The sequence below is a fragment of the Pseudarthrobacter albicanus genome (assembly GCF_018224015.1).
GTDB classification, from domain to species: domain Bacteria; phylum Actinomycetota; class Actinomycetes; order Actinomycetales; family Micrococcaceae; genus Arthrobacter; species Arthrobacter albicanus.
The window spans coordinates 1-54252 of the sequence record NZ_JAGPOT010000019.1; the positions used below are offsets into that span (position 1 = coordinate 1).

The window sequence follows — 54252 nt, forward strand, 5'->3', positions numbered from 1 at the left end:
CACACAGTGGAACACCACCGGCAGCAAGGCCGGCGATCCGCCATGCCCGAAACCAAAAACCGCGGCCGGCCCCGAAATCAATCAGGACCAACCGCGGATCGGTGGATCAAGGCTTAGCCTGTTTCTCCAGCAACATCTCGGGCTGACACCGCTGATGGCAGGTCTCGCATTCCTGCCCTCGGCGGCCTTCAGCTTCGTCGGCAACATCATCAGCGGAACACTCGCAAACCGCGTCGGGCCGCGGACGCCAATCGTTCTCGGATTGATGTCCATGGTGGACGGACCCTTTTCATCCGGTGCACCCGGTCCCGCGCTGAGGCGCCGCCGTCAAACGGCAGCGGAGTCAGTCTTGGAACATTCGTTCCTTGGAATCGGCGGCTTCGGACGCTGCCCGGCGCCTCTTGCTGAACTCATAGCCCACAGCGATGGCTCCGAGCAGCAGCACGGTCCCCGTCAGGCTCATCCACCATGTACTGCTGGTTCCCGGCAGCACCATGGACAGGAAGACGACGGCGAGGACGGCCAAGGCCAGCCAGGACGTGTACGGCGCACCGGGCATCCGGAATTCGACGGCGGGCAGCAGGCCCGCCTTAACCCGCTGGCGGAAGCGGAGCTGGCAGGCGAAGAGCGAGGCCCACAGCAGCAGGATGCACACGGCGCAGGCACCGAGGGCCGTCTCGAAGACGGCTGCCCCGCCGAACACATAAGTCATGAGGACGCCGAGCAGGTAGAACCCGCCGATGGCGGCCAGGCTTCCGACCGGAACCCCGCTTCTGGTCATCTTGGCCGTGAAGCGCGGCGCCTCACCGTTCGACGCCAGTGTGCGCAGGGCCCGGACGGAGGCGTACAAGGTCGCGTTGATGCCGGAAATGGAGGCGGTCAGGACCACGAAGTTCATCACCGAGGGGAGCCAGCCGATGTGGAGTCCGGCCAGCGCCGTGACGAAGGGCGATTCGGCCCCGCTGTACTCGCTGGTGGGCAGCAGCATGCTGAGGACCAGCACGGAGCCGAGGTAGAACACGACGATCCGGAACACGATGCTGCGGATGGCCTTGGGCATGACCGTGCGGGCGTTTTTGGCCTCGCCGGCTGCCACAGCGGCGATCTCGACACCGGAGTAGGAGAACACGACGCCCTGGCTCACGAGCACCACCGGAAGCAGCCCCTGGGTGAAGAAGCCGCCGGAGAACAGGTTGCTGACGCTGGCCTGGGTGTCGAGGCCCATCGGACCGCCGAAGAACACGATGATGAGGCCCGCGGCCAGGAACAGGACGATCGCGATGACCTTGATGAGGCTTGCCCCGACCTCGATGAAGCCGAACATCCGTGCGGAGAAGAGGTTGGATCCGACGATCACGAGCCAGGCCACGAGGGCCGGGATCCAGCCGTCCAGGTGCGGCCACCAGTACTGTACGTAGATGGCCACCGCGGTGACCTCGACGACGCCGAGCAGACCGCCCAGGGTCACCATGACCCAGCCGGTCGTGTGGGCGAGCCTGTGGCCGAAGAACTCGCGGGCGTAGGACACGAAGGATCCGGTGGTGGGCCGGTGCATGACGAGCTCGCCGATGGCGCGCATCAGCAGATAGGCGACGACGCCGGTGACGGCGTACGCGATCAGCAGGGCCGGCCCGGCGGCCTGCAGTCGGGATCCGAGGCCCAGGAACAGTCCGGTGCCGATGGCGCCGCCCAGGGAGATCATCTGGATCTGGAAGTTGGACATGGTCTTGCGGTAGCCGTCGTCGCCGGCCTCAACATAGGCAGCCGAAGGCTGCCCCGGGGTCGTGACGTCTTCGGCACGATCTTGGGTAATTGTCATGATGGTTTCCTAGCCGGCGATCGGCGTTGCTTGTGCGCCGACGGACGATGCCGCTGCGGCTGCTTCGGTGAAGACTTCGCCAAGAATGGTGGCGCCCTTGCGGATGTCCTCGAGGGGTGGCAGGCAGAAGGACATCCGCAGTTCGCTGCGTCCGTTTCCGTCCGTGTAAAAGGCCGTCCCGGGAACGTAGACGACGCCGCGCTCGATGCACTCGTAGACCAGCGCTTCAGTGTCGACGCCCTCGGGGAGTTTGACCCAGAGGTAGAACCCTCCCGTGGGCCGGTTCCAGGTGGTGCCGGCCGGCATGACCTGTTCCAGCGTCTCGACGAGGGCCTCGAACTTTTCCTTGTAGATGCCGCGGTATTCGCTCAGCTTGGACTCCCAGGCCGCATCGTCTAGATAGGCGCTGATGAGCTGCTGCGAGAAGACCGACGGGTTCAGCTGGGATGTCTCGCTGGCGTTGACGAGGTGGCCGTAGAGCGAGGCGGGCGGCAGGACCCAGCCCACACGCAGCCCCGGGGCGATCATCTTGGAGAAGGAGCCGAAGTAGAGGGTGATGTCCTCGAATCCGGGCTGGATGGCGCGCATGGTCCCGCCGTCGAAGCCGAGCAGCCCGTAGGGGTTGTCCTCGAAGATCAGCAGATCGTTGCTGCGGCACAATTCCCCCACCTGCAGGCGGCGCTCCGCGGAGAGGTTGACGCCGCCCGGGTTCTGGAAGTTGGGGATCGTGTAGAGGCCCTTGGCGGTCTTGCCGGCGGCCCGGACTTCGCCGATCAGGCGCTCAAGTTCCGCCGGGATGAGACCGTCGGCGTCCATGGGCACGTGCACGATTTCGGCCTCGTAGCTCGTGAAGACGGCCATGCCGCCGGCGTAGGATGGCGCCTCGGCAAAGATGACGTCGCCGGGGTTGACCAGAACCCTGGCGGCGACATCGAGTGCCTGCTGGCTGCCGGACGTGACGAGGACCTGGTTGGGGTCGGCGGTGATGCCTTCGAGGGCCATGAGCCCGGTGATGTGCTCGCGCAGTTCCGGAATGCCGTCGCTGGCCCCGTACTGGAAAGACCGCTGCCCGCTCTCGACAAGGATGCACCGGGCTGCCTCCGCGATCCGGTCGAACGGCAGGGCGCCGAGGTAGGGGGCGCCGTTGGCGAAGGAAATTATGCCGGGTCGCTGGGCGGCCCGGAACACCTTGCGGACTTCGGAGGGGCGGGCGGCCAAGGTGCGGCGCGCGAGGTGTTGCTGTGCGGAGAAGGGCTCGGCGGCGCAGGCAGCTGCGGGGGCGGGCGCCGCGCCTGCGGAAGATTCCACGGAAATAGACATGGGGTTCCTTTCAGCCATGAGTATCCTTCTATCATCCGGCGACTGTCCCATTCTGACTAAGACCAATTTCAGAGGATTTTCATGCCTTAGAGGTATGGCACTCCACCAGAGGAATCCCGCACTCACCGGTGCCGACTCCGCGGGACAATCCGCAGAAGGTCGTCCGCGACCTCAGGCGCAAACCCGTCGGCGGCGCTGTCACACAAATTGCGTACTTCTTGTATCCAGGGCATGTCGGATGGGTTTGTCGTAGCGGTCGGCACGGCGGGCCGGATGCCGGAACTCGACTCAAGGTCGAGGAGAGGGCTTCCCGGCAGAAATACCAACGGATACAAGCAAGGCTCAACTTGAGGTTGTCCCTGCCCCAGACTCAAAGCCACCGGTTCCCCAAGTTGCACTCCGGACCCTCGTGCCCAGCGGCTGGTCCCCTATCGGAACGACACCCAAAGTCCAACAGCAGCGGACTGCACCAACAAAGGGTGAAGAAGCACGGAAACGCCTATCGGGAGAGAACCAGGAAACTGGCCGGCGCCGCACGCTCCCCCATCCCGATACGAGTCATGTAGCTCGAACCCTACGCCGCCATGAAGGCGTAACAAGCCAACAACAGCCGCGCAACCCAAGGAAAGAGGGATCCAGCCAGAACATACGGCCACCCACAAAAAAGGGCCCCGAAGGGGCCCATAAAGGGAGATTTGTCCACAGTCAGCGGCCCAAAAGCCTCTGACCTGCGGAAACACTGTGCCCGAGGTGGGACTCGAACTGCATTCCCGCCCTTGCAAGCACTGGGAAGTCCCGAAAACATCCCCAATCCGAGCCAGTCCGACCGATGTACGACCCGTTCGGAAGCCTAGGGTGTGCACATTGTGCACACCCTTCTTCCCGCCCCTTGAACCTCGGTATCCGGGCAAGACGACTGCCGATACGGACCGCTCCGAGTCGCTTCGTCAGGCGATCTGGATTCGTTCGTCACCGAGTTCAACCTCAACACGCAGCCGGCCACCGACCTCCTCGCCGTACATTCGCAAGGTGTCGACCCGGGCACGATAAATGTCACCTTGTTCGATGCGGGACACCCTGTTCTGGCTGACATTCAAACGCCCGGCCAGCTCGACCTGCGTCAGCTCCGAGGACCCCCGGAGCTCCCGAAGCCGGTAGTTGTGTGTGATCGACTATCTGTAGGCCGTTTCAGCCAAGAATTTGAGCCAAGTTGGTGGCTCGTTTCAGGCCAAAAGAGCGGTAAGAATCAGGCCAGTCTTTTCTCCTGAAAATCGCTGTTTCGGGGCTGGTTTGGAGATAGAGATCACCCGGTGGTTCGGGCCCTGCCTAGAGTGTCAGGGACATGGGCCCGCCACCCCCAGATAGGTTCCTTACGGCGCTGCCATTGCGAAGCGTGTGCGCCGGAAGGGCTGGAAAGCAGATGACGGTACCCATGTCCGTTCAAGAAAATATCAGAAGACTGGATTCCCGGGGAGTCCCAGTGCGTGAGATCGCCCGCACGTTGGGCGTCAGCCGGGCATCGGTGGCCAAGTACGCCGAGCAGGAAGACTTCTCCCCGGCACCGCCGGCACCCTTGGCCAGACCCGGGGCCTCGGTGCTGACCGGGTTCGAGCACATCATTGAGCGGTGGCTGGGCGAGGACCAACGGCGGCCGCGGAAGCAGCGGCATACGGCCAAGCGGATCTTTGACCGGCTCGTGGATGAGCATGGTTTCACCGGCACGTATTCTCCGGTGCAACGCCACGTGAAGAAGTGGACGGCCCGGAACCGGCAGGCCGGGGAGGGCTTCACCGAACTGGTTTGGCCGGCGGGCACGGTACAGGTCGACTTCGGGCAGGCCGAGGCGATCATTGCCGGGATCCGGCAGGTCCTGCACATCTTCGTGGTGAGCTTCCCGTTCTCGAACATGCGCTTCGTGCAGGGGTACCGGGGTGAGACCGCCGAATGTGTCTGCCACGGGCTGCGCAGGGTGTTTGAACATATCGGGGCCGTGCCACGGCATATGGTCTTTGACAATGCCACGGGCATTGGACGCCGGGTCGGGACCAAGGTCGTGGAGACGAAGCTGTTTGGCGCGTTCAAGCTGCACTACCGGGCAGAATCCCGCTACTGCAACCCGTACTCGGGCCATGAGAAGGGGAACGTGGAGAACGCGGTCGGATTCCTGCGCCGCAATTTCATGGTCCCCGAGCCCGAGGCAGCCACGTTGGCAGGCCTCAACGAGGTTCTGCTGGCGCGGTGCGACGCCCTGGCCAGCACCACGCACTATCGCAAGGGCCTGCCGTTGGGTGAACTGTTCACCCAAGACGTGGCGGCGTCCCTGGAGTTGCCGGGGGTCGGATTCGACCCGGTCCGCTACGAATCCCGGAAGGCTGATAAGACCGGGAACCTGCTCATTGACGGGAACACCTACGCCGCCGGGCCTGCCTTCCACAGTCGGAGCCTCACCGTCGGATTGCGCCACGACGTCATCGAGATCCTTGACGAGCATTCCGAACCGATACGGTCCTTCCCGCGGGCTTTCGGCCGGCAAACCGAGACGATCTTCGAACCGGCTTCCTTGGTCCCGTTGTTGGTGACCAAACCCGGTGCGTGGTCCCATTCCCCGCTTCGCGCCCTGGTCACCGATCCGGTGCGCGACTGGCTGGATCAAGCCACTGCCACTGACCGGCGGCGCCTGCTCAACGCGGTGGATGCTGCGTCCGGATCCGCCGGCTTCGATGCCGCAATGCAGGCTGCCGACACCCTGATCCGACGCGGGGACCAACCTGACATGGCAGCCCTGGGCATGCTCGCCCGCCGAATGGCCCACGGCACCGAACCGGCCGCCGCCAACGTCGATCTGAGCGTCTATGACACCTTCACCACCCTGAACACCACCACCGGAGAAGTCGCATGAACCCGATCACCGTCCAAGACATCCTCGACGCGGGCAAGCATGCCTCCCTGACCGGCAGCGTCTTAACCGAATGGGCAGAGAAGGGCACCCCGAAACAACGCGAATACCTCCACGGGGTCCTGCTGGCCGAACACGAATCCCGGCAGGAATCACGACGCCAGCGGCTGCTGAAATCCGCGAGGCTACCGGCCATGAAAACACTCACGGGGTTCGACTACACCAGTGTCAGGTTCCCCGAGGACTACGGACGCGAGGCCCTCGAATCCCTGGAGTTCATCAACCGGGCCCAGGACCTGGTCCTCTACGGGGACGTCGGCACCGGAAAGACCCACATGGCCACCGCCCTCGTGGCAGCCGCCTGTCGGCAGGGCATCCAAGCCAGGTTCTTCACCACCTCCGCCCTGGTCATGATGTTGCGGCGGGCCAAGGACGAAGACCGGCTGGACAAGGAGCTCGCGTCCCTAGCCAAAAACCAGCTCCTGGCCATCGACGAGCTAGGCTATTTGCCGATCGACACCGAGGGTGCACGGCTGCTGTTCCAGGTCATCGCCGACGGGTATGAAAAACGCAGCCTGATCATCACCACAAATTTGGAGTTCTCCCGCTGGGGAACGGTGTTCGGGGATGACAACATGGCCGCGGCCGTCATCGACCGGCTGGTCCACCACGGACGGCTGTTGCAGTTCCGTGGCGAGTCCTACCGGGTCAAGAACGCCCTCATGAAATAGGCAAGCCGCCGGAATGGCCTGAAAGCGTGCCCAGGTGGCCTAATTCTTAGCGCTGAAATGGCCTACTTAAAGTTGACGAAACACACCGGTAGTCCCGGCCCCCCACACAATGCGCTTCTTATGGGCGTCCACAGCAACGCGGTCAACAGGCCGCTTGGCCAAGAGTCCGTCTAATGATTTCGCCGTCACGACGCCTCCTTCAACAACCCAGCGTCGTGGCGCAGCACGAAGTCCAAGCCAGCACTGACATCACGACCGCGGCCGTGACGATGACGGTCCAACTCGGGCCCTTGACGGACCACGTCCGGTTTGAAGGTGTGCGCGCCTCGTCAGCCAACTGACCCGCTCGGGCGGACGCTGTCTTCTGGACAGGGCCGGTTCATATCCATGCCCGATAGTACCAACGCATCACCAAACGTAGTTCGTTGACGGATAAGTTCGACAGGCCACCGCTGTCACCATTCGGTGACATAATGGAATATGTGAAGGAGGTCGTTTGACGAACATGACCAGCATCGACACGCCTGCGGCCGCCGGCGCGATCATCCGCGCGCGCCGCCAGGAGCGTGGCCTTTCGCAACAGTCGCTCGCGGAGGCGAGTGGTGTTTCACGGAAGTTCATCGTTGGTCTCGAAGCCGGCCACGAGCGGGCCGAACTCGGCAAGACCATGGCCGTCTTCCGCACCCTTGGGCTGTCGCTGACTGCCGCCGACCCCATGCCCCGCGGAAGCGACTACGACCCGGCACGGCGGGATTACGCCGAAACCTTCACCCAGCTGATCGGCTCACGGGACTTCGAGTTCGCCATAAAGATGCTCGCCGACTACGCCACTGCATCCCTCAAAGCCGGAAGACCGCTACTCCAGCGCAGCCCCCGGATCAAGGAACCGCATTGGTCCGCAGCCCTGGCCGGCATCACCAACTACACCGCACACCGGCTAGGGCAACCCGCCCCGCCTTGGACCAGACGCGTCAAAGCCCTCAATGAGGCATGGATGCCGGGAGAGTCCTACCGGAGCATCCGGGAACCCATGAAGAAACTCACCGTCTCCGAAACACCAGCCGAACTCGCCGCCATGAACGTGTTCATCCGCGAACGCAGCCTGGCCACCGCATGAGCGGCGGAGAACTCACCGCTGATCAAATCCGCGCGCTCCTCCACGAACTCGGCCGACGCCTGAAGGTCCGCGGCATCCACGGTGACATCAAACTCGTCGGAGGCGCCGCGCTCATCCTGCAAGGAATCGGCAACCGCCCCACAGCCGACATCGACGCCAGCTACGCCGACCCAACCACCGTCAACACGATCGTCACCGAGATGGCAGCGCACTATGACCTCGCGCCCGATTGGCTGAACTCCAACGCAGCAGCGTTTGTCCCGGACAACGCCACCTGGGTGAACCTGGAACAACTGGACGGGTTAACCATCGAGGCCGCGGATACCGAAACGCTTCTGGCAATGAAAATCGCCGCCGAACGCGACAAAGACACCCTCGACATCGCCCGCCTCCTCCGCAAGCTCAACATCACCAACGCCAACGACGCCGTCGACCTCGCCTACGACAAATACGGCGACCACTCCATCCCCCTGGCCGCAGGCCGGGACAACTACCTCATCGTCGTCGACGACGCACTCGACGCAGCCACCGCGCTCAAGCCCGAGGCCGAGGAATGAATCATCAGCTACGCACAAGATCGACGCTCAAAAAATACCGAATGCCATTCTGGGCCAAAGCCGATGCGAGCATTCCGACGTCGGGGAAGTGAGGGCAGCACCTATGAAACCCTGAAGCGCGTCTTCAATGTTCAGTTTGACGATCACGCGTCCTCAAGACCGGGCCGACAGCTCGGCGTCACGACTCATGACGAAAAGCGGTCCCTCGCTGATATAGCGACGACGGGCATGGCGCTGGCAGAACCAACTCGGCTCCCTGAAGCAGAGGCGCTGACTTCGAAGTGACCTCCTCGGCGGCGAGTTCCTCGGGCATGTGATCAAGGTCTTCGTGAACACGAGGATTCAATTGCCATCCCGAATTGCACCGAATCATGGCCAATCTGGGAAACCGCCGCCCCGACCTTCGAAGGGATGCTGTCGTAGCGACTCCGTCCGACTCGCTTAATAAGGCCTTGACGGACGAAGCCTTCGAGGAGATCCAAGAGTTCGGCGCGATTGAGGTTCGCCGAGACTCGTTCGGCATGCGCTCGTCGGAGTTTGTTCAATGCTGGCATATCCTCAAGTGTGGACGCGGCTTCGACAGCGAGGGTGCCGTGCAGGGTGAGCAAATGTCCAACGTCGTGTCGGTTGAGTCCGGGTGTAAGCCCGGCGTGGTTGCGGTGGTTCAGTTTAACGAGTACCTCTTCGAGCGTTGGCTCAGAGCGATTTTCCGGGTAGCGACAGCCGCGGCAGACCCAGGGGATTCACATTAGAACGGCGCGATTCAGGCAACTTGAAGATCCTGTCACCTGGAACGCACGTCCCTCCGCAAATTCCGCATACACCAGGAAACTTGGCAACGATGCCGAACCTCTCCTCGTAGTTTCCTCGCGCCAGCTTCTTAACCGCCGCGGGCCGACAGTTGGCCAAGTCCTCTGTGTTTGTCATGAGGCTAACCTATTGCGTTAGAAGCAAGAAACCAGTCTGACCTGCGGAGACAATGTGCCCGAGGTTGGACTCGAACGGGCTACTGAAAAGACTGGACTCCGAAGGAAACACAAGAATCCGGGCCCGTCCGGCAGCACCACGGGCGAGTCGGAAGCCCCGGTGTGCGCATTTGACACCCATCCTCCCGCATTTGAACCTCGCCGTCCGGGCCGACGGCTGCCGTCGCGGATCGGTCCGAGTCGCTTCGTCAGGCGATTTGGATTCGTTCGTCGCCTAGCTCAACCTCGACACGAAGCCGGCCGCCGAGCGCCTCGACGTATTTCCGTAAAGTATCGACCTGGGCACGATCAATGTCACCGTGTTCAATGCGGGACACCCTGTTCTGGCTGACATGCAGGCGCCCAGCCAGCTCGACCTGCGTCAGCTCAGAGGCCTCGCGGAGCTCCCGAAGCCGGTAGGCCCGGACCTCATCGACCATGCGCTTCTTGTGGGCATTCACAGCTGCCTGGTCAACCGGACGCTTGGCCAGTAGTTCCTCCATGGACTTCGCCACTATGCCCCTCCTTTCAGAATCCTCAGATGATCATCGAACAGGTCATCAGCAACCGGAATGTTCGTCTTGTACCACTTGCTCCAGTTGCCCGCTTTGTGCCCCGCGACAAGCAAGATTGCCCGCCGCTCCGGATCAAAGGCAAACAGGATTCGCAGTTCCGACCGCCCGCTCGATCCCGGCCGCAGCTCCTTCATATTCTTATGCCGTGAACGAACCACTGTGTCGACCAATGGACGACCAAGTTGAGGCCCGCGCTCGGCGAGAAGCTCTAATGCAGCAACGATCTGCTCATACGAGTCTTGGTCAAGACCTAACAGCCACGGCTCAACGAGTCCCACGTCAACATTCCACATCGAGTCCATAATACAACTCAGGTGTTCTACAACTCAAGTGCTATATTGCGGCCACCACTTGTTGGACGTGCGGGAGGGACGCGCCGTCACACCCATGACGGTTGTGGCCAGGAAGTGCGTCGCAGAGAAGAAGATCTGGCAAGGCGACGATGTCGTCGTTATTCGAGGCGAGAACTCAGACATCCTCAAGGCGCTTCAGTAGCCCGGCGTCGTGGCTCATTACGAAGTCAGACCCGCATTGATTTCTTGCCTGTGCCGATGACGCTGGACGTCCGAACCGGCAACTTGTCCAAGAAGCACCGACTTGGAGATGTGCGCCTTGGCAATAGGCTCACTCGGACGGCGGGCACGATCTTCTCACTCCTGCAGAAGAACGTGCTGGACAGCCAACGGTGGTCCACCCGGGCGCATCTACGCCTGGCCATCGTGGCCTGGATCGAGAAAACCTACCACCGGAAACGCCGCCAACGGGGCCTCGGACGGCTAACGCCGGTCGAGTTTGAGACAATCAATAGCGGTCTCAAAGCCGCCTGACAACACAAAACCCCGAGAGTCAACGAAATCCGGGCAGTCCCGATGTCTGGTTTGACGAATCGTTGTTGAATATCTGAGGGGACGCTGAGGGGACGCTGAGGATGGCGTCTCGACCTCCACCCAGGTTTGCCGTCCGGGGTCCCGCTACGGGCACGGAAGGGCCGTGTTCTGACATTCTGCGCTGTCGCCTTGTGACATTGGGGAAGATCTGCGCGGACGCGATGGCCGACCCGAATAGTTCAAAACAGACAATGTTCTTCACCCGCAAAGACTATTCGCCTCACGTGTCATGCGTTTCCCGGCGACCGTTTGCCTCGGCAGCAAGCCCCGGGTTCAACGCCTCTTGCCCCCAACACCCGGCACGGACGCGACCTGCTTCATCCACGCCTCGATCTGGCGTTCGTCGATGTCGTCCATGGATTCGAGCTCCACACCCCGCGTCGACTTGCCCATCCCCACCGGTGTCGCCGGCGGTACAGGCTCGAGCGCCGCGCCATTCACGAACATGAGCTTGACATGGCCAGCAAAACCGCCGCAGCTGAAGCACCATCCGTCGCCGACGCCGTAGTACGACATGCCCCACTTCACGGAGCGCAGGAGGTCGGGCAGCGTCTTTGCCGCCAGCGCATCGACCGTTTCGGCGATGCCGCGCTGCGGCTGTGGCAGGCTGGCGATATATGCGAAGACCGGCTTGTCGCCGACCGCCGCTTTCGCGGGGCTTGCCCTGCCGGTCATGGCTTCCGGCAGCGTGGTGGCGACGTCGACATGTGCCGCTGTGCGCGTGGCCGGCTTTTGGGCGTCCCTCTTTACCGGTCTCCCTGCTGGTCATGGAGAGTATTATTCCTTACGCATCGCGAGAAGGAGCTAGAGCGTATCTCCGATTCAGACGACCACCCACCAAGCCTCGAGGTCCAGTCATGTCGGAAACCGCTGCAAGGTGATGACCAGGTATGACACGCCAACCCGGACCGGAAGAACAGTCCGGGTCCCACACACCTGGATTCTGTCGGAGTGACTTACATCCCCGCATGGACGCCGATAGATCTTCCGGCTGGGTGACCGACGGGTCTGCCAAGATCCTCCAGGACTTTCGAAGAACTGTAGGCAAGTCATGTCACTTGGAACGCGTGACTGCATGAAGTGGTGTCGGCAGAAATGGCAGAAGGGACGAAGATGCAAGCTGAACAGCCCCCGTCGACAGACTGTGGACAATGTACACACCCCTTTGGCCGGACAACCGGCCACATTCCCGCTCTTCCATCTCACAGAGGAGGACCGAATCGAGGCCAAAAATCGAAGAAAATCCGCTCAGGTCATGTCATTCGCACAAGTCCGCGACATGAATAGGTGAAAGACCGACCACGCCCACCAGAACAAGCCAGAAAGGAGACCTAAATGACCCCACATCCAGCAGGCGGAGGGCCACCAGCCAGGGCACCTGAACCCGCCACCCACCTAACTTCATAGGCCACCGCGGCGCCAGGCACCGACCGCGGCCAGCGTCAGAGGGACCCGCGAAGGGTCAATGTCCACACATTAAGCAAAACTTCCTCTGACGAGGGGGAACGCGTGCCCGAGGTGGGACTCGAACCGCATCCCACCCCGTGAAAACACTGGGATCCTGCAAAAACAGAAGCATTCCGGGGCAGATCCGCCGATGTACGACCCATTCCGGAGCCAAGGGTGTTGACACTGTCAACACCCTTTCTTGTCCTTACATCTCTGCCATCCGGGCCATGTCGCTGCCTTAGATGAGTTACATGGACGGGGACGAAGTTTCGCTGCACGCCATTTCGATATGTCTCATGATCGCTGGGCGGGTCCTCCGCGCAACCAGGGCGCTACCGCACCGGAAATGGAACCCTCCCAGAGCGAAGTGCACGGACTAGGGACGAAAGTTTTCGCCCCGACGCGGTCCCCTAGCTTGCACTCCAGACCCTGAACCCTGCGCGGGTACCCAGCAGAACAGCACCCGCAACTAACCACGGCACAACGACACACCGCTCCCCGGGCACCAAAGTCGTCACGGCCCGGTAGGGCTTCCGGTGCGCACACAGGTTTGAATCGATCGATTTCCTCATGATCCACCGCGTCAGCTCGTGCGCAATCGTCGTGAAATGCATGGTTTCATGACTCGGGACTCCTCTCGGTGTCTAGTCGTTGTCGCTATCCATGATTGGCTCCAGCGTTTCAAGCGCGGCGCGTGCTGCTGGGATCTGGGGAGCACTGGCTTCCGTAAACCACTCGCCGGAATCATCGCGCCGCTCGATCGCCCGGAGATCGAGGTGTTCGTACGGCAAGACTGGTCTTCCCGAAACGGACAGGCCATTGGCGGTGCGTACGGCGAAGTGCTCCACTCGGATTGAGCGATACACCTTGGACACCTGGACCGGGCCACCCACGGATTCCTCGTTTCTAGATGAGTCCTGGGTTTGGCGGTAGAGGTATTCGAGAGGATGGTAGTCCAGCGCTCCGGATATAAGTCCCTTGTTGTAATCCCGGGCTAGCGCTCCCTGGAGTCTCCTACCGCCGTCTCCAATAGTAGCGAAGCGAGTTCCGCGTCCGTGGCCACGAAGTGCCGGAGGGAGTCGGCCCGGAGTGCCGTTGCCTGAGAAGCGCCAGTTGTCCTTATCGAATGTGTAACGGTAGATGCGAAAGCCGTTGAGTCTCCATGACCAGCCGGCTAGAAGGAATTCACACTCAGGCACTTCGAGGGCGGCCGGCCCCTTTGCCTCGTCCAGTACTGCGTTCAGCACGCTCTCCAGATGTCTTGCGAACTGGTGAAGATCAAGGGTTCGAAGGGCCGAGCCGTTGTAGGAACGCGTGGTGGCGACAGCCTGGAACACCAACGGTAGTGCCCGCCAGGTGTTCCCCGCGAAGGCAAGGAGCGCGTCGTCGCGACCAACGTCGAATATCTTCGCGCAAGCGTCCCAACGCTCACCGCCACCAAGACGACTGTCGCTAACGACAATCATTTCCGAAAGCGGTCCCACCTGACGTTCCCAGGCCACTACTGATGTCACATCGAGATACTATCTGGCTCTATCGTCCGCCGTAGAAACATGCGAACCCTCTTATTGCTTCCACCTTTGAACTCCGTAGGCAAGACGGTACGTGCAAGCACAGCACAATGTAACGCTATGCCGAAAAGAGTCCGAGGTCCGACGACTAGCGAGGTGCACCTGAGCGGTGCACCGCCGCACGGTGCAAGTGCCTTCTCGCGAACCCTCAGCCCTGAACGGGAAGTACACCGCCAGTGGTTACCACGGTCCTCGCCTACCCACTTCCCCATGGCCCTTCGGGTCCTTCGAATCGGTGACGAGCACCGAAGTCATGTCATAGATGACCCGGAATATTAGTGGCGAAATGAGACGCCTCATAGACGTCGATGCTCGCTGCAGATGTGATGCAGTTTCCCAGCCAAAACCTGATGCTCGATCATTGGGGCCGTCGCCATCGATGCTGGCTCCGGCCATCGACAAGCGACTATAGGAATATGGGCAAGAAGAAGATCGCACGAGAGTTACGTGGGCAGTTGATGCTCCAAATCGCCGCAGGACGGTTCTTCCGTCCCGATGTCCCGCTCAACGAGACTGAGCACCGCTACACGGTCTACAGCAACGCTTGGTTCATCGGAGACCCTCCGATCAGGTTGCCGGTCGGGGAAGTGATCGCTTCGACCGAGATGGGGCTTACCTCATCGGCGATGATCGCGGTCGTCGACCGACTCGAACAACAACTCCCCGACGGCACCGATGATTTCATGATCGCCACTGATGGAACTGAGCTGGTCGACGACCTTGCCTACCTGATGACGTTTGCGCTGAACCGCACCGTCAGCCGGAACCACGACCAAATCCGGCGTCTGGTCACCGGCGACGGCAGGCCGCGCGGACGATCGGCCAACGACCTTTTCCCAGGCCTGTTTGAACCGAGGCAAACGGTGCAACCCAATCAGTGGGAAGATCTCCGGCGGTTCATGAACGACCTCCTTGGCCTGAGCCGAGACGACTTTGCGCGCGTCATGCGAGTCATCCGTAACGCGGTCGACGCAACACGACGAGCCCTCGACGATCCCACGGGTTCCTACACGGATCTGGTGGCTGCTCTCGAATCAATTTCGGACGACGAACTGTCCACCCCGGTGAAGTGGGACCGCTACGACGGCTCTAAGCGCAAGATTATCGACGCCGCCCTGGTAGGTCTAAATAAGGAAGCAGCCGACAAGGTTCGTGTTGCTGTTCTCATAGCCGATCGGGCGGGCCTGAAACGACGCTTCGTTTCTTCAACACTGGCCCGAATCTCACCGAACTACTACCGCGATGACGCCGCGGGGACGGTCCGGCCGCCTCGAGCACCGGACATCGAGCGGATGCTTGGCATTGCCTACGACATCCGGTCGCGACGAAGCCATGTACTCGAAGACCTCGGCGAAAGCGTGTGGCTTTTCACCGACGGCGCAGAAACAGCCTACGAACCGAGCTTCGAGCGCGTGCTCACCCTCGGCGGTCTATGGCGCCTCATCAGGCACGTAGTTCGACGGTACATCGCCGATGCGCAGAAGGTTCAGTCCGCCCCTTGGGACTACCGCAACACCCTGCCCGGCATCGTTGAAATGCAGCTCGCACCGCAGTATTGGATCTGGCATACCGGCGGACTCACGGCGCAGACGGCGGCCCGAAGGCTTGATGGTTTCGCGGAGGCACTCATCGGCCGGATTAGCGGGCAACACACCGACGGATTCCCGCTCGACCAAGTCTGTCAGGAGATTGAAGATCTGGTCCCGAGGCTGCCCAACGGTGAGGCCAGGACGGCCCTAATCGCTATACACGTACTGTGGCATGCGTGGGTCGACGCCGCGGATCACCGCCCCGAGGCAGCGGCCTTCATTGACGAGTACAAGGCCGTGCTGGAAACACCGTCACCTAGTGCGTACACAGTCTCGATTTTGTCGAACCACTCGATTCCGACATGGACCGTGGACGACTGGGGCACCATGGCTCGGGCACGAAACGACGCCCGACACACAAAGAACCACGCGCCGTTACCCGCCGTCATCGAGGCACTGATCCAGCTCGAAGCCGCCGACCAACTCGAAGCCGCTGGCAGACACGAGGAGGCGGTCACATTCGCCGCAAACGCCGTCGCAGAAATGCCCGGCAACGAGGCTCTTCTCGCCTGGGAAGCGCGCCTCGTCGCAGACGACCACGATCCCGATTTTGATGTTCACGCGTTCCTCTTCGGCGAGCGTAAGGGCGAAGTCAGCAAGGAGCCCTCCGAACACGAAGGGGCGGGCGAAACTTCAACCGAGGAGGATGGAGAGTCGAGGAATGAAAGTTGAGCAACCGTTTGTCATGAGCCCGACACCGCACCGCGGACGGCTCGACGGTTGGCGCGCTCGAGGTTGCTTGTCTCACCGTTCAGCGCGCACCACGAACTCGGTGCGCGGTCCTCTGTGTCCAGGCTGGTTAGCTCTCTAGTCGTGTGGCAGGCCGAAGGCCAGCAACTGGTATCCCGGACCGTGCTGCCCATAGTGTCGCCACCGGCAGGCGGCGGCGAGCAACAGCGCCAGAACGGTCAGCAGGCGGGCTACTGGGCAGAAAGGCTGTCTGGGTCGTTCATGGCTCGAAACCGACGTCGAGCACCGGCCAGGCGTGTGAACTGCCCCTTTGTGACCGTTGGCAAGCCTGTCGGCTTCCTCAAGTACGCCTGACTTGGCAAACTAGGGCCATGGCGGACGATAAAACCACGCGCGAACAGGCTGCGCCAAATGATGGCGACGAGGTGGCGGTGGTTAGCCCCTACGCCGGTGGTGGTGGGGGCAGCACGCTTGGTCATCGGGTCGCAACCAGCTACCTTGCGGACATGCTAGTCGGCGCAGGCCGCCAGGAAACCGATGAACTGCCGGTGGTCCGGCTTGCTTTCCAGACCAACCCGACGGATCCTGTTGATGATCTGCGGATAGAGGCTGAAAGGGGCGCAGCCCGGGTTGTTGTTCACGTCGCCGCCCGGCGTGCCCCGCAGTTCATCAAGAGCCATGCGAAGACTGCGGAGCTCGTCGGGGCGCTGCTGGATCAGGTCGAAACCTTCAGCGAGGACGAGCGCGCATACGTCGCGGTGGCCGTTGCAGGGATGACACCTGCACAGAAGGAGGTCCAGCTCCTCGCCTCCCTCGCACGGGACAACGCGACCGAGGCCGAGTTCCACCTTCAAATACACGAGCCGAAGCGTCACGCTGGCTACGCAAACCGATACGACCATCTGACCGGGCTGGTGAAGACGGCTCGCCCGAAGACAATCCAAGACGAACGCCGGAGCCTTGTCTGGTCGCTTCTTAGGCGACTCTGGATCCTGAACTTCCGCGTCGAGTCCGACGACGAATCGGATTGGGTGGATATTGGCAACCGGCTGAACCCACTCGCGCGGCCAGGAAAGAGTGGTGCTGATGTCCGCAACGATCTCCAGTCGGCCGGGGCGTCTCAGTTCGATCAGAAGGGCTCGGTGGCTGATCTTCCCCTACTTCGACGCAAACTCCACTCCGTACTAGCACCCCATGCCGGAAGGTCAAAAGCTACATGGGCGCAGCTCGATGTCGAACAGAACTCTGCAATGGTTGCCGTCCGCCACGAGTTGCCGGACGGGGTTGACCTGCCGCGCACGAAGCTGCGGGAAACTGTCCAGGCTGAGCTCGTTGTCGCCGGGACGACCCGAAGGGCAGTCCTGATTACGGGTGAATCAGGAACCGGCAAGAGTGCACTGACGCTGTCGGCCGCCTCGGCGCTCGCTGCAGCCGACGACGACTTTCAGTTTGTCGTCCTCAACTTGCGAAGGACCCGCGGCAGCGTGGCGGCATTGTCATCAGACCTCGGTATGCCGCTCGCCGACGTACTCAGCGAGATGTCGGCACCATCACGCGTCCTCATCGTCGATGCAGCGGACGCAACAATCGAAGGACGCGCTCCGCTCCTACGAGAACTCGCGGCCGCCGCACATGTTGCCGAAGTCGGCCTGATCCTGGTCGCCGCCGACACCGCGGCTGAGGATGCCGCCAGCACCTTAATCGGCATCTACTCGAAGCCGCGGAAGTTCGAGGTTCCCGGGCTCGACGACGCTGAGCTACGTGTCGTGCGAGAGGAGGTACCGGCAATCGCCGGCGCGCTCCGCAACCTGCCGGCCAAGTCGCTGTATCGGCGGTTGGCGATCGTTGATCTTCTAGCTCGGACCGGCAGCACGGTAACTACGCCCCTGGATAACTGGGGCTGTCTTGAGCTGATTTGGAAGAACCTCATCGGCCGCGCAGCAGGCGGGAGTTCAGCGACAGCGCGTACCGAAGCCCTGCTGGCTATGAGCGAGGCAGAGCTCGAACTGCCGGAGGCCGAGAGAACCTCCCCTCGCCCTGACTATGCCGCGCTCGACGCTCTGCGGGCCGACCTCTTGGTGGCGCCAGAGAACCTGCGCAAAGCCGAGCCCGAGTTCGCGCACGAAGAAGTCCGTCGCTTCGCGACAGCCGTGCGCCTGGTACGGTCACCTTCCATCACAGAAACCTTGAAAACATCCGGACCCATGCGATGGTCGATGTCCGCCGCCAAGCTCGCATGCGAAGGCAAGCTCACCGATGCGGACGATCCCAACGCTGAGCTGGCGGCACTGATGGCCCAGTTCGACGCCCTCGGTGACGATTCCACGGCCCGCTGGAAGGACGTGCCGCTTGAAGCCGTACTCGAGATGCCGAACGCGTACGACCTTCTCCGGCACATCCTTGACGCGGGTGCCGCCAATTCGGACGACATTCTTGCGACCTTCGTCAGAGTCGTTTCGCTCCACCAGCGGCACCAAAACATGGTCGACGTGCCACGCGGTGAGCCGGTCGTGCGCCTCCTGATCGAGGAGGTCAACGAGCTGTGGCACCAGGACGACGAAGTGTTCCGTTTGGTATGCGAATGGCTCAACTGCGCCCTCCTGATCGGGTTGCCCGCGGGCAACCCGACTCGGATGGCTCTAAGGGAGCTCCTACTTGACCACTGGCGGAGCCACCACCCGCCGACCGCTCCCGTAGACAGCTCCACGGAGCCTAATGAAGAGGTCGTGTTCAACGTCTTTGTCGGCTACACGAAGAAGAGACGACGCCAAAGTACCCTGAACTGGCAGATTACCCAGAAGCGGTATATCCAGCTGGTCGCGCTCCTCGGCCCAGATATCAACGAGGATGTACGCGCCTGCCTGTCCGAGGTGGCTGAACACTCGCCGTCGAGACTCCAGCCGGCAGTCGACCTCGACTGGAGCGCATGGGGTCTCGGTTCGTACGACCCCAAATTCCTTCTCCAGCTCACCGAGGCCTACTACATCGACAACCAGGGCGGTAGCGGCTCGAGACTCTGGAACGGCATACGCGACCACCAGGCACGCGGCTTCCGAAGCCTGAACAGCCACGGGTATGGGTCGTTCTGGGTTCTGATTCGAATGTGTCAGCACAAAGACTGGGTTCCGGTCGTGAACCGGATACTGAACCATGCAGCAAACATCCGTTGCCTCGCTGAGGACGGCTCAGGATCTGTCGCTGCCGGCTCGAAGTTCACGCTTGCGATCGACGGCACCGAGCGAGCCTACGTCGGAGACGTCAACGTCTGGGGATGGTACCGCGGCAATACCAATGGACCGTACCCGTGCATGAGCGCACTCCAGGCCGTCGAACGGTGGGTCGACCGCATGGTCGCCGACGGGGCTGCAATTGGAAATGTGGCGACAGCGCTGTTGAACGGATGCGCGAACCTGGCCATGCCTGCACTCATTGTCGGCGCCACCATCCGTCACTTAGCTGACGACCCGAAGGTGCTTGATCGGTACCTTGTCGAGCCGCTCGTCTGGCACTTCGACTCCATCCGAGCTACTCATGAGGCCGTTAGATTCGTGCGGGCGCCCGATGACGGCATCTCAAATCCCGAACGACGTAAGTGGTACGTGCGCGACATCGCAGGGTTCCTCGCGGTAAGCGCCAGCCCAGAGCGCCAACAAGAGCTCAGAGACTTGGGCACGAAGCTGGTCGCTAACGCCGCCCGGTTCGACGCTGGCGAGTCCACAGTCCGCCGCTGGGCAGCCGCGCTCGACGCGGGCAACATGACGACCGAGCCCACAGGGGGCGGAGTGCTCATCTCGGTCAAGGAGCCCAAGGTCATCGAAGAAGAGCTCGCTCCGCTGCGAGCCGACATGGCCCGCGGCAACCTCCTCATAGGGCTCCAGAACAAGTACTGGATTCCGGCACGACAGCAGAAAGAAGGTTGGACGCCGCCAACTCCAGCTGAGATTGCGGAAGACCTCGCTCTGGTCAAGGACCTGCACGACAACCCACCTGAATTCGCAGCATCCGACCCGTGCCTCGCACTCGCCTACGTTGCATCAGCCGCAGTCCGTAGCACGGCGGAAGGAAATCCCGAAGCGTTCGGCCAGAATGGTTCCTTCGCGATCACTTCCATCCTGGGCATCCTCGAACGGGCTGCGCAGGACGCCGGACGCGACAGCGACGCACTCAGGTTTGAGAACGACATTGGAACGCGAGGAGCCGCCGCCGCAGCCATCCCGCACCTGATTCTTCCTGAACTTGCCGAACAACTCGAGACGGCTGGTGCGACCCCGGACGATGTCGCCGCGGCGGCCGCGGCCCTCGGTCCACTCGCAGCGACGGACACCTGCCTGAGGTTCGCTCGCGGGTGTGACACCATCTGGGAGCATCCGTGCTCAGGTGACCCATGTATGCATCTGACCGCCTACCAGTGGGCGCTCGACCTCGCCCGGCTCTGCGAAATCGGCGAGTTCGATGACGCGCTTCAGCAATTCCCCCAGGTCGTCGTAACCGGCGACGTCATGGTTCGAATTCCTATGATTCCACCGAAGCGGCTCGAGACGTCTCGCCTCAGTGCGACCATCCGCGTGCTCGGGCGCGCTGCCTCGTCCAGCGCCTGCCTCGCGGAGATCGCCCAACAGGATCTGGAAACGCTCCTGAAGGCACAGGCACACGCCATGGTCACCCAGGAGCTTTCCGAAGACGGCTACTTTATTGACGACCGCGGCGCCCAGACCATTTCCGCGGCACGGGCACTGCTGCACATCCGGTCGCGTGTGGACGCAGTCGACGACCTGCTGTTTGAGTACGTCACGGCCCTTGCCCCCGCCGGCCAAGTGTTCAGCGCGTTCCTGCGGGACTTGGCAGCGGTCGGAGCGGAGACCCAAGAGCTCGCTGACGCGGCGAGAGAACTTTGGCCGACCCTATTCGCACACGTCCTGAACCAGGTGGAAGCGAACAGTGCCATCTACGACCGAGCAGTTAGCTTCAATGACTACGCGTTGAGCCACCTTCTTCCGAATCATCCTGAGACTACCCAGTCACTGCACGATGAGCTCGGTCGCCACGCCTTCGAGTGGGTGAAACCCGACGATCTCGTGGACTTTATTCCTCAGTGGCTCCCATACGCAGCCGGCAGATCCTCATGCCTGCTCGAGCTCATCCGGTTCCTGCGCCAACTCCCAATCGAGACGCAGTTGAGCAAAGGTCTGAGCTGGCTTGACGCACTGTGCCTTTCGCGGACGGACCGACAGCTCGTCTCCTATGCGCCGATGGACGAGTGGCTGGTGGAGGTCAAGCCCGAGGCCGACGCACGAGGAGCCGGAAGCAACTGGCTCAAGCTCGTCGACCGTCTGGTGTACGCAGGCAACAAGACTCTCGCGGAGTACTCACGCTGAACAGACGAAAACGCGACTAACGCAGTTCGGGCAAGCCAGGCGAGCAATCCGTGCCACCCCGGGTTGCAAAGCCGTGCCCGCAGCAGATTCCAAGCTTCACCTCGGCTGGATCCAACTGCTACAAACCGCAAAGGTAACACCATAAGCGGCCGTGAGATCGTCCAAGCGCCGCGTCTAGAGATCCCCGATTCGGAAGTGATCCGGAACGATGCCTCCTCCACCCGGAAGACTGGCAATGGCAGCCTCGTGTCCGACTCGACCGATTGCCAAATCGACCGCCTGGCACGTGGCAATCAACTGCTCAAGGTCACCCCCGCCAAATCCCGCGATCAGAAATGGCGATGATTGGCCCTCATTTTCCAACTGTCCAAGAATTCTTCCCCCCACGACCGAACGATGTCCTATGCCCCGAGGAGCGTGCTGGACCCGCAGGTAGGGGCGGAAAACTGGAATCATGTCGGCGTACTGTCCAAGCGCCCGGTCGGCTGCTTGAATCGCCAATCGGAGCGCCGACGATGCCTCGTCGTGTTCGTCGGCATCGTTAGAAGCATTGGCCGCGGCCATTCGCTCCTTGGCGGCCGCAAGGGCGGCGTTGGACGTTCGGAGCCTGTCCGCGGCCTCCTGCGAACCGGCGCGTTGCAGTGTCATTTCTAAGATTCTCAGAAAATCAAATGTCTCCCACGAATCGTCGAACTGCTGCTTTCCGGTAGTCAGATGTTCAACGAAAATTGGCTCAATGCGCTGAAACAGCTGCTTGGCCGGCGAGCCCGAACTCGAAACTATGGTTTCAGGTGTCAGCGCGTCTCCAGCCAGCCTGACCCCTTCGTACGGGGCTGGAACCGGCATGCGAATGAGAGATCGCGCGAGTTCGTATCGTCCGGCGGCAATTGCGGCCACGCCTGCGGAGTATAGAAACTGGCCTGCGCAAATCATCTGGAGGCGAAGAACATCTGTCAGTCCACTTCCTCTGGCCTGTCCGGCGAATCTGGGAATTTCCGGAATCCACCAGCGGTCCGTGGACTCGCTCCCCCAGTAGGCGGCAGTGGCCAGCAAAGCCGTCGGCACGAAGGTTGCTTCCTCCACGCGGGCGACCATCGCGCGGTATCCGCCGTTGGGCGACTCTTCACCCGTATGACTTTGGAGGAGATCGTTCTGGTTTCTTAGCCGATCAAGCTCCTGCTTGATGAGATCGTGAAGCCCGATAGCGGTGGCTCTGCCGGAAAGATAGCGTTTGGCAGTGCCTACCGCGGCAGCTACGGCGAGGGGGTGCCGCGCCGCCCGCTCCTTTAAGGAGTCCACGGCGTCAGCCAAATTCCCAAGAGCAGCGTCCGCCGTCGAGGAAACCTTGACAGCGCCGAGTGCAGATCGCAGGCCCTGAGCCAATTCACTGAGGTCTCTTGGCTCAATCCAATACGGGGTGTAAATGCGACGAGGGCTACGACTCAGGGCACGAACGAGTGCCGGATCGTACGTCGCCGACCAGCCGACCAGCACCAGCCCGTAGTCGAAAGTGATCCGATCCAGAAACTGCTCGACGTGCGATTCGTAACCGGCCAGTTCCTGCTGCGTGTTTCGCATCGCGGTCGGATTCAGGTAGTCACCATGCAGGTGGACGACCAGAGCGCCGAGGGTGTGGAGCGGCGGCAACCCGTGAATGTCGGAGGGATGGCTAACGACGACAGGTTCGATGCCTTCGTCGCGGAGAGCTGCCTCCATCAACCTGTCGAAATTGAGGGTCAGGACAATTCGGACCTCCCCGGACCGCACAAGCCTGGCTATCGCGCGATGGCCCTGGGTAGGCCGCTTCAGAGCTTGTTCACGCTCTTCCTCGTCCGGCTCGAAGAAACTACGAAGAAGCCTCTGGCGTTCAACTTGCGTGGGCCCCAGCTTCTCCAACAATGACTCGTACGACGGTTCAACGCCAAACCGCTGCGAGTACCATTCGAACGGATCCGTCGGCGATTCGTTCTCTACGGCCGCAACCTTTTGGATCAGCTGTTCTTGGACACCCCACGCAGAGGCAACTCCACTGGGTACTGAAATCCCAGCTCCGAGCACAAACGCGTAGGAACCGGGTGATGTGTGCAACGAGAAGGCCAGGCTGAGTAGCTGATCGAGCTCTGCCATGTCGGGCGAAGGCATGTAAGTTCTCCTGGGAAGTTGCCGGAATACCCCCACTTTAGCCATTGGCATCGACAGCGAGACCTAAGCACGGCAGGAAGGCACGGTCAGTCTGCTCCGGCAAACAGGAAGGCGTGAGGACCCATCCGGAAAGGAGCTGTCCGGCACAAAAAAGGGAATATCGCAACACCAAAGCCTGCCCTCTGTCAAGCTTTGTCAACACTAAAAAGAGAAGAAGCCACTGACCTGCGGAAACACTGTGCCCGAGGTGGGACTCGAACCCACACACCTTTCGATACCGCATTTTGAGTGCGGCGCGTCTGCCAATTCCGCCACTCGGGCGCGGAGTACACCGGTCACATTCGCGGGGCCACGGTGCTGTGAGCAACGCGATCGCTTCCAGTGCGCGAAATTACTCTACATGCAGATAGGCTGAATTCCAGAATCGCGCCAGTGACGCCGCATCGAACCCAACCGGTCCAAGTACACCAGCGGACAAAAACCTATGATGGTCTAGTTCCCGCCGTACCTTTACAAGGAGTTCCCGTGTCAGATCAGACGGAGTCAAACCCCACCTCCAAGCCGGCGCGCCGCGTTGTCGTCGCCGAGGATGAGACCCTCATCCGCCTGGACATCATCGAAATCCTGCGCGGCGAAGGCTATGACGTCGTCGGCGAGGCGGACAACGGCGAGAAGGCCGTGCAGCTCGCCGAGGAACTGAAGCCGGACCTGGTCCTGATGGACGTCAAGATGCCGGTCATGGACGGCATCTCCGCGGCCGAGAAGATCGTCAAGGCCCGCATCGCCCCGGTGGTCCTGCTCACCGCCTTCAGCCAGAAGGAACTCGTGGAACGCGCCCGCGACGCCGGCGCCATGGCCTACGTCGTCAAGCCGTTCACCCCGGCCGACCTCATCCCGGCCCTCGAGATCGCGCTGTCCCGCCACGAGGAAATCAAGGCCCTCGAAAGCGAAGTGACGGACCTGCAGGAGCAGTTCGCCACCCGCAAGCTCGTGGAGCGCGCCAAGAGCCTCCTGACCACCAAGATGGGCCTCACGGAGCCGGAAGCCTTCCGGTGGATCCAGAAGACCTCCATGGACCGCCGCCTCAGCATGCGCGAGGTCGCCGAGACCATCATCAACCAGGTCAACTAGCACCCGCCGCAAGGCGCCGGACGCAACGCACAACGCACCACGCACCAACGAAAAAAGGGAGGGTCCCCGCCGCTGGAATTCCAGCGGCGGGGACCCTCCCTTTTCAGCGCGAAGCCAAGCCGAAGCTCAGGCGCCGTTCTTCTTAATTTCCGGCCACGGGCCAAGCTTGTCCCTGGCCACCCCCGCCTCGCCGAGACTGCCGGCGTCGGCCAGGTCGCCCACCTTGTGGACCTTCAGCATGTTCGTGGAGCCGGCCTTTCCGGGAGGGGAACCGGCGGCGATGACCACGAGGTCGCCGTCGTCCACCACCTTCAGTTCCAGCAGGCTGCGGTCCACCTGGGCGGTCATCTCGTCGGTGTGGCCCACCATGGGGACTAGGACCGGCTGGATGCCCCAGGTCAGGGCGAGCTGGTTCCAGACGTGCTCCACCGGGGTGAAGGCGAACACCGGCTTGATCGGGCGCAGGCGCGAGAGGCGCCGGGCCGAGTCACCGGACTGGGTGAAGGTACAGATGTACTTCGCCTCCAGCTGGTCGGCGATTTCGACGGCGGCACGGGTGATGGCGCCGCCGCGGGTCTTGGGCCTGGTCCCCAGCGGCGGGACGCGCTCCAGGCCGTGGACCTCGGTGGACTCGATGATCCGGGCCATGGTCTTGACCGTCTCGATCGGGAACTTGCCCACGGACGTCTCGCCGGAGAGCATGACCGCGTCCGCGCCGTCGAGCACGGCGTTGGCGCAGTCGGAGGCCTCCGCGCGCGTCGGGCGCGGGTTCTCGATCATGGACTCCAGCACCTGGGTGGCGACGATGACCGGCTTGGCCCAGCGGCGGGCCAGTTCGATGGCGCGCTTCTGCACAATCGGCACCTCCTCCAGGGGAAGCTCCACGCCCAGGTCCCCACGGGCCACCATGATCGCGTCGAACGCGTCGATGATCTCGTGCAGCTGGTCCACTGCCTGCGGCTTTTCGATCTTGGCGATCACCGGCACGCGGCGGCCTTCCTCGTCCATGATCTCGTGGACGCGCTTGATGTCCGTGGCATCGCGGACGAAGGACAGCGCCACCATGTCCACGCCGCGGCGGATGGCCCAGCGCAGATCGTTCTCATCCTTTTCGCTCAACGCCGGAACGTTCACCGCGACGCCGGGCAGGTTGATGCCCTTGTTGTTCGAGACCCAGCCGCCGACCGTCACCTGGGTGACGACCTTGACGTCGTCGACCTCCAGGGCGCGCAGCGCGATCTTGCCGTCATCGATCAGCAGGGCATCGCCCGGCTTGACGTCCTCGGTGAGGCTCTTCAGCGTCGTGGAGCAGATGTCCTTGGTTCCCGGGACGTCCTCGGTGGTGATGGTGAAGGTGTCACCGACGGCCAGCAGGTGCGGTCCGTCCACGAAGCGGCCGAGCCGGATCTTGGGGCCCTGCAGGTCCGCCATGATGGCGACGGGCTTGCCCAGCTGTCCTGCCGCCTTGCGGACGTTCTCATAGGTGGTGTCGTGCACGGCGTAGTCGCCGTGGCTCATGTTCATCCGGGCCATGTCGACTCCGGCTTCCAGCACCGCGAGTGTGTTCTCAAAACTCGCGATTGCCGGTCCGAAGGTGGCCACTATCTTAGCGCGTCTCATATACCTACCCTAGTAGTCTCTTGCCTGGTTGGAGGTGTTGCAGGAGTGAACGCCCGGGGTCCGGGAACAGCCCTGGTGCGGGCTACAGGACTGCCATCGCCCGGTCCGTCGGGGCGACAGGCGCCGGCAGGATGGTGCTGCCCATCAGGAACTTGTCGACTGCGGCGGCGCAGGCGCGTCCCTCGGCGATGGCCCAGACAATGAGCGACTGTCCGCGGCCGGCGTCGCCGGCGACGAAGACACCTTCCGTGTTGGTCATGTAGTAGCCGTCGCGTGCCACGTTGCCGCGGCCGTCGAAATCGGCGCCGACCTGCTCGGTGATCCCGGCAGCCTCGGGGCCGGTGAAGCCCAGGGACAGCAGGACCAGGTCCGCGGGGATGATCCGCTCGGTCCCGGCCTTCGGCAGGCGCCTGCCGTCAACGAATTCCGTCTCCGCGACCTTCACGCCGGTCACCTTGCCGTTCTCGCCGACGAACTCCACGGTGGAGGCGAGGTACGTGCGTTCGCCGCCTTCCTCGTGGGCGCTGGCAACTTCGAACAGGGTGGGGAACGTCGGCCAGGGCTGGTGGGCGGCGCGCTCGGCTGGCGGCTGCTTGCCGATGGCCAGCGTCGTCACGGATGCGGCCTGGTGGCGGTGTGCCGTGCCGAGGCAGTCGGCGCCGGTGTCGCCGCCGCCGAGGATCACGACGTGCTTGCCGGCGGCATGGATCTGGTTCTCCACGCTGTCCCCCGCCACGACACGGTTGGCCGGCACGAGGTAGTCCATCGCGAAGTGGACGCCGTCGAGTTCGCGTCCCGGGATGGACAGGTCACGCGGGACGGTGGCGCCGGTGGCGACCACGACGGCGTCGTACCGGCGGCGCAGCTGCTCCCAGGTCACGTCCGTGCCGACGGCGACGCCGGTCCGGAATCGGGTGCCTTCGGCCTTCATCTGCTCCAGCCGGCGGTCCACGTGCTCTTTTTCCATCTTGAAGTCGGGGATGCCGTAGCGCAGGAGCCCGCCGATCTTGTCGTCGCGCTCGTAGACGGCGACGGTGTGGCCGACACGGGTCAGCTGCTGCGCGACGGCGAGCCCGGCGGGGCCGGACCCGACGACGGCGACCGTCTTGCCGCTGAGCCGTGCCGGCGGCAGCGGGGTGACCCAGCCGTTCTCGAACGCCTGGTCCGCGATCGAGACCTCGACCTGCTTGATCGTGACGGCGGGCTGGTTGATGCCCAGCACGCAGGACGCCTCGCAGGGTGCCGGGCAGAGCCGCCCGGTCCATTCGGGGAAGTTGTTGGTGGCGTGCAGCCGCTCGATCGCTTCCTCGCCCTTGTCCCGCCAGATGAGGTCATTCCACTCCGGAATGAGGTTGCCCAGCGGGCAGCCCTGGTGGCAGAAGGGGACGCCGCAGTCCATGCAGCGGCCGGCCTGCGCCTTCAGGACACCGTTTTCCTGGGCCTCGTAGACTTCCTTCCAGTCCATGATGCGGACCGGAACGGGGCGGCGTGGCTGTGTTTCACGCTGGCGTACTTTCAGAAATCCGCGTGGGTCAGCCACCGGTCACCTCCAGGATTCGAGACCAAACTTCTTCGCCGTCGGGGTCGAGGCCCTCTTCGATGGCGTCAAGGCGGGTTTGCAGGACGGCCGCGTAGTCGCGCGGCAGCACCTTGGTTATGCGGGCTGCTGTGTCGTCGAAGTTCTCGAGCAGGCGCGCCGCGAGGAGCGACTCGGTCTCTTCGAGGTGCTTGACGAGCAGCCCGTGGACAATGTCGCGGTCCTCGGCGTCCAGTTCGCGCAGCTGCAGCTCGCCGGATTCCAGCGCCTGCTTGTTGACGCGTTCGGTCCGCAGGTCCAGCACGTAGGCCGTGCCGCCGGACATGCCGGCGCCGAAGTTGCGGCCGGTGCGCCCGATGATGAGCGTCTGGCCGCCGGTCATGTACTCGCAGCCGTGGTCGCCGATCCCTTCGACCACCGCGGTGGCGCCGGAGTTGCGGACCAGGAATCGTTCGCCCACCTGGCCGCGCAGGAACATCTCGCCGCTCGTGGCGCCGTAGCCGATCACGTTTCCGGCGATCACGTTGTTCTCCGCCTTGAACACGTTGGTGCGGTCCGGCCGGACGATGATGCGCCCGCCGGAGAGGCCCTTGCCCACGTAGTCGTTCGAGTCGCCGAACATGCGCAGCGTGATGCCGGCCGGCAGGAAGGCACCGAGTGACTGGCCGGCGGTGCCGGTCAGCGTGATGTCGATGGTGTCCGTCGCCAGCAGGTCGGTACTGAAGGTCTTGGTGACGACGTGTCCGAGCATGGTGCCGACGGAGCGGTCCGTGTTGATCACGTTCACGGCTATCTTCACCGGCGTGCGGTCGCTGAGGGCCTCGGCGGCCATCCCGATCAGGCGCTGGTCGAAGTGCTTGTCCAGCTCGTGGTTCTGGCCGGTGAGGTTGCGCAGCGGGGCGTCGTCGTCGAACTCGAGTCCGTGCAGGATCGGGTCCAGGTCCAGCCCTTCGGCCTTCCAGTGGTTGATCGCTTCGCGGGAGTCGAGCATTTCGGCGTGGCCGATCGCTTCCTCGATGCTCCGGAACCCCAGCCCGGCCAGGATTTCCCGGACTTCCTCGGCGAGGAATTCGAAGAAGTTGACGACATATTCGGCCTTGCCGTTGAAACGGGACCGCAGTTCCGGGTTCTGCGTCGCGACGCCCACCGGGCAGGTGTCCAGGTGGCAGACGCGCATCATGATGCAGCCGGAGACCACCAGCGGGGCCGTGGCGAAACCGAATTCCTCGCCGCCGAGCAGCGCGGCGATCACGACGTCGCGGCCGGTCTTGAGCTGGCCGTCCACCTGCACCACGACCCGGTCGCGCAGGCCGTTGAGCATGAGCGTCTGCTGCGTCTCGGCGAGGCCGAGCTCCCACGGGACGCCGGCGTGCTTGAGCGAGTTCAGCGGCGAGGCGCCGGTACCGCCGTCGTGCCCGGAGACCAGGACGACGTCGGCCTTCGCCTTGGTGACGCCGGCGGCAACCGTGCCGATCCCCACCTCGGAGACGAGTTTGACGTGCACCCGTGCCGAGGGGTTGGCCCGCTTGGCGTCGTAGATCAGCTGCGCGAGGTCCTCGATCGAGTAGATGTCGTGGTGCGGGGGCGGGGAGATCAGCCCGACGCCGGGCGTGGAGTGCCGCGTCCGGGCCACCCAGGGGTAGACCTTCTGCGCCATCAGCTGGCCGCCCTCGCCGGGCTTGGCGCCCTGCGCCATCTTGATCTGGATGTCGTCGGCGTTGCTCAGGTACAGGCTCGTGACGCCGAACCGTCCCGAGGCGATCTGCTTGACCGCGGAGCGGCGCTCGGGATCCAGCAGCCGGTCCACGTCCTCGCCGCCCTCACCGGTGTTGGACTTGCCGCCCAGCCGGTTCATGGCGATCGCGAGGGTCTCGTGGGCCTCCTTGGAGATCGAGCCGTAGCTCATGGCCCCGGTGGAGAAGCGCTTCACGATGGACGAGACGGACTCCACGTCCTCCAGCGGCACCGCCGGCCGGACGCCGGTCTTGAACTTCAGCAGCCCGCGCAGGGTCATGAGGTTCTCGGACTGGTCGTCCACACCCCGGGTATAGGACTTGAAGATGTCGTAGCGGCGCTCACGCGTGGCGTGCTGCAGCCGGAAGATCGTCTCCGGGTTGAACAGGTGGGGTTCGCCGTCGCGGCGCCACTGGTACTCGCCGCCGCCGAGCAGGGGGCGGTGCGCCTGTTCGATGCCGCTCTCGGGGTAGGCCATCTGGTGGCGGGCCGAGACCTCGGCCGCGATGACGTCGAGGCCGACGCCGCCGAGCTGGGAGTGCGTGCCGGAGAAGAACTCGTCCACGAGGTCCTGGCCGAGGCCGAGGGCTTCGAAGGTCTGCGCCCCGGTGTAGGAGGCCACGGTGGAGATGCCCATCTTGGACATGATCTTCAGGACACCCTTGCCGAGGCCCTTGATCAGGTTGTAGACGCCGTCCTGCGGTGTCACGCCGACGACGTCGCCGGTGCTGATGAGCTGTTCCACGGATTCCATGGCCAGGTACGGGTTCACGGCCGAGGCGCCGTAGCCGATCAGCACAGCCACGTGGTGCGTCTCGCGGACGTCGCCGGCCTCGACCACGAGGGCGGTCTTGGTGCGGTTGGCGCTGCGGAGCAGGTGGTGGTGCACGGCGCTGACGAGCAGCAGCGACGGGATCGGCGCCCACTGGGCGTTCGAGTCGCGGTCCGAGAGCACGACGTACTGCACACCGCGGTTGATGGCGCCGGAGACCTGCTCGCAGATTTCCGTCAGCCGGGCGCGCAGCGCGTTCTCGCCGCCTTCGGGGCGGTACAGTCCGCGGACCTTCATGGCGATCTTGTCGCCGTCGGCGCTCTCGATGTTGGCGATCTTGGCGAGCTGGTCGTTGTTGATCACGGGGAACGGCAGCGAGACCTGCGGCTGGCGGACCTGCTTGGTGTCCAGCAGGTTGCCGTTGGGGCCGATCGCGCACATCAGGGACGTGACGAGCTCCTCGCGGATGGCGTCCAGCGGCGGGTTGGTGACCTGCGCGAAGGACTGCACGAAGTAGTCGAAGAGCAGCCGGGGGCGCTTCGACAGCACGGCCACGGGCGTGTCCGATCCCATGGCGCCGAGCGGCTCGGCGCCGGTGCGGGCCATCGGGCCGAGCAGGATCTTCAGTTCCTCGGTGGTGTAGCCGAAGGTCCGCTGGCGGATGTTGACCGAGGCCGCGGTGTGCACGACGTGCTCGCGTTCCGGCAGGTCCTTCAGGTCGATCAGGTTGTCCTTGAGCCATTCGGCCCAGGGGTTGGCGGCGGCCATCTCGGCCTTGACCTCGTCGTCGCCGATGATGCGGCCGGCCTCGGTGTCCACCAGGAACATCTTGCCCGGCGAGACGCGGCCCTTCTTGACCACCTTGGAGGGTTCGACGTCGATCACGCCGACCTCGGAGGCGAAGACGACCAGTCCGTCTTCGGTGATCCAGTACCGGCCCGGGCGCAGGCCGTTGCGGTCCAGGGTGGCGCCGACGAGGTTGCCGTCGGTGAAGGACACGGCCGCGGGGCCGTCCCACGGTTCCATCAGCAGGGAGTGGTACTCGTAGAAGGCCCGGCGGGCCGGGTCCATGGTGGCGTGGTTCTCCCACGCCTCGGGGATCATCATCATGATCGAGTGCGTGATGGGGCGGCCGGAGAGCCACAGCAGCTCCGCCACCTCGTCGAACGACGCCGAGTCGGAGGCGCCCGGGGTGCAAATGGGGTACAGCTCTTCCGGCGAATCACCCAGCAGCGGGTTGGCCAGCTGCGACTGGCGGGCCCGCATCCAGTTGCGGTTGCCCTTGACGGTGTTGATTTCGCCGTTGTGCGCGATGGTCCGGAAGGGCTGGGCCAGCGGCCAGGACGGGAAGGTGTTCGTGGAGAAGCGCGAGTGGACGATCGCGAGCTTGGTCTTGAAGCGCTTGTCCGAGAGGTCCGGGTAGAACGGCTCCAGCTGGGCGGTGGTCAGCATGCCCTTGTAGACGATGGTCCGCGAGGACAGCGACGGGAAGTACACGCCGAACTTGTTCTGCGCGCGCTTGCGGATCCGCCAGGCCCGGGAGTCGAGTTCGTTGCGCTCCAGGACTTCCCCGGTGCTGGAGGCAAAGAACGGCTGCGAGAAGTAGGGCATGCAGGCGCGGGCCATGGCGCCGACGAGATCGGCGACGATCGGCACTTCACGCCAGCCGAGGACGGTGAGGCCCTCGTCCGCGGCGAGGCTTTCGATGCCGGCCTTGGCCGCGTCGGATTCACGCTGTTCGGCGGGAAGGAACGCCGTCCCCACGACGTACTGGCCGGGGGCGGGGAGTTCGAAGTCGGTGACCGCGCGGAAAAACTCGTCCGGGACCTGCATCAGCAGTCCGGCGCCGTCGCCGGTGCCTTCGTCGGCGCCGACGGCGCCCCGGTGTTCGAGGTTGCGCAGGGCGGTCAGCGCGGCGTCAACGATGTCGTAGCCGGGTTCGCCGCGGAGCGTGGCGATGATGGCCAGGCCGCAGGCGTCTTTTTCCTGCTCGGGGTTGTAGAGCCCCGCTGCTTCCGGCATCGCCGCGAAGCGTTTGAAGGGTGACATGGCCGACGGCGACATGGCGGCCGCTGGCTCGTTAGGCTCGGACCAACTGGGGCTGTGCAGGGTTTGGGTCATGGAAGACGTCCTTCCTCCTGATCGTGCGTATGGGAGGGACAACATTGGCCCGACTCGGCGCGCCCCTTTGACAAGCGCAACAAAGTTTTTTCTAACTGGAATTGTAAGCCCGCCCGGCCCGCTGCACGAACCGTTACGCGGGCCGCCGGCCTGGCTTGCCCGGCCGGCAGCCGTGTGCTGTAGGCAACGTGCCATGGTGCCACGCCGTTGTGGAACCGGGCTCTGCGAGCGGTAGCTGCGCGGCCCCCGGAGTGCCGGTGCTGGTGTCTTGCTGGGTGCTGCCTTACTTGGTGCTGCGTTACTTCATGCGGTCAGCTTCCGGCGCGGTTCCGGTGGCGGGCTTGCCGCCGTCGGCCGGGTCCTTGGGCGCTTCCGCTGAGGCAGAGGCGTAGCCTGGACCGCTTGGGTTATCAGGGAGATTATCACGGGATTCACCATCGGGGACAGCCCGGTCCGGATCGCGGAGGTCGTCGCCGGTCTCCGCCGCGGTGCCGCCGGCAACGGCGGCGGGTTCGCGGCCGGGCAGGTAGGGGCTGTCCGGGCCGGTCCGCTTGCGCCGCCCGAGGGCGACGAAGAGCGCCAGGGCCACGACGAGGACGAAGATGCTGGTCCAGACGTTGAGCCTGGTGGTGATGCCGAAGAGGGTGATCTGTTCGGCGTCGTCGATCCGCATGGCCTCGATCCAGACCCGCCCCAGGGTGTAGTAGACGGCGTAGAGCCAGAACAGGCGGCCGCCGCGGAAGTGGAACTTGCGGTCCAGCGCCAGGAGGATGAGCACACCCGCCAGGTTCCAGAGGGACTCGTAGAGGAACGTCGGGTGGAAGAGGGTGTCCGCCGGCATGCCGGCCGGGAAGTTCGGGTTGGTGGCGTCGATCTGAAGACCCCACGGAAGCGTGGTGGGCCCGCCGAAGAGCTCCTGGTTGAAGTAGTTCCCCCAGCGGCCGATCGCCTGCGCCAGCAGCAGGCCCGGGGCCGCGGCGTCCACGAAGGCGCTCAGCTTGACGCCGGCGCGCCGGCAGCCGATCCAGGCGCCGACGACGCCGAGGACCACGGCACCCCAGATGCCCAGGCCGCCGCGCTGGATCTGCGGGATCAGTGACAGGTCACCCGTGCCGTCGAAGCCGGGACCAAAATACGCGTCCGGCGAGGACACCACATGGTAGAGCCGGCCGCCGATGATCCCGAACGGGATCGCCCAGATGGCGATGTCCCAGACGCTGCCCTCCGGTGCCCCGCGCCGCGCCCAGCGGACGGACGTGAGCCAGAGACCGGCGATGATGCCGGCCAGGATGCACAGCGCGTAGGCGTGGATGCGCAGCGACCCCCACGGCAGCGGGATGTCGAATCCGGACCAGCCCGGGCTCGGAATGCTCGCGGGAATCATCGCCGCCGCGTGGAGGACTGAGTGCATTGCTTACGCTTCTTCCTTGCCCAGGCCGGTGCCGAGGTCTTTGGTCAGAGACGCTACAGCGTCCACGCCGCCGTCGCGGATGGCTGCGACGAGGGCGGTGCCCACGATCACGCCGTCGGCGTAGGCGGCGATCTCGCGGACGTGGTCCGCGTTGGAAACCCCGAGGCCCACGCAGACCCGCTCGGCGCCGGCGGCATGCGCGGCGGCCACCACGTCCTTGGCGGCGGCGCTAACGGAGGTGCGGGCGCCGGTGACGCCCATGATGGACACGGCGTAGACGAAGCCGCGGCTCGCCTCGACGGTCCGGCGCATCCGCTCCGGCGACGAGGACGGCGCCACGAGGAACACCCGGTCCAGTCCGTACTTGTCCGAGGCCGCGAGCCATTCCGAGGCTTCGTCGGGGATCAGGTCGGGGGTGATGAGCCCCGCTCCCCCGGCTTCGGCCAGGCGGCGGGAGAACTCGTCCACGCCCATCCGCATGACGGGGTTCCAGTAGGTCATGACCAGCACGGCGGCGTCGGTCCTGCTGGTGATGCCGGCCACGACGTCGAAGACCTGGCGGACGTGGAAGCCCTTGGCGAGGGCCTCGGTGGTGGCGGCCTGAATGGCCGGGCCGTCCATCACGGGATCGGAATACGGGATGCCGATCTCGATCAGGTCGGCACCGTTCTCGGCCAGGGCGATGCCTGCCGCGATGGTGTCTTCGACGCTCGGGTAGCCGGCGGGCAGGTAGCCGATCAGGGCCGCGCGGCCCTGGGCCCTGGCGCGGTCGATGGCCGCTGCCGACTTGCTGGCGGGCCTGCGGGTGGTGTCCGGGTCAGTGCCGGATTCGGCGGTGCTCACAACTGCTCTCCCTCTTTGGCGATCTCGGCTTCGGGCGAATCCGTGTCCAGCAGGTTGAACCATTCCGCGGCCGTGGCCACGTCCTTGTCGCCGCGGCCGGACAGGTTCACGATCACGATCTTTTCTGATGCGTCGCCTGATGTCTTGCCTGCGGCAGCGAGCCGCTGGCCGACCTTGATGGCGCCGGCGAGGGCGTGGGCGGACTCGATGGCGGGGATGATGCCCTCGGTGCGGCAGAGCAGGCGGAAGGCCTCCATGGCCTCGCTGTCCGTGATGGGCTCGTAGCTGACCCGGCCAATGTCGGCGAGGTGGGAGTGCTCGGGGCCGACTCCGGGATAGTCCAGTCCGGCCGAGATGGAGTGCGATTCGATGGTCTGGCCGTCGTCGTCCTGCATGAGGTAGGAGCGGGCGCCGTGCAGGACGCCGGGCTTGCCGAGCGTGATGGTGGCCGCGTGGCGTCCGGTTTCGACGCCGTCGCCGCCGGCCTCGAAGCCGTAGATCTTCACGGCGGGATCGTCCAGGAAGCCGTGGAAGATGCCGATGGCGTTGGAGCCGCCGCCGATGCAGGCGCAGACGGCGTCCGGCAGCCGGCCGGTCTGGTCCAGGATCTGGGCGCGGGCCTCCTCGCCGATGACTTCGTGGAAGTAGCGGACCATGGCAGGGAAGGGGTGCGCCCCGGCGGCGGTGCCCAGCAGGTAGTGGGTGTTGCCGACGTTGGCGACCCAGTCCCGGAGTGCCTCGTTGATCGCGTCCTTGAGCGTCTGGGAGCCGTTGGTCACCGGAATGACGGTGGCGCCCAGGAGTTCCATCCGCGCCACGTTCAGGGCCTGCCGGCGGCAGTCCTCGGCGCCCATGTAGACGACGCATTCCAGGCCCATCAGGGCGGCGGCGGTGGCGCTGGCGACGCCGTGCTGGCCGGCGCCCGTCTCGGCGATGATCCGGGTCTTGCCCATGCGCTTGGCGAGCAGTGCCTGGCCCAGGACGTTGTTGATCTTGTGCGAGCCGGTGTGGTTCAGGTCCTCGCGCTTGAGGAAGATCCGCACTCCCCCGGCGTGCTCGGCGAAGCGCCTGGCCTCGGTCAGCAGCGAGGGCCGGCCCGAATAGTTCCTGTTCAGCTCGGCGATCTGGGCGGTGAACGCCGGATCGGCCTTGGCCTTCTCGAAGGTGTCCTCGAGCTCGTCCAGGGCCGCGATCAGCGACTCGGGCATCCATCGGCCGCCGTACGTGCCGAAGTAGGGGCCGGGGGCATGCCGCAAGGACTGCTGTCCACCTTCGAGAAACGCGTCCACGGCGTTTTCGTCTGAGCCGGCTGCTGGCGCATCGACCATCAGTCTCACCATCCTGTTCCACTGCTAGCTATAAGGATCTGCGAATCAGCTCCGCAAAAGTATCTGGGGTGCCACGGGCCCGGTGGCGCACGGGGCCCGTGCGTCCGCCCGGACCGGGCCTGTGCCGGAGGCGCGGGTCAGGCGCGTGCGGCGATCGCCGCTGCCCCGGCGGCCGTGAATTCTGCGATCCGTTCGCGCGGCGTCGAGTCGCTGACCAGCGCCTCGCCCACCAGGACCGCGTTGGCGCCGTGGGCGGCATAGTGGCGGACGTCCTCGACGTCGCGCACGCCGGATTCGGCGACGACGAGCGCACCGGCCGGGATGCCGCCGGCCAGCTCCGCGAAGAGGGAGCGGTCGACGTCGAGCGTCTTGAGGTTGCGCACGTTCACGCCGATGATCCGCGCGTCCGCGGCGACGGCGCGTTCGATTTCCTCCGCCGTGTGCGTCTCCACCAGCACATTCATGCCCAGTTCGCGGCTCAGCGCGGTGAAATCGCGCAGCTGCGCGTCGGAGAGGGAGGCGACGATCAGCAGGATCAGGTCGGCCCCGTGGGCCCGGGCCTCCCAGATCTGGTACTCGTCCACCATGAAGTCCTTGCGCAGCAGCGGAATATCCACGGCTGCCCGGACGGCGTCAAGGTCGGCCAGCGACCCGTTGAAGCGGCGCTGTTCGGTCAGGACGCTGATCACGGACGCTCCGCCGTCGGCGTACTGCACGGCGAGGGACGCGGGATCCACGATGCTCGCGAGCGGGCCCTTGGAGGGGCTGCTGCGCTTGATCTCGGCGATCACCTTCAGCTGCTCCCGCGCGGCCGAGGAGCCGCCGAGGGCCGCCCAGGCGTCGCGCGCGGGTGCGGCGGCAGCGGCGCGTTCCTTCAGCTCCGCCAGGGTGACGAGGCGCTGGCGCGCCACCATATCCTCCCTGACACCGGCATTGATGTCATCGAGAACGCTCACCTTAGTGGCCGGAGTTCTTCAGCTTGCTGCCGCCGACGCCGTAGCCGGCCTTGCGCATGACCCAGCCGGCGAGCAGGCCGGCCAGCATGACCACGGCACCGGCTATGAAGATGGGGGTGTTGGCGATGACGAAGGCGATGGACGCGATGAGGGCGCCAATCAGCATGATGATCACGCAGGTCCACGCTGCCGGGCTGTTGCCGTGACCGGTCGGTTCGCTGTGATCGATGCCGTCCTGGATGTCTGCCCGGGCGGACTGCGATGCGGAAACAGTGGCTTTGCTCATGGAAAATCTCCTCAGGATGAATACTGCTTACATTCTGCCATTTTTTGGCTGTGTTTTTGGCCGCGTTGCTGGACCCGCCCGCGGCATCGGCTCAGGTGGGGTCGTCACCGCGCGACAACCGGTCCCAGCTGTCAATCTCATCGGGCGGCCCGTCAGCCGGCAATGCCCGGGCGCCGGCGCCGCGCGTCCCGCTGCCGGTGGCCGCTCCTGCTGCCGGGGCGTCATATTTGGTGCGGTTCTTCCAGAACCGTCCCGCGGGGACGATCAGCAGGGCGCCCAGGCCCAGCAGGCAACCGGTGACGACGGCGGCGGCGGGGAACGCGGTGACGTCCACCTGGACGCTGCTTCCGCTGATCCCGGTGGCCGAGGCGATGGATCCCTGCGCCGCGGCCAGCGGGTCTGCCAGCACGATCGCTGCCGCGCTGACGATGCCGGCGGCAGCGAGGAGGATGATCGCCGTGATGATCCAGCGCGCCACCCGGCCGGCGATCGACGCTGCCAGCCCGCCGGCCAGGGCGACGAGGGCGAGGGCGGTCACGGTGGTGGCGGCCTTGCTGCCCTGGACCTGCAGGCCGTCCTGGCTGCTGACGGCCTGTCCCAGCTGGGCCGGATCGAGGTGCACGGTGAGCCAGGTCTGCGTGGTGGTGCCGAACACGGCCATCGCCAGGGCCGCGATGAGCAGGACCAGGGTGGACTTCCGGGCCCAGCGGGGAGCGGAGGCGCGCGGGGTGGTCTTCACCGTGTTTCCGGGGACAGCGCCCGGGTTGGTGTCAGGGGCGGCCATCAGTTCTGCGTCCCGGCCGGCTTGCCGGCCCCGGGGATGGACTCCGCGCTGACGTTGCGCAGGGAACCGGCGGTGTGGACGGCGCGGAGCGGGGCGGCGGCCTTGTTCACGGTTTCCTGGGCTTCGGTGGGGTTGACCGAGTCGGCCACGATCCCGCCGCCGGCCTGCACGTAGGCGCGGCCTTCGCGCAGCAGCGCCGAACGGATGGCGATCGCCATGTCCATGTCGCCGGCGAAGTCGAGGTAGCCCACCACGCCGCCGTAGATGCCGCGGCGGTGGGGTTCGAGTTCGTCCAGGAGGCGCAGCGCCCGCGGCTTCGGGGCTCCCGAGAGCGTGCCGGCCGGGAAGGTGGCCTTCAGGACGTCGTAGGACATGGCATGCGGTGCGAGCCTGCCGACGACGGTCGAGACCAGGTGCATGATGTGGCTGAAACGCTCCACCTCCATGAACTGGGTGACGTCCACGGTGCCGGCCACGCAGACCTTGGACAGATCGTTGCGGGAGAGATCCACCAGCATCAGGTGCTCGGCGCGTTCCTTCTCGTCAGCCAGCAGTTCCTCGGCCAGGGCCTTGTCCGCCTCGACCGTCTTGCCGCGGGGCCGCGACCCGGCGATCGGGTGGGTGATGACCTCCTCGCCCGTCACGGTCACGAGCGCTTCCGGGGAGGAGCCGACAATCGAGTACTGCCGGCCCGCGGCGTCCTCGAGGCTGAAGATGTACATGTAGGGGCTGGGGTTCATGTTCCGGAGCACCCGGTAGACGTCCAGCGGGTCGGCGCCGCATTCCATTTCGAAGCGGCGCGAAATCACCACCTGGAAGACCTCGCCCTCAACGATCGCTTCCTTGCCGCGGTCCAGGGCGGCCAGGTAGTCCGCCTCGGCCCAGCGTTCCTGCACGCTGGCGGCGAAATCCAGGGCGGTGGGATCCAGCACCGAGACCGGCTGCTCCACGGGGCTGCTGACCTTGGCCAGCAGCGCCTTCACCCGGGCGACGGCGTCGTGCCAGGCTTCGTCGACGCGTTCGGAGCTGTTGTCGAAGTTGATGGCGTTGGCGATCAGCAGCACGGTGCCGTCCATGTTGTCATGCACCGCCATGTCCGTGACGAGGTTCAGCGCCAGCTCCGGCAGGTCCAGATCGTCTTCCGGCGGGGCGGTGAGCTTCTCCCAGTGCCGGACGCTTTCCCAGCCGAGGAAGCCGACAAGGCCGGAGGTGAAGGGCGGCAGTCCGTCGAAGCGGTCAGTGCGGAGGGCCTCGACGGTGTCGCGGACGGCGTCCACCGGGCTGCCGCCCAACGGCACGCCCACCGGCGGTTCGCCGAGCCAGAACGCCTCGCCGTCCTTGGTGGTCAGTGTGGCGCGGGACCGTGCGCCGATGAACGAGTAGCGGGACCAGGATCCGCCGACGGCCGCGGATTCCATCAGGAAGGTGCCCGGCTGGCCCTGCGCCAGCTTGCGGTACAGCCCGATCGGGGTTTCGGCGTCAGCGAGCACCTTCAGCCGGACGGGGATGACACGGCTGTGGCCGGCGAGTTCACGGAACTCTTCCAGGCCCGGGCTGATGATTCCTAGGTCCTGCATGGCTGTGGTTTCCGCCTGTTCTTGTCTGCGCCCGCCAGTGTCCTGGCGGGTCCGTTCGTAAAGGTTCGAGAATGCTGTGGGACTGCGCCGGCCCGTGCGTTGAGCCGGCCGGTGCGCCCGGCCGCTGCGCCTAGCCGGCCCCGACGACGACGTCGAGCCCGCGGCCGTCGAAGCAGGTCCGGGTTCCGGTGTGGCAGGCGGCGCCGACCTGGTCGACGCGGACCAGCAGCGCATCGCCGTCGCAGTCCATCGCGAGCGACTTGACCCACTGCGCGTGCCCGGAGGTATCCCCCTTGCGCCAGTATTCCTGCCGGGAACGCGAGTAGAAGGTCACGCGGCCGGTGGTCATGGTGCGGTGCAGGGCCTCGTCGTCCATCCAGCCCAGCATCAGCACGTCCCCGGTGTCGAACTGCTGGACGATCGCGGCCACCAGGCCGGCGCCGTCACGCTTCAGGGCGTCCGCCAGCCCGGACGGCAGGGGGCTGGCCGGCGTCGGCGGGGTGGACACGGGGGCGGGGGCAGGCTGCTCAGACATCAGCTCAAGTCTAGTGCCTCCCGGCACCGCGGGGATCAGCCCCGGCGGCCCCGCGCTTAACCTGTGCGCGTAACCTGCGGCCGGATTGCCGCCGGGCGGCAGAAACGGCGGCGGTTCCTGTGCGCATGCAACGCCGTCTCGTGCTAGTTTCACAAGTGATGCATTTCGTCGATCCGTCCCGTGAAGTCCTGGCCGAGACCCTGCTTGCAGCCGGTCCTAATTCCCTCACGCTCTGCAGCGGCTGGCGCACCCGGGATCTTGCCGCCCACTTATACCTCCGCGAGCGGAAAGCCGCCGTAGGGCTGGGGCTGCTGATCAAGCGGCTGTCCAAGGCATCAGACAAGGCCACGGCCAAGCTGGCCGCCACGCTGAAGACCCCGGAGGACTACGCCCGGCTGGTCGGCGCCTTCCGGGCAGGTCCCCCGGCGCTGTCCCCGCTGAAGATCAAGGCCCTGGACGAAAGCTCCAACCTGATCGAATACTTCGTCCACACCGAGGACGTCCGCCGCGCCGTGGACCGGTGGGCGCCCCGTGCCCTGGATGAGGAGTACTCCGACGCCCTGTGGGACGAGCTGATCAAGCGTGCGGCCATCCTCTACCGCGGTGTCGACCTGGGGATCGTGCTGGTCCGTCCTTCCGGGCCGCGGCACGTTGCCCGCCGCGCCCCCGTCTCGGTGGCCATCGTCGGGGAACCCGGCGAACTGCTCATGCACGCCCACGGCCGCACCCGCCATGCCCTGGTGACGTTCGAGGGCCAGCCGGACGCCGTCGCGCTTCTGCAATCCGCCGAAGTCGGACTCTGACACCGGCCCCTTTAACAACCAACGCGGGGTCACTTACCGCCCATAATCCGCTTCCGGATGGGCTATAAGTGACCCCGCGTTGCTGTTAACGCACCTCGAAGCCTGCGTCGCGGATCGCGGCCTTGACCTGGGCAATCATGTCCAGCGGACCGAAGTGGAAGACGGACGCCGCCAGGACCGCGTCCGCGCCGGCGGCCACGGCGGGCGGGAAATGCCCGGGCCTGCCGGCACCGCCGGAAGCGATCAGCGGCACCTTGACCGCGGCCCGCGCCAGCCGGATCAGTTCCAGGTCGAAGCCGTCCTTGGTGCCGTCCGCATCGATCGAGTTGAGCAGGATTTCCCCGACGCCGCGGTCGGCCGCCTCACGCGCCCAGGCGATCGCGTCGATGCCGGTGCCCTGGCGTCCGCCGTGGGTGGTCACCTCGAAGCCGGAGGCCGTGGGCTCCGAACCGGGGCGGGTGCGCCGGGCATCCAGGGACAGCACGAGGACCTGGGAGCCGAAATGCCGGGTGATTTCGTCAATCACGCCGGGACGGGCGACGGCGGCGGTGTTGATGGCGGCCTTGTCCGCGCCGGAGCGCAGCAGCTTGTCCACCTCGGCCACGCCGCGCACGCCGCCGCCGACGGTCAGCGGGATGAAGACTTCCTCGGCGGTGCGCCGGACGACGTCGAAGGTGGTCTCGCGGTTGCCCGAGGACGCCGTGACGTCGAGGAAGGTCAGCTCATCCGCGCCGCCGTTGTCGTAGCGGTGTGCCAGCTCCACCGGGTCTCCGGCGTCGCGCAGTCCTTCGAAGTTGATGCCCTTGACCACACGTCCGGCGTCGACGTCCAGGCACGGGATGACGCGCACGGCCACTGTCATGACTTCTCCTGATATTCGTTCATGGGATACCCGCTCGCCGGCGCCGGGTTCAGATCCGGCAGGCGTGGATGCTGCTGACCAGGATGGCGCGGGCGCCCATGTCGTACAGCGCGTCCATGATCCGGTTGGTGTCCTTCTTGGGGACCATGGAGCGGACGGCGACCCAGTCCGAATCGCGCAGCGGCGAGATGGTGGGCGATTCCAGGCCCGGCGTCAGGGCTGCGGCCTCTTCGACGAGTTCCTTGCGGATGTCGTAGTCCATGAGCACGTACTGCCGCGCCACGAGGACGCCCTGGAGGCGGCGGATCAGCACCTCGATCTCCTTCATGGTGCCGTTCGCGGCGCCGCCCTGGCCGGTGCGGCGGATCAGCACGGCCTCGGACTTCAGGATCGGCTCCCCGAAGATTTCCATGCCGGCGGCCTTGAGCGTGGTGCCGGTTTCGACGACGTCGGCGATCGCGTCCGCCACGCCGAGGCGCACGGAGGATTCGACGGCGCCGTCGAGCCGGACGACCTTGGCGCGGATGCCGCGCCCGGCCAGGTAGCCCCGGAGCAGCCCGTCGTAGCTGGTGGCGAGCCGCTTGCCTTCGAGCTGTTCGATCGAGGTGAAGTCGCCCACGGGTCCGGCGAAACGGAAGGTGGAGGCCGCGAAGCCCAGGGGCAGCAGTTCCTCGGCCTCGACTTCCGCATCCAGGAGCAGGTCCCGGCCGGTGATGCCGACGTCGAGAGTGCCCCGGCCGACGTAGACGGCGATGTCCCGCGGGCGGAGGAAGAAGAACTCGATGTCGTTCTCCGGGTCCACCATGACCAGTTCACGGGTGTCGCGGCGCTGGCGGTAGCCGGCTTCGGCGAGGATGGAGGAAGCGGCTTCGGACAGGGATCCCTTGTTCGGGACGGCAACTCTCAGCATTGGAAGGTCTCTCTCGGGTTAGGAAGTCTTAAGTACAGTCAAGCGGGCCACGCAACTGCACCGGCCCCGGCGGAAAAGTCCACGCGGGTTCCGGTGCGGACGCGGCTAGAGATGCTTGTAGACGTCTTCCAGGCTGAGTCCTTTGGCGAGCATCAGAACCTGCAGGTGATAGAGCAGCTGCGAAATTTCCTCCGCGGCGGCCTCATCGGATTCATACTCGGCAGCCATCCAGACTTCGGCTGCTTCCTCCACGACCTTCTTGCCGATGCCGTGGACCCCGGAATCCAGTTCGGCGACGGTGCGGGAGCCGTCAGGGCGTGCGGCTGCCTTTTCACTCAGTTCTGCGAACAGCGACTCGAAATTCTTCACGCCCTCCAGCCTACTTGTTCGGGGCAGGAGCCCGCCTGCCGGGCCCCTGCATGACGGGCGGGATGTGAGCGAAGACACACCTGCGCCGCTTAGCGGTACTGCTGGAGCGTCACCGCGGTGGCCAGGGCGGCGGTGACGGCCTCGTGGCCCTTGTCCTCGCTGGAGCCGGGCAGGCCGGCGCGGTCGATGCCCTGCTGTTCGGTGTCACAGGTCAGCACGCCGAAGCCGACCGGGACGCCCGTGCGGACGCTGACCTCGGTCAGGCCCAGGGTGGCCGCCTCGCAGACGTACTCGAAGTGGGGGGTCCCGCCCCGGATCACGACGCCGAGTGCCACGACGGCGTCGAAGTGCGGTGCCAGCCGGGCCGCGGCGACGGGAAGCTCGAAGGTGCCGGGAACGCGCAGCACGGCCGGTTCGGGAATGCCGGCATCCTTTGCCGCGCGCAGGGCGCCGTCCAGCAGCCCGTCCATGATCCGGGTGTGCCAGCTGGCGGCGACGATGGCCAGTTTCAGCCGGGACGTTTGCTCCGGCTGGAAGGTGCTGAGGTCAATCTGGGGTGCGCCGTGTCCGCTCATCTGAAAATCCTTGTTCTGCTAAGTCGTGGGTAAAAAGTCTTGGTCTGTGCTGCCGGGTGGAATGTGCTGCGGGTGGGATCAGTCTTGTTCGTGCTCGAAGCGGCCCCGGCCCTGGCCCGCGGACGCCGCCGGCTCGACGTCGAGGACGAGCAGGTGGTCCATCCGGTCCTTCTTGGTCTGCAGGTAGCGGAGGTTCTGTTCCCGCGAGGGGACCTCGGTGGGAACCATCTCCACCACCTTGACGCCTGCCTGGGCGAGCCGGTCCTGCTTGTCCGGGTTGTTGCTCAGGAGCCGGATCTCGTTAAGCCCCAGTTCCGCAAGGATCTGGGCCGCGGCCTTGTAGCAGCGGGCGTCGACGGGCAGGCCCAGCTGCTCGTTGGCTTCGACGGTGTCGAACCCGGCCTCCTGGAGGGCGTAGGCCTTCATCTTGTTCGCCAGGCCGATGCCCCGGCCTTCCTGGCCGCGCAGGTAGAGCAGGGTGCCGCCGAACTCGTTGATCATTTCCAGGGCGTAGGCCAGCTGCTCCCCGCAGTCGCAGCGGTAGGAGCCGAACACGTCGCCGGTGAGGCACTCGGAATGCAGCCGGACCAGGGGCGCCTGGCCATCGACCGGCGGCAGCGGCGAGCTGACCGCGAGGTGTTCGGCTCCCGTGGCCAGGTCGGTCCAGGCCTGCGCCACGAAGTCGCCGAAGGCCGTGGGCAGCTGGACGATCGGGCCCCCGCTGACCGGATGCGGCTTCCGTCCGAGGGTCATCCCGTCTCGTGTTTCAGTGGTCGTCATCGTTTCTCCTCCATCAACCGTGGTTCAGGCGGGACCGGCAGCGCGGCCGCCCTGCGGGGCCGCATCAAGGTAGGCCACCAGATCCGCTATCGAGATCAGGGGGCAGCCATGCTCCTTGGCGAAGCCGCGAAGTCCGTCCAGCCGCATCATTTCTCCGTTGTCATGCACCAGCTCTGCGATCACGCCCACGGGCTCGAGGCCGGCGAGCCGGCACAGGTCCACGGCGGCCTCGGTGTGGCCGGGACGTTCCCGCACTCCCCCCTTAACGGCGCGCAGGGGAAAAACATGCCCGGGACGGGTCAGGGCTGCCGGCCGGCTGCCGGGATCGGCCAGGACGCGGGCCGTCAGGGCCCGGTCCGTGGCGGAGATTCCGGTGCTGACGCCCACGGCCGCGTCGCAGGACACGGTGTAGGCGGTGCCCTTGGCATCCTCGTTGATCTCGACCATCGGGGGCAGCGCCAGCGCATCCGCCCGTCCGGCGTCGAGCGGCACGCAGATGACGCCGGAGCTGTACCGCACCGTCCAGCCCATCAGGGCGGGGGTGGCGTGCTGGGCCGCGAAAATGATGTCGCCTTCGTTTTCACGGTCCTCGTTGTCGACCACCAGGACCGGCCGGCCGGCCGCCATCGCGCGGACCGCGTCCTCAATCGGGTCAAGGCTCCCCCGGGCGTTGTCCGGCGCGGCGGGCACGGCAGCGCCGTCGACGTGGCCGACGGCGTGCCGCTGGATGTCTTTGACGTGGTTCACAGTGCCGCCCCCTCCCGGTGTGCTGCCGCCCCGGCCGTCCGCTGTGAAAAGGCGAGGAGGCGCTCAGTGTACTTGGCGAGCACGTCAACTTCGAGGTTGACCCGGCCGCCCAGCAGTTTCGCGCCCAGGCCGGTGTCGGCGAGGGTGGTCGGGATGAGTCCGACTTCGAACCACGGTTCCGGCTCCGCAGCCGGGCTCACGGCGGTCACGGTCAGGGAGACGCCGTCGACGGCGATGGATCCCTTTTCGGCGATGTACCGGGCCAGCCCGGCCGGGACGCCGAAACGGAGCCGGTCCCAGTTGCCGAGCGGTTCGCGCTCGAGCAGTTGGCCGACGCCGTCGACGTGGCCCTGGACGACGTGGCCGTCCAGCCGGCCGCCGGCCGGAACGCAGCGCTCCAGGTTGACGGAGTCCCCCGCGGCGAGCCCTCCGACGGTGCTGCGGTCCAGCGTCTCGCCCATGACGTCGACGCTGAAGTCCTTGCCGTCGATCTGCGTGGCCGTGAGGCAGACGCCGTTGACGGCGATCGACCCGCCGAGGGCGAGCCCTTCGGTGGTTCCGGGGGCGTGGAGCCGGACGGTGGCGCTGATGTCGCCGTTGCGTTCAACGGACAACACCTTTCCCTGCTCGGCAATAATTCCGGTGAACATCAGTTGCCTCCTGCGGCAGTCGCCACACCGGTGCGGTGCGGGGTGGAATCGGATGAGATGGCGGTAGCAGTTGCTGTGGCGGTTTCCGGGGTGGCGGGGCGCAGGTGCAGCCGCAGGTCGCGGCCGAGGACCTGGACCGCTCCGCCGGACGACGGATCCCAGTCCCAGAGCTGGGCGTCCGCCAGCGTGGTGATGCCGAGGTCCTCGAGGGCCGGGGTGCCGGCGCCCAGGAGCGTCGGCGCCAGGTAGACGATCAGTTCGTCCACGAGGCCTGCGGCGAGGAAGGCGCTCAGGATCCGGGAGCCGCCTTCCACCATGAGGTGCCGGACACCGGCGTCGAACAGCTGGTCCAGCGCCTCGCGGGGGTCCCGGGTGGGCAGGTGCAGGACGTTGCCGTCGTCGCCGTTGATGGCGGCGCCCGCGGGGATTCCGCGGTATCCCATCACGGCGCGCAGCGGCTGCTTGCCGGCCGGTTCACCGTCGGCGTTCCGCGCGGTGAGCCGCGGGTTGTCCACGAGGACGGTCTGGGTACCGACCAGGATGGCGTCGATGCGGCCGCGCAGGGCGTGGTTGTCGGCGAGGGATTCCGGGCTGGAGATCCACTGGCTCGTGCCGTCGCTGGCCGCGATGCGGCTGTCCAGGGTCTGCGCAATGTGCAGGGTGACGAAGGGCCGTCTGGCGGCGACGGCGTCGAACCAGCGCCGGTTCAGCTCCAGCGCCCCCGCGCCGCGGAGTCCGGAACGGACGCGGACGCCCGCGGTGCGCAGCGTTGCCGCGCCGCCGGCCGCCGGATCGTGCGGGTCATCGACGGCGTAGACGACCTCGGCGATCCCGGCGTCGATGATCGCCTGGGCGCACGGGCCGGTGCGTCCGCAATGGTTGCAGGGCTCCAGGCTGACCACCATGGTGGTGCCGCGGAGATCAAGCCCGGCGGCGGCCGCCTGGTCGATGGCGTCGGCTTCCGCATGGGCGGTGCCTGCCCCCCGGTGGCAGCCGGTCACGAGGTGCGTCCCGTCGGGCGCGAGGACGACGGCGCCCACCAGCGGGTTCGCGCCCCGCGGGCCCTGGGCGGCGGCCGCCAGTGCCACGTCCATCGCCGATATTTCGGCGGCGGTGAACCCGGAGACCGGGGCGGAGGCTTGGCCTGATGCCACGATGTGTCGTTCCTTCCCTCAAAAGCCGCGATGGCTCCGGGGGTCTACGACAGCAAAATCATGCGGCGCCGGTAGGACGCCGCAGTAACAGCTGTACGTGCTTCTCTCATCCAGACTTTAACTGTCGGTACCGGAATTCCACCGGTTCAACCGTCTGCCGGCATCCTTCCCGAAGGAAAGCACCGGCTCGCGGGTCGCGGACTATGACCGCCGGTTCGGACTTTCACCGACCCCGGAGCACGTATGTGTGTTGCTATTCTGACACAACTGTGGGCCGGCTCCGGCTATTCCCGCCCGCGGACATTACGCCGGACGTCACAGTCGGAGCGCAGTTTCAGCTGGTGTGCTGCCCAGTTGGTGTGCTGCCCGGCTGGTGTGCTGCCCGGCGGCTGCCCGCGGCCCGGAGCCGCCCGATGGCGTCGGCGGGATCCTGCGCACCGTAGACGGCGGACCCGGCCACGAAGACGTCCGCCCCGGCCTCGGCGGCCCGCAGGATGGTCTCCTCGGTGATGCCGCCGTCGACCTGCAGCGCCACCGCGAGGCCGGAGCCGTCGATCGCCGCGCGGGCCCGGCGGATTTTGGGCAGCGTGAGGTCCAGGAACTGCTGCCCGCCGAAGCCAGGCTCCACCGTCATGATCAGCAGCATGTCCAGTTCGCCGAGCATGTCCAGGAACGGCTCCACGGCGGTTCCCGGCCGGAGCGCCAGGCCCGCCTTGGCTCCGCGGGCCCGCAGTTCGCGTGCCAGCTTGACCGGCGCGATCGACGCCTCGGCGTGGAAGGTTACCGAGGCCACGCCGGCGTCGGCGTAGGCGGGGGCCCAGCGGTCCGCGTCCTCGATCATGAGGTGGGCGTCCAGCGGCACCGGGCTGATCTCCTGCAGGCGCCGGACGATGGGAAGCCCGAGCGTGAGGTTGGGCACGAAGTGGTTGTCCATGACGTCGACATGCACGGCATCGGCGGTGCTGATTCTGCGCAGTTCGGCTTCGAGGTTGGCGAAGTCGGCCGAAAGAATACTCGGATTGATGCAGCACTGGGCCATGAAATTCCTTTACGTTCTGCTGGGGTGGTCGGCTGGTGCTTGGGGTCTGGTGTCCCGGAAGACCCCGAAACTCAGGCTTTTTTGCGGATGAGCGCCAGGAACATGGCGTCCGTGCGGTGCACATGCGGCCAGAGCTGCGCGGTGAGCTCGTGCCCGGCCTCGAGGTGGCCGGTGAGGCTCACCCGGTCCAGGACGGCCCCGGCGTCGAGCAGCTCAAGGTCCTCGCGCTTGCGCAGCACATCGCTCACGACGGCGGTCGTCTCGGCCGGGTGCGGCGAACACGTCACGTAGGCGACCACACCGCCCGGCTTCACCGCGGCCAGGGCGGACTTGAGCAGTTCGCGCTGCAACGGCCCCAGGTCTGCCAGGTCCTTGGGGGTGCGGCGCCAGCGGGATTCCGGACGGCGGCGCAGGGCACCCAGTCCGGTGCAGGGGGCATCGACGAGGATGCGGTCAAAGCTTTCCGCCATCTCTGTTCCGACGTCGCGGCCGTCACCGGTCCGCACGTGCCAGACCTCGTGGGGCACCGCGGCGAGGGCCTGCCGGACGAGCTTCGCGCGGTGCGGCGCGGGTTCGTTGGCCAGGAGTGTCGCGCCCTGCTGCCGGGCGAGGGCACCGAGCAGCGCGGCCTTTCCGCCCGGTCCGGCACACAGGTCCAGCCAGCGTTCGCCGGCTTGATTGCCGTTGCCGGCGTCGTTGCTGCCGGCGTCGTTGCTGCCGTTCCCGAGGTCGACGGCGGCCAGGGCCCGGGCCACGAGTTGCGAGCCGACGTCCTGGACCCGGGTGCTGCCGTCGCGCACGGAGGCGAGCCGGCCGAGGTCCCCGCCGCTGGACAGCGCGGATCCTTCCACGAGTTCGCCGGGGGTCGCGCCGCCGTCGAGGGCCTCGTCGAGGCTTCCGAGCCCGGGCAGGGCCACGAGGTTGACCACCGGGGCGGCGTTGTCGGCCTCGAGGAGATCGTTGATTTCGGTGACCGGGCGGCCATGGGCCACGAGGGACTGCCGGAGCGCGCGGACGATCCATTCCGGGTGGGCGTAGCGGATCGAGGCGATCCGGGTTTCGTCCGTCTCATCCCGCACCAGCAGCTCCAGCCACTCCTCCAGGGTATGGGCGGAGACCTTGCGGAGCACGGCGTTGATGAGGGCCGAGGGTCCGGCGCCGATGACGGCGCGGGCGAGGCCCACGGTCTGGTCCAGGGCGGCGTGCGCGGGGACCCGCATGGCCACGAGCTGGTGGACGCCGATCCGGAGCGCGTCGAGGACGGCCGGATCCAGCTGGTCCAGGGGCCGGTCCACGCAGCGGGCCAGGATTGCGTCGTAGGTGCCCTGGCCGCGGAGGGCGCCGTAACTGAGCTCGGTGGCGAATCCGGCGTCGCGCTTGTCCAGCCCGTGGTGCCGGATCCGGGCCGGCAGGACCAGGTTGGCGTAGGCGTCCTCGGAAGCGACGGAGCGCAGCACCTCGAAGGCCACGAGCCGGGCCGGATCGGCCCGGCGGGTGCGCTGCGAGGGTGCGTTCTCGGTGAAGTCGCGCTGCGGGCCGCGGTTGCGTTCGCGGCCCTGCGCGTTCCGCCGGCTGCTGTCCCGGCCGCCGCCGGACTGGCCGCCGCGCTGGGGGCCCTTGCCCCGGCCGCTGCCGCCAGTCCCGGATTCGCTCATTCGAACACCACGCTTTCCAGTGTTGCCTGTCCGCGCGCCCAATCAGCGGCGGTCATCATTTTCTTGCCCGAAGGCTGGATCCGGGTGAGTTCAACCGGGTGCGAGCCCGTTCCCACCAGGACGGCCTTTCCGTCCGGAGCCAGGTGCCCCGGCGGGAGCGCCGGCGCTTCGGGACGGAGCAGGACCGGTTCGAGTTTGATCCGTTGCCCGGCCAGGGTGGTCCAGGCGCCGGGCTCGGGGGTGACGCCGCGTGCCCGCCGTCCGATCGCGAGAGCGGGCTGCCGCCAGTCGAGCCGGCCGTCCTCGAGGCCGAGCTTGGGGGCGAGGCTGACCTGGCCCTGCTGGGGCACGGCCACGGCGTGGCCGGCCCCGAGGGCGGACAGGGTCTGGGCCAGCAGCACGGAACCGCTGCGGGACAGCCGTTCCAGGAGCGCGCCTGCGGTGTCATCCGGGTGCACTGCCTCGGTCAGCGTTCCGAAGACCGGGCCGGTGTCCAGACCCTCCTCCAGGCGGAAGGTGACGGCCCCGGTGACGTCGTCGCCGGCGATGACGGCCCGCTGCACGGGTGCGGCGCCGCGCCAGGCCGGCAGCAGCGAGAAGTGCAGATTAATCCAGCCGTGGCGGGGAATCTCCAGGGCTGCCCGCGGCACCAGGCCGCCGTAGGCGACGATCGCGGCAACGTCAGGGGCGGCCGCGGCGATCCTGGCCGTGGTGCCGGCGTCGACCTTGGCCGCACGGATGACGTCAATGCCGAGCTCGGTGGCGCGGGCAGCAACGGGCGACGGCGTCAGGACCCGCTTCCGACCCAGCGGCGCGTCCGGGCGGGTGAGCACGGCGACGACGTCGAACCCCGCGGCGACGAGCGCGTCCAGGGACGGAACAGCAACAGCCGGGGTCCCCGCGAAGAGGACCCTCATGCGCCGGATCCGAAAGAACCCGCTCCGAAGCTGGAGCCGACCGTCCTGGCGCGCTTCGCCGTCGTCTGCTCCGTGATGGCGTCATAGTTTGTGTTCCGGATGGAGCGCAGGGCGGCTTTGCGGTCCTCGCCCTCGAGCCGGTCGGTGAACAGGATGCCGTCCAGGTGGTCGGTTTCGTGCTGGAAGCAGCGGGCCAGCATGCCGTCGCCCTCGACCGTGACGGGGTTGCCGTGCAGGTCCACCCCGGTGACACGGGTGTGGCGGTGCCGCCGGACCGGGAAGCCGAGGCCGGGGATGGACAGGCAGCCTTCGCCCTGGTCCGGCTGGAAGTCCGGGCTGTTTTCCAGCACCGGGTTGATGATGTGACCCTCCACGCCGCCGATCCGGTAGGTGAAGACGCGTTTGCTGACGCCGATCTGGGGGGCGGCCAGGCCGGCGCCCTCGACGTCCTCCATCGTTTCGGTCATGTCCGCTACGAGCTTCGCCAGTTCAGGCCCGAACTCCGTCACGGGATCGGCCACCGTGCGGAGCACAGGATCCCCGATGATGCGGATATTCAAAATGGCCATGTGCAATCTGTCCTCACGGTGGGCGGCTTCGGGATCCAGTCCAGTTTAGTTGCAGCTGCCCGCTTCGGGGCCCAGCCGCCCGGGATCACCGGCCGACGGGCGGCGCCAGCGGGAGCAGCGCGGTCCCCGCGGCGGCGGTGTCCGCGGACATTTCCCACACGCGGCGGAGCGCGCAGAACTTCCACCAGTGGTGCTTGAGGACGTCGGGGTTGGCCCGCAGCGGACGGACCTCCGTCTCGCCCACCGCGACGGCCAGCAGGATCGGGGATTCGCCGTGTTGCCAGGCCTCCCACTCCCCCGCCACCGGGTCCACAAGGCTTTCCTCGGCCTTCATGCCGGCCACGAGCTGCATGACCACCTTGTCATCGAGGGGCTTGACCGTACCGTCGCGGCTGGTGCCCTTGGTCTTGTAGTCAATCAGGCAGGTCCGGCCGTTGATCTTCGCGACGAGGTCCAGGGTGCCGGCGTAGCCGACCGTCTTGTTCCAGACCGTGATCTCGGGGGCGACGGGCTCCACCTGGAACAGCTCCCACCACTCGTCGAACCGGGCGGCGAAGGCTTCCTCGCCGTTGGCTGCCAGGGCCTCGCGGGTTTCCTTCATCAGGTGCGGCCGGCCGAGGGCACGCAGGGCCACCTGCTCGCAGTAGTTGTGGACGCGGTCCCCCCGCTGGGCGGCGCTGTCCCGGTACGTTTCCGCGGCCTTGGCGGCCCGGCTGACGGCCTGGCGCACCTTGGCCGGGCTGCCCAGGATGCCAGGCAGCGTGGGGTCCTGGGCAAGGCTGTTCGCCCCCATGTACCCGAACCAGCCGTCCAGGCCGTGGGGCTGCTGCCCGATCACCGTGGTGATGGAGGGGACGGTGTACTGCTCGGACGTGGAGCGGGCGTACATCCGGCCGTGGTCGGTGGCGTGGGCAAGAAGTGGGGCGGTCATGGAAAGACTCTTTCACAGGGGTCAGACAGGAAGGGGCGCAGCACCGGCAAATCAAAAAAAGTCCGCCCCGCTCGTTGAGCGGAACGGACCATTTCCTGGGTGGGCGATACTGGGTTCGAACCAGTGACCTCTTCGGTGTGAACGAAGCGCGCTACCACTGCGCCAATCGCCCCAATGCCATTGAATGCTAGCCCACCCTGGCGGATTTTAGAAATCGGCCTGTCACGCACCGGCGATGCTGCCGGCGACGGCGCCGGCAGCGGCGGCGGTCGGGCTCCGGCAGCGGCGGCGGTCAGGCTCCCGCTGGCTCCTCCCTGCATCACCCTGCATCACCCAGCATCGCATCTGCTCCACCTTGGCCGCGGCCACCGGACATATTCCCAAAGTGTCCAGTGCCGGGGCCCAGGGCTGGACATGTCCCCCGGGCCTGCTCGTGGGCACTGGACATGCCCGCCGGGCTGCGCTGTTGCGCCGCACCGGGCCGCCCCCGCAACCGGCCGCGACAGGCCGCAACAGGCCCTCGAATTACACCGCTGTAATTAGGAAATTCCCCTAGAAACCGGGGAAGCGGGGCCCGTCACCGGGAGCCGGGGCCGGCCGATTTGTGGATTGCCCGAACCTCCTATAGAGTTCTTACTCGTTGGAACGCGAGGAAATGCCGCATGCGGTACGGAATCGCACTTCATCTGCGGACGTAGCTCAGCTGGTAGAGCACCACCTTGCCAAGGTGGATGTCGCGAGTTCGAATCTCGTCGTCCGCTCGCAGGACACTGTCACGGCAACGGTTCTTCGGAATCCTGTCTACACGGTGGGTTGGCCGAGAGGCGAGGCAGCGGCCTGCAAAGCCGTATACACGGGTTCGAATCCCGTACCCACCTCGGTGAAAACCCTGGTTTCCGGTTCCGGCCGGATGCAAGGGGCGATTGGCGCAGCGGTAGCGCGCTTCCCTGACACGGAAGAGGTCACTGGTTCGATCCCAGTATCGCCCACCAAAGCAAGGCAACTTGCTTGATGCAGCACCACCGGCCCAGCCGGCATGGACTAAAAATGCGGACGTAGCTCAGCTGGTAGAGCACCACCTTGCCAAGGTGGATGTCGCGAGTTCGAATCTCGTCGTCCGCTCTCTTGATTTTAGCGAGTTTCACCAGTTCCACTCCGGTCCTTCCGGTTGCGGGCGATTGGCGCAGCGGTAGCGCGCTTCCCTGACACGGAAGAGGTCACTGGTTCGATCCCAGTATCGCCCACCACAGTAAGCAGCTCCCCCGGAGCTGCTTTTTTCTTTCCCTTTACCCTGTGGGCGGACACCCTTGGCACCCCCAGCAGCGCCGGTTACGATCGAAAGGCAAGGAGCGATCTGGCTCCGCGACTGAAGGGAGGTGTCCGTGGGTTTACTTGACGATCTAAAGGGCAAGGCTCAGCAAGTAATTGGTGGCAACGAACAAGCCATCAAGGACGGCATCGGCAAGGCGGGTGATTTCATCGACTCAAAGACCGGCGGAAAGTACGCCGACAGGATCGATTCCGTTCAGCAGGGCGCTTCCGACTTCGTGGACAAGGCGAACGGCGGGCCGGACACGGCACCCGTCGCCGAGGAGACTCCCGTCGACGGTGAGCCCCCTGTGGCCGGGGAACCCCGGCAGCAGGGCCTCTGACCCAGGTACGTCAGCGAGGTGCCGGTCCCGCCGCGAGGCGGCGCCGGCACCTTCGGCGTTTAAGGCGCCTTCGGCCTGCTGCCGGTCCCTACAAACAACGCGGGGTCACTTACGGCCCATCCCTTGCGTCAGGATGGGCCGTAAGTGACCCCGCGTTGCTGTTAAGGCCTACGACGGGTCGTGGTTCTGGCCCTCGCGGGCCAGCGCGGTCAGGCGGGAGACAGCCCGGAAGTACTTCTTCATGTACCCGCCGGTCATCATGTCCTCGGTGAAGAGCTGATCGAACGGCACGCCGCTGGCAAGAATCGGGACGTCCTTGTC

The 54252-nt window shown here is 65.6% G+C and carries 42 protein-coding genes, 7 tRNA genes, 2 pseudogenes and 1 riboswitch; of the genes and pseudogenes, 16 read left to right on the forward strand and 35 right to left on the reverse strand.

Features of this window, described 5'->3' with window-relative positions; all coding sequences use genetic code 11:
• Positions 1-343 precede the first annotated feature (343 nt).
• The 3 genes from J9611_RS05990 to J9611_RS22705 form a co-directional block, all read right to left on the reverse strand.
• Entirely contained in the window at positions 344-1819 is a 1476-nt protein-coding gene (locus tag J9611_RS05990) for an amino acid permease (protein ID WP_211878558.1), read from the reverse strand.
• Positions 1820-1828: 9 nt separating this feature from the next.
• Positions 1829-3139, reverse strand: a complete 1311-nt coding sequence (locus J9611_RS05995; RefSeq protein WP_211878560.1) for an aminotransferase-like domain-containing protein — start codon at positions 3137-3139, stop codon at positions 1829-1831.
• Between the two features lie 947 nt (positions 3140-4086).
• On the reverse strand, positions 4087-4308 hold the full coding sequence (locus tag J9611_RS22705; protein ID WP_211878627.1) for a helix-turn-helix domain-containing protein: 222 nt from the start codon (positions 4306-4308) through the stop codon (positions 4087-4089).
• 263 nt (positions 4309-4571) lie between these two features.
• Here J9611_RS22705 and istA point away from each other — a divergent pair, with 263 nt between their 5' ends.
• The 5 genes from istA (at position 4572) to J9611_RS06025 (ending at position 9192) form a co-directional block, all read left to right on the forward strand.
• On the forward strand, positions 4572-6038 hold the full coding sequence (gene istA / locus J9611_RS06005; RefSeq protein WP_211878562.1) for an IS21 family transposase: 1467 nt from the start codon (positions 4572-4574) through the stop codon (positions 6036-6038).
• Positions 6035-6766, forward strand: a complete 732-nt coding sequence (gene istB / locus J9611_RS06010) for an IS21-like element helper ATPase IstB (RefSeq protein WP_211878564.1) — start codon at positions 6035-6037, stop codon at positions 6764-6766. The genes istA and istB overlap by 4 nt, the downstream gene beginning before the upstream one ends.
• A gap of 505 nt (positions 6767-7271) precedes the next feature.
• Positions 7272-7883, forward strand: coding sequence for a helix-turn-helix domain-containing protein (locus tag J9611_RS06015; RefSeq protein ID WP_246527445.1), 612 nt, complete (start codon positions 7272-7274; stop codon positions 7881-7883).
• Complete coding sequence (locus J9611_RS21750) at positions 7880-8440, forward strand: DUF6036 family nucleotidyltransferase (RefSeq protein ID WP_246527443.1); 561 nt, start codon at positions 7880-7882, stop codon at positions 8438-8440. Before J9611_RS06015 ends, J9611_RS21750 begins: the two co-directional genes overlap by 4 nt.
• Positions 8441-8892: 452 nt before the next feature.
• Positions 8893-9192 carry a hypothetical protein gene (locus J9611_RS06025; protein ID WP_211878568.1) on the forward strand — a complete coding sequence of 100 codons (300 nt, stop codon included), beginning with the start codon at positions 8893-8895 and terminating at the stop codon, positions 9190-9192.
• Positions 9193-9614: 422 nt separating this feature from the next.
• Here J9611_RS06025 and J9611_RS06030 read toward each other — a convergent pair whose 3' ends face one another.
• Both J9611_RS06030 and J9611_RS06035 read right to left on the reverse strand, forming a co-directional pair.
• Positions 9615-9920 (reverse strand): helix-turn-helix domain-containing protein, encoded by a 306-nt coding sequence (locus tag J9611_RS06030; protein ID WP_211878570.1) that lies wholly within the window; start codon positions 9918-9920, stop codon positions 9615-9617.
• Positions 9920-10273: a type II toxin-antitoxin system RelE/ParE family toxin gene (locus J9611_RS06035; RefSeq protein WP_211878572.1), complete on the reverse strand. Its 354-nt coding sequence runs from the start codon at positions 10271-10273 to the stop codon at positions 9920-9922. Before J9611_RS06035 ends, J9611_RS06030 begins: the two co-directional genes overlap by 1 nt.
• A gap of 348 nt (positions 10274-10621) precedes the next feature.
• Between J9611_RS06035 and J9611_RS06040 the strand changes: the two are divergent.
• A pseudogene (locus J9611_RS06040) lies at positions 10622-10807 on the forward strand (IS3 family transposase); the annotation flags it as partial.
• Positions 10808-11140: 333 nt separating this feature from the next.
• Here the strand turns inward: J9611_RS06040 and J9611_RS06045 are convergent.
• Together J9611_RS06045 and J9611_RS06050 are read right to left on the reverse strand one after the other, a co-directional pair.
• Positions 11141-11542, reverse strand: a complete 402-nt coding sequence (locus J9611_RS06045; RefSeq protein ID WP_246527444.1) for a DUF1801 domain-containing protein — start codon at positions 11540-11542, stop codon at positions 11141-11143.
• A gap of 1418 nt (positions 11543-12960) precedes the next feature.
• Positions 12961-13830 (reverse strand): hypothetical protein, encoded by an 870-nt coding sequence (locus tag J9611_RS06050; protein ID WP_211878574.1) that lies wholly within the window; start codon positions 13828-13830, stop codon positions 12961-12963.
• Between the two features lie 473 nt (positions 13831-14303).
• Between J9611_RS06050 and J9611_RS06055 the strand changes: the two genes are divergently transcribed.
• Together J9611_RS06055 and J9611_RS06060 are read left to right on the forward strand one after the other, a co-directional pair.
• Positions 14304-16148, forward strand: coding sequence for a hypothetical protein (locus tag J9611_RS06055; protein WP_211878576.1), 1845 nt, complete (start codon positions 14304-14306; stop codon positions 16146-16148).
• 389 nt (positions 16149-16537) lie between these two features.
• Positions 16538-21541, forward strand: coding sequence for a hypothetical protein (locus tag J9611_RS06060; protein WP_211878578.1), 5004 nt, complete (start codon positions 16538-16540; stop codon positions 21539-21541).
• Positions 21542-21715: 174 nt separating this feature from the next.
• Here J9611_RS06060 and J9611_RS06065 read toward each other — a convergent pair whose 3' ends face one another.
• Both J9611_RS06065 and J9611_RS06070 read right to left on the reverse strand, forming a co-directional pair.
• A complete protein-coding gene (locus J9611_RS06065; protein ID WP_211878580.1) occupies positions 21716-23683 on the reverse strand; it encodes an SIR2 family protein in 1968 nt (655 codons plus the stop codon).
• A 239-nt stretch (positions 23684-23922) separates the two neighbouring features.
• Positions 23923-24004, reverse strand: a tRNA-Leu gene (locus tag J9611_RS06070).
• Positions 24005-24208: 204 nt separating this feature from the next.
• On the opposite strand from J9611_RS06070, the gene J9611_RS06075 reads away from it, so the two are divergent.
• Complete coding sequence (locus J9611_RS06075; protein ID WP_136323174.1) at positions 24209-24814, forward strand: ANTAR domain-containing response regulator; 606 nt, start codon at positions 24209-24211, stop codon at positions 24812-24814.
• 126 nt (positions 24815-24940) lie between these two features.
• Here J9611_RS06075 and pyk read toward each other — a convergent pair whose 3' ends face one another.
• From pyk to hisI, 11 genes are all read right to left on the reverse strand, one after another.
• Entirely contained in the window at positions 24941-26434 is a 1494-nt protein-coding gene (gene pyk, locus J9611_RS06080; RefSeq protein ID WP_211878582.1) for a pyruvate kinase, read from the reverse strand.
• A gap of 82 nt (positions 26435-26516) precedes the next feature.
• Entirely contained in the window at positions 26517-27974 is a 1458-nt protein-coding gene (locus J9611_RS06085) for a glutamate synthase subunit beta (protein WP_211878585.1), read from the reverse strand.
• On the reverse strand, positions 27967-32598 hold the full coding sequence (gltB, locus tag J9611_RS06090) for a glutamate synthase large subunit (RefSeq protein ID WP_211878587.1): 4632 nt from the start codon (positions 32596-32598) through the stop codon (positions 27967-27969). Before gltB ends, J9611_RS06085 begins: the two co-directional genes overlap by 8 nt.
• A gap of 298 nt (positions 32599-32896) precedes the next feature.
• Positions 32897-34009 carry a prolipoprotein diacylglyceryl transferase gene (gene lgt / locus J9611_RS06095; RefSeq protein WP_211878589.1) on the reverse strand — a complete coding sequence of 371 codons (1113 nt, stop codon included), beginning with the start codon at positions 34007-34009 and terminating at the stop codon, positions 32897-32899.
• A gap of 3 nt (positions 34010-34012) precedes the next feature.
• Positions 34013-34852, reverse strand: coding sequence for a tryptophan synthase subunit alpha (gene trpA, locus J9611_RS06100; RefSeq protein WP_211878591.1), 840 nt, complete (start codon positions 34850-34852; stop codon positions 34013-34015).
• Entirely contained in the window at positions 34849-36180 is a 1332-nt protein-coding gene (gene trpB, locus J9611_RS06105) for a tryptophan synthase subunit beta (protein ID WP_211878593.1), read from the reverse strand. Before trpB ends, trpA begins: the two co-directional genes overlap by 4 nt.
• A 137-nt stretch (positions 36181-36317) precedes the next feature.
• Entirely contained in the window at positions 36318-37136 is an 819-nt protein-coding gene (gene trpC / locus J9611_RS06110) for an indole-3-glycerol phosphate synthase TrpC (RefSeq protein WP_211878595.1), read from the reverse strand.
• Between the two features lies 1 nt (position 37137).
• On the reverse strand, positions 37138-37422 hold the full coding sequence (locus J9611_RS06115) for an HGxxPAAW family protein (RefSeq protein ID WP_211878597.1): 285 nt from the start codon (positions 37420-37422) through the stop codon (positions 37138-37140).
• A gap of 91 nt (positions 37423-37513) precedes the next feature.
• On the reverse strand, positions 37514-38206 hold the full coding sequence (locus J9611_RS06120; RefSeq protein ID WP_211878599.1) for a Trp biosynthesis-associated membrane protein: 693 nt from the start codon (positions 38204-38206) through the stop codon (positions 37514-37516).
• On the reverse strand, positions 38206-39783 hold the full coding sequence (locus J9611_RS06125; RefSeq protein WP_211878601.1) for an anthranilate synthase component I: 1578 nt from the start codon (positions 39781-39783) through the stop codon (positions 38206-38208). Before J9611_RS06125 ends, J9611_RS06120 begins: the two co-directional genes overlap by 1 nt.
• Positions 39784-39913: 130 nt before the next feature.
• Positions 39914-40318, reverse strand: a complete 405-nt coding sequence (gene hisI, locus J9611_RS06130) for a phosphoribosyl-AMP cyclohydrolase (protein ID WP_211878603.1) — start codon at positions 40316-40318, stop codon at positions 39914-39916.
• A 158-nt stretch (positions 40319-40476) separates the two neighbouring features.
• On the opposite strand from hisI, the gene J9611_RS06135 reads away from it, so the two are divergent.
• On the forward strand, positions 40477-41121 hold the full coding sequence (locus tag J9611_RS06135; RefSeq protein ID WP_211878630.1) for a TIGR03085 family metal-binding protein: 645 nt from the start codon (positions 40477-40479) through the stop codon (positions 41119-41121).
• Positions 41122-41206: 85 nt separating this feature from the next.
• On the opposite strand, the gene hisF is transcribed toward J9611_RS06135, so the two are convergent.
• The 14 genes from hisF to J9611_RS06205 all read right to left on the reverse strand — a co-directional run bounded on the left by hisF (position 41207) and on the right by J9611_RS06205 (position 52451).
• The gene (gene hisF, locus J9611_RS06140) at positions 41207-41983 is read right to left on the reverse strand and encodes an imidazole glycerol phosphate synthase subunit HisF (protein WP_211878605.1); all 777 of its coding nucleotides are present in this window, start codon (positions 41981-41983) and stop codon (positions 41207-41209) included.
• Positions 41984-42032: 49 nt separating this feature from the next.
• Positions 42033-42893: an ATP phosphoribosyltransferase gene (gene hisG / locus J9611_RS06145; protein WP_211878607.1), complete on the reverse strand. Its 861-nt coding sequence runs from the start codon at positions 42891-42893 to the stop codon at positions 42033-42035.
• A 105-nt stretch (positions 42894-42998) separates the two neighbouring features.
• Complete coding sequence (locus J9611_RS06150; RefSeq protein WP_211878609.1) at positions 42999-43262, reverse strand: phosphoribosyl-ATP diphosphatase; 264 nt, start codon at positions 43260-43262, stop codon at positions 42999-43001.
• Between the two features lie 89 nt (positions 43263-43351).
• Positions 43352-43837, reverse strand: a complete 486-nt coding sequence (gene ribH, locus J9611_RS06155) for a 6,7-dimethyl-8-ribityllumazine synthase (protein WP_211878611.1) — start codon at positions 43835-43837, stop codon at positions 43352-43354.
• Positions 43838-43915: 78 nt separating this feature from the next.
• A complete protein-coding gene (gene ribA, locus J9611_RS06160) occupies positions 43916-44617 on the reverse strand; it encodes a GTP cyclohydrolase II (RefSeq protein WP_211878612.1) in 702 nt (233 codons plus the stop codon).
• 24 nt (positions 44618-44641) lie between these two features.
• On the reverse strand, positions 44642-45307 hold the full coding sequence (ribB, locus tag J9611_RS06165; RefSeq protein ID WP_211878631.1) for a 3,4-dihydroxy-2-butanone-4-phosphate synthase: 666 nt from the start codon (positions 45305-45307) through the stop codon (positions 44642-44644).
• Positions 45308-45360: 53 nt separating this feature from the next.
• Entirely contained in the window at positions 45361-46014 is a 654-nt protein-coding gene (locus tag J9611_RS06170) for a riboflavin synthase (RefSeq protein ID WP_211878613.1), read from the reverse strand.
• Positions 46014-47108, reverse strand: a complete 1095-nt coding sequence (gene ribD / locus J9611_RS06175) for a bifunctional diaminohydroxyphosphoribosylaminopyrimidine deaminase/5-amino-6-(5-phosphoribosylamino)uracil reductase RibD (protein ID WP_211878632.1) — start codon at positions 47106-47108, stop codon at positions 46014-46016. The genes J9611_RS06170 and ribD overlap by 1 nt, the downstream gene beginning before the upstream one ends.
• A gap of 153 nt (positions 47109-47261) precedes the next feature.
• Positions 47262-47413: riboswitch (FMN riboswitch) on the reverse strand.
• An 89-nt stretch (positions 47414-47502) separates the two neighbouring features.
• Positions 47503-48207 (reverse strand): ribulose-phosphate 3-epimerase, encoded by a 705-nt coding sequence (gene rpe, locus J9611_RS06180; RefSeq protein WP_211878615.1) that lies wholly within the window; start codon positions 48205-48207, stop codon positions 47503-47505.
• Positions 48208-48278: 71 nt separating this feature from the next.
• Positions 48279-49862: an RsmB/NOP family class I SAM-dependent RNA methyltransferase gene (locus J9611_RS06185; RefSeq protein WP_211878617.1), complete on the reverse strand. Its 1584-nt coding sequence runs from the start codon at positions 49860-49862 to the stop codon at positions 48279-48281.
• Entirely contained in the window at positions 49859-50779 is a 921-nt protein-coding gene (gene fmt, locus J9611_RS06190; RefSeq protein ID WP_211878619.1) for a methionyl-tRNA formyltransferase, read from the reverse strand. Before fmt ends, J9611_RS06185 begins: the two co-directional genes overlap by 4 nt.
• Positions 50776-51348 carry a peptide deformylase gene (gene def, locus J9611_RS06195; protein ID WP_211878621.1) on the reverse strand — a complete coding sequence of 191 codons (573 nt, stop codon included), beginning with the start codon at positions 51346-51348 and terminating at the stop codon, positions 50776-50778. The genes fmt and def overlap by 4 nt, the downstream gene beginning before the upstream one ends.
• Before the next feature lie 85 nt (positions 51349-51433).
• Positions 51434-52279 (reverse strand): cytochrome, encoded by an 846-nt coding sequence (locus J9611_RS06200; RefSeq protein ID WP_211878623.1) that lies wholly within the window; start codon positions 52277-52279, stop codon positions 51434-51436.
• 100 nt (positions 52280-52379) lie between these two features.
• Positions 52380-52451: transfer RNA gene (locus J9611_RS06205), tRNA-Val, on the reverse strand.
• 516 nt (positions 52452-52967) lie between these two features.
• Between J9611_RS06205 and J9611_RS06210 the strand changes: the two genes are divergently transcribed.
• The 6 genes from J9611_RS06210 to J9611_RS06235 all read left to right on the forward strand — a co-directional run bounded on the left by J9611_RS06210 (position 52968) and on the right by J9611_RS06235 (position 53931).
• Positions 52968-53040, forward strand: a tRNA-Gly gene (locus J9611_RS06210).
• A 46-nt stretch (positions 53041-53086) separates the two neighbouring features.
• Positions 53087-53157: transfer RNA gene (locus J9611_RS06215), tRNA-Cys, on the forward strand.
• 39 nt (positions 53158-53196) lie between these two features.
• Positions 53197-53271 (forward strand) — tRNA-Val (locus tag J9611_RS06220).
• 57 nt (positions 53272-53328) lie between these two features.
• A tRNA-Gly gene (locus tag J9611_RS06225) sits at positions 53329-53401 on the forward strand.
• Positions 53402-53451: 50 nt separating this feature from the next.
• Positions 53452-53526: transfer RNA gene (locus tag J9611_RS06230), tRNA-Val, on the forward strand.
• A gap of 135 nt (positions 53527-53661) precedes the next feature.
• Positions 53662-53931: an antitoxin gene (locus J9611_RS06235; RefSeq protein WP_211878625.1), complete on the forward strand. Its 270-nt coding sequence runs from the start codon at positions 53662-53664 to the stop codon at positions 53929-53931.
• A gap of 168 nt (positions 53932-54099) precedes the next feature.
• On the opposite strand, the pseudogene J9611_RS21755 reads toward J9611_RS06235, so the two are convergent.
• Positions 54100-54252: pseudogene (locus J9611_RS21755) on the reverse strand (cell division protein ZapE); the annotation flags it as partial.

What these genes read in the sequence shown, in the direction of transcription:
- J9611_RS05990 (WP_211878558.1), bottom strand. Translation starts at nt 1,819, where the DNA reads ATGACAATTACCCAAGATCGTGCCGAAGACGTCACGACCCCGGGGCAG.
- J9611_RS05995 (WP_211878560.1), bottom strand. Translation starts at nt 3,139, where the DNA reads ATGTCTATTTCCGTGGAATCTTCCGCAGGCGCGGCGCCCGCCCCCGCA.
- istA (WP_211878562.1), top strand. Translation starts at nt 4,572, where the DNA reads ATGTCCGTTCAAGAAAATATCAGAAGACTGGATTCCCGGGGAGTCCCA.
- istB (WP_211878564.1), top strand. Translation starts at nt 6,035, where the DNA reads ATGAACCCGATCACCGTCCAAGACATCCTCGACGCGGGCAAGCATGCC.
- J9611_RS06015 (WP_246527445.1), top strand. Translation starts at nt 7,272, where the DNA reads ATGACCAGCATCGACACGCCTGCGGCCGCCGGCGCGATCATCCGCGCG.
- J9611_RS21750 (WP_246527443.1), top strand. Translation starts at nt 7,880, where the DNA reads ATGAGCGGCGGAGAACTCACCGCTGATCAAATCCGCGCGCTCCTCCAC.
- J9611_RS06035 (WP_211878572.1), bottom strand. Translation starts at nt 10,273, where the DNA reads ATGTGGAATGTTGACGTGGGACTCGTTGAGCCGTGGCTGTTAGGTCTT.
- J9611_RS06045 (WP_246527444.1), bottom strand. Translation starts at nt 11,542, where the DNA reads ATGACCGGCAGGGCAAGCCCCGCGAAAGCGGCGGTCGGCGACAAGCCG.
- J9611_RS06055 (WP_211878576.1), top strand. Translation starts at nt 14,304, where the DNA reads ATGGGCAAGAAGAAGATCGCACGAGAGTTACGTGGGCAGTTGATGCTC.
- J9611_RS06060 (WP_211878578.1), top strand. Translation starts at nt 16,538, where the DNA reads ATGGCGGACGATAAAACCACGCGCGAACAGGCTGCGCCAAATGATGGC.
- J9611_RS06065 (WP_211878580.1), bottom strand. Translation starts at nt 23,683, where the DNA reads ATGCCTTCGCCCGACATGGCAGAGCTCGATCAGCTACTCAGCCTGGCC.
- pyk (WP_211878582.1), bottom strand. Translation starts at nt 26,434, where the DNA reads ATGAGACGCGCTAAGATAGTGGCCACCTTCGGACCGGCAATCGCGAGT.
- gltB (WP_211878587.1), bottom strand. Translation starts at nt 32,598, where the DNA reads ATGACCCAAACCCTGCACAGCCCCAGTTGGTCCGAGCCTAACGAGCCA.
- lgt (WP_211878589.1), bottom strand. Translation starts at nt 34,009, where the DNA reads ATGCACTCAGTCCTCCACGCGGCGGCGATGATTCCCGCGAGCATTCCG.
- trpB (WP_211878593.1), bottom strand. Translation starts at nt 36,180, where the DNA reads ATGGTCGATGCGCCAGCAGCCGGCTCAGACGAAAACGCCGTGGACGCG.
- J9611_RS06115 (WP_211878597.1), bottom strand. Translation starts at nt 37,422, where the DNA reads ATGAGCAAAGCCACTGTTTCCGCATCGCAGTCCGCCCGGGCAGACATC.
- J9611_RS06120 (WP_211878599.1), bottom strand. Translation starts at nt 38,206, where the DNA reads ATGGCCGCCCCTGACACCAACCCGGGCGCTGTCCCCGGAAACACGGTG.
- J9611_RS06125 (WP_211878601.1), bottom strand. Translation starts at nt 39,783, where the DNA reads ATGCAGGACCTAGGAATCATCAGCCCGGGCCTGGAAGAGTTCCGTGAA.
- hisI (WP_211878603.1), bottom strand. Translation starts at nt 40,318, where the DNA reads ATGTCTGAGCAGCCTGCCCCCGCCCCCGTGTCCACCCCGCCGACGCCG.
- J9611_RS06135 (WP_211878630.1), top strand. Translation starts at nt 40,477, where the DNA reads ATGCATTTCGTCGATCCGTCCCGTGAAGTCCTGGCCGAGACCCTGCTT.
- hisF (WP_211878605.1), bottom strand. Translation starts at nt 41,983, where the DNA reads ATGACAGTGGCCGTGCGCGTCATCCCGTGCCTGGACGTCGACGCCGGA.
- hisG (WP_211878607.1), bottom strand. Translation starts at nt 42,893, where the DNA reads ATGCTGAGAGTTGCCGTCCCGAACAAGGGATCCCTGTCCGAAGCCGCT.
- ribH (WP_211878611.1), bottom strand. Translation starts at nt 43,837, where the DNA reads ATGAGCGGACACGGCGCACCCCAGATTGACCTCAGCACCTTCCAGCCG.
- ribA (WP_211878612.1), bottom strand. Translation starts at nt 44,617, where the DNA reads ATGACGACCACTGAAACACGAGACGGGATGACCCTCGGACGGAAGCCG.
- J9611_RS06170 (WP_211878613.1), bottom strand. Translation starts at nt 46,014, where the DNA reads ATGTTCACCGGAATTATTGCCGAGCAGGGAAAGGTGTTGTCCGTTGAA.
- ribD (WP_211878632.1), bottom strand. Translation starts at nt 47,108, where the DNA reads ATGGACGTGGCACTGGCGGCCGCCGCCCAGGGCCCGCGGGGCGCGAAC.
- rpe (WP_211878615.1), bottom strand. Translation starts at nt 48,207, where the DNA reads ATGGCCCAGTGCTGCATCAATCCGAGTATTCTTTCGGCCGACTTCGCC.
- J9611_RS06185 (WP_211878617.1), bottom strand. Translation starts at nt 49,862, where the DNA reads ATGAGCGAATCCGGGACTGGCGGCAGCGGCCGGGGCAAGGGCCCCCAG.
- fmt (WP_211878619.1), bottom strand. Translation starts at nt 50,779, where the DNA reads ATGAGGGTCCTCTTCGCGGGGACCCCGGCTGTTGCTGTTCCGTCCCTG.
- def (WP_211878621.1), bottom strand. Translation starts at nt 51,348, where the DNA reads ATGGCCATTTTGAATATCCGCATCATCGGGGATCCTGTGCTCCGCACG.
- J9611_RS06200 (WP_211878623.1), bottom strand. Translation starts at nt 52,279, where the DNA reads ATGACCGCCCCACTTCTTGCCCACGCCACCGACCACGGCCGGATGTAC.